The sequence below is a fragment of the Ralstonia sp. 110700041-2 genome, assembly GCF_056280165.1.
The window spans coordinates 57,672-114,449 of the sequence record NZ_JBSFAI010000018.1; the positions used below are offsets into that span (position 1 = coordinate 57,672).

52 protein-coding genes and 2 pseudogenes (2 of these 54 running past the window's edge) are annotated in these 56,778 nt (G+C 63.5%); 28 read left to right on the forward strand and 26 right to left on the reverse strand.

What is annotated here, in order from left to right; all coding sequences use genetic code 11:
- Both ACUXH0_RS23055 and ACUXH0_RS23060 read left to right on the forward strand, forming a co-directional pair.
- Positions 1-483, forward strand: the end of a protein-coding gene (locus ACUXH0_RS23055) for an MFS transporter (RefSeq protein ID WP_004633984.1). It extends 819 nt beyond the left edge of the window; only the last 483 of its 1,302 coding nucleotides appear in the window; the start codon falls outside the window, past its left edge; it ends in the stop codon at positions 481-483.
- Positions 484-633: 150 nt separating this feature from the next.
- On the forward strand, positions 634-3,360 hold the full coding sequence (locus ACUXH0_RS23060; protein ID WP_012430429.1) for an FtsK/SpoIIIE family DNA translocase: 2,727 nt from the start codon (positions 634-636) through the stop codon (positions 3,358-3,360).
- 130 nt (positions 3,361-3,490) lie between these two features.
- Here the strand turns inward: ACUXH0_RS23060 and ACUXH0_RS23065 are convergent, their stop codons facing one another.
- Entirely contained in the window at positions 3,491-4,021 is a 531-nt protein-coding gene (locus ACUXH0_RS23065) for a hypothetical protein (protein WP_182594690.1), read from the reverse strand.
- Here ACUXH0_RS23065 and ACUXH0_RS23070 point away from each other — a divergent pair.
- Positions 4,016-4,150: a hypothetical protein gene (locus ACUXH0_RS23070; RefSeq protein WP_015855746.1), complete on the forward strand. Its 135-nt coding sequence runs from the start codon at positions 4,016-4,018 to the stop codon at positions 4,148-4,150. The genes ACUXH0_RS23065 and ACUXH0_RS23070 overlap by 6 nt on opposite strands.
- Before the next feature lie 203 nt (positions 4,151-4,353).
- Here the strand turns inward: ACUXH0_RS23070 and fliD are convergent, their stop codons facing one another.
- From fliD to ACUXH0_RS23100, 6 genes are all read right to left on the reverse strand, one after another.
- Positions 4,354-6,390, reverse strand: a complete 2,037-nt coding sequence (gene fliD, locus ACUXH0_RS23075) for a flagellar filament capping protein FliD (protein ID WP_182594689.1) — start codon at positions 6,388-6,390, stop codon at positions 4,354-4,356.
- Positions 6,391-6,587: 197 nt separating this feature from the next.
- On the reverse strand, positions 6,588-12,437 hold the full coding sequence (gene uvrA, locus ACUXH0_RS23080; RefSeq protein ID WP_182594688.1) for an excinuclease ABC subunit UvrA: 5,850 nt from the start codon (positions 12,435-12,437) through the stop codon (positions 6,588-6,590).
- Positions 12,438-12,680: 243 nt separating this feature from the next.
- The gene (locus ACUXH0_RS23085; protein WP_004633991.1) at positions 12,681-13,574 is read right to left on the reverse strand and encodes a class II glutamine amidotransferase; all 894 of its coding nucleotides are present in this window, start codon (positions 13,572-13,574) and stop codon (positions 12,681-12,683) included.
- 247 nt (positions 13,575-13,821) lie between these two features.
- A complete protein-coding gene (locus ACUXH0_RS23090; RefSeq protein ID WP_157039910.1) occupies positions 13,822-13,971 on the reverse strand; it encodes a hypothetical protein in 150 nt (49 codons plus the stop codon).
- 59 nt (positions 13,972-14,030) lie between these two features.
- The gene (locus ACUXH0_RS23095) at positions 14,031-14,486 is read right to left on the reverse strand and encodes a universal stress protein (protein WP_004633994.1); all 456 of its coding nucleotides are present in this window, start codon (positions 14,484-14,486) and stop codon (positions 14,031-14,033) included.
- Positions 14,487-14,566: 80 nt separating this feature from the next.
- Positions 14,567-15,577 carry a zinc-dependent alcohol dehydrogenase family protein gene (locus ACUXH0_RS23100; RefSeq protein WP_012430425.1) on the reverse strand — a complete coding sequence of 337 codons (1,011 nt, stop codon included), beginning with the start codon at positions 15,575-15,577 and terminating at the stop codon, positions 14,567-14,569.
- A 153-nt stretch (positions 15,578-15,730) separates the two neighbouring features.
- Between ACUXH0_RS23100 and ACUXH0_RS23105 the strand changes: the two are divergent.
- A pseudogene (locus ACUXH0_RS23105) lies at positions 15,731-16,858 on the forward strand (MgtC/SapB family protein); the annotation flags it as partial.
- Between the two features lie 99 nt (positions 16,859-16,957).
- On the opposite strand, the gene ACUXH0_RS23110 reads toward ACUXH0_RS23105, so the two are convergent.
- Both ACUXH0_RS23110 and ACUXH0_RS23115 read right to left on the reverse strand, forming a co-directional pair.
- Positions 16,958-17,254, reverse strand: a complete 297-nt coding sequence (locus tag ACUXH0_RS23110) for a YgaP family membrane protein (RefSeq protein WP_407535561.1) — start codon at positions 17,252-17,254, stop codon at positions 16,958-16,960.
- The gene (locus ACUXH0_RS23115; RefSeq protein WP_182594687.1) at positions 17,173-17,640 is read right to left on the reverse strand and encodes a CBS domain-containing protein; all 468 of its coding nucleotides are present in this window, start codon (positions 17,638-17,640) and stop codon (positions 17,173-17,175) included. Before ACUXH0_RS23115 ends, ACUXH0_RS23110 begins: the two co-directional genes overlap by 82 nt.
- Positions 17,641-17,926: 286 nt before the next feature.
- On the opposite strand from ACUXH0_RS23115, the gene ACUXH0_RS23120 reads away from it, so the two are divergent.
- The 6 genes from ACUXH0_RS23120 to ACUXH0_RS23145 are packed head-to-tail and all read left to right on the forward strand — an operon-like array spanning position 17,927 to position 21,659.
- Positions 17,927-18,427 (forward strand): universal stress protein, encoded by a 501-nt coding sequence (locus ACUXH0_RS23120; RefSeq protein ID WP_004634002.1) that lies wholly within the window; start codon positions 17,927-17,929, stop codon positions 18,425-18,427.
- Between the two features lie 40 nt (positions 18,428-18,467).
- The gene (locus tag ACUXH0_RS23125) at positions 18,468-19,307 is read left to right on the forward strand and encodes a universal stress protein (protein WP_004634004.1); all 840 of its coding nucleotides are present in this window, start codon (positions 18,468-18,470) and stop codon (positions 19,305-19,307) included.
- Positions 19,308-19,340: 33 nt separating this feature from the next.
- Positions 19,341-19,994 carry a BON domain-containing protein gene (locus ACUXH0_RS23130; protein WP_012430424.1) on the forward strand — a complete coding sequence of 218 codons (654 nt, stop codon included), beginning with the start codon at positions 19,341-19,343 and terminating at the stop codon, positions 19,992-19,994.
- A 46-nt stretch (positions 19,995-20,040) separates the two neighbouring features.
- Positions 20,041-20,571 carry a flavodoxin family protein gene (locus tag ACUXH0_RS23135; protein ID WP_004634007.1) on the forward strand — a complete coding sequence of 177 codons (531 nt, stop codon included), beginning with the start codon at positions 20,041-20,043 and terminating at the stop codon, positions 20,569-20,571.
- Between the two features lie 47 nt (positions 20,572-20,618).
- Positions 20,619-20,981 (forward strand): TraR/DksA family transcriptional regulator, encoded by a 363-nt coding sequence (locus ACUXH0_RS23140; RefSeq protein WP_012430423.1) that lies wholly within the window; start codon positions 20,619-20,621, stop codon positions 20,979-20,981.
- Positions 20,982-21,011: 30 nt separating this feature from the next.
- On the forward strand, positions 21,012-21,659 hold the full coding sequence (locus ACUXH0_RS23145; RefSeq protein WP_004634010.1) for a BON domain-containing protein: 648 nt from the start codon (positions 21,012-21,014) through the stop codon (positions 21,657-21,659).
- Positions 21,660-21,737: 78 nt separating this feature from the next.
- Here ACUXH0_RS23145 and ACUXH0_RS23150 read toward each other — a convergent pair whose 3' ends face one another.
- Positions 21,738-22,529 carry a helix-turn-helix domain-containing protein gene (locus ACUXH0_RS23150; protein ID WP_012430422.1) on the reverse strand — a complete coding sequence of 264 codons (792 nt, stop codon included), beginning with the start codon at positions 22,527-22,529 and terminating at the stop codon, positions 21,738-21,740.
- Positions 22,530-22,783: 254 nt separating this feature from the next.
- On the opposite strand from ACUXH0_RS23150, the gene ACUXH0_RS23155 reads away from it, so the two are divergent.
- From ACUXH0_RS23155 to mgtA, 7 genes are all read left to right on the forward strand, one after another.
- The gene (locus tag ACUXH0_RS23155; RefSeq protein ID WP_004634013.1) at positions 22,784-24,172 is read left to right on the forward strand and encodes a PAS domain-containing sensor histidine kinase; all 1,389 of its coding nucleotides are present in this window, start codon (positions 22,784-22,786) and stop codon (positions 24,170-24,172) included.
- Positions 24,169-24,816: a response regulator gene (locus ACUXH0_RS23160; RefSeq protein ID WP_182594686.1), complete on the forward strand. Its 648-nt coding sequence runs from the start codon at positions 24,169-24,171 to the stop codon at positions 24,814-24,816. The genes ACUXH0_RS23155 and ACUXH0_RS23160 overlap by 4 nt, the downstream gene beginning before the upstream one ends.
- 144 nt (positions 24,817-24,960) lie before the next feature.
- Entirely contained in the window at positions 24,961-26,097 is a 1,137-nt protein-coding gene (locus tag ACUXH0_RS23165; RefSeq protein WP_012430420.1) for an ABC transporter permease, read from the forward strand.
- 2 nt (positions 26,098-26,099) lie between these two features.
- A complete protein-coding gene (locus tag ACUXH0_RS23170) occupies positions 26,100-26,798 on the forward strand; it encodes an ABC transporter ATP-binding protein (RefSeq protein WP_012430419.1) in 699 nt (232 codons plus the stop codon).
- Positions 26,795-27,880, forward strand: coding sequence for an HlyD family secretion protein (locus ACUXH0_RS23175; RefSeq protein WP_012430418.1), 1,086 nt, complete (start codon positions 26,795-26,797; stop codon positions 27,878-27,880). The genes ACUXH0_RS23170 and ACUXH0_RS23175 overlap by 4 nt, the downstream gene beginning before the upstream one ends.
- Positions 27,877-29,352 (forward strand): efflux transporter outer membrane subunit, encoded by a 1,476-nt coding sequence (locus ACUXH0_RS23180; protein WP_137910856.1) that lies wholly within the window; start codon positions 27,877-27,879, stop codon positions 29,350-29,352. The genes ACUXH0_RS23175 and ACUXH0_RS23180 overlap by 4 nt, the downstream gene beginning before the upstream one ends.
- A gap of 220 nt (positions 29,353-29,572) precedes the next feature.
- Complete coding sequence (gene mgtA, locus ACUXH0_RS23185) at positions 29,573-32,200, forward strand: magnesium-translocating P-type ATPase (protein ID WP_012430416.1); 2,628 nt, start codon at positions 29,573-29,575, stop codon at positions 32,198-32,200.
- Between the two features lie 40 nt (positions 32,201-32,240).
- Here the strand turns inward: mgtA and ACUXH0_RS23190 are convergent, their stop codons facing one another.
- The 5 genes from ACUXH0_RS23190 to ACUXH0_RS23210 form a co-directional block, all read right to left on the reverse strand.
- Complete coding sequence (locus ACUXH0_RS23190; RefSeq protein ID WP_012430415.1) at positions 32,241-32,891, reverse strand: phosphoribosyltransferase; 651 nt, start codon at positions 32,889-32,891, stop codon at positions 32,241-32,243.
- A gap of 4 nt (positions 32,892-32,895) precedes the next feature.
- Entirely contained in the window at positions 32,896-33,579 is a 684-nt protein-coding gene (locus ACUXH0_RS23195) for a dienelactone hydrolase family protein (RefSeq protein WP_004634029.1), read from the reverse strand.
- A gap of 40 nt (positions 33,580-33,619) precedes the next feature.
- Positions 33,620-34,084 carry a CBS domain-containing protein gene (locus tag ACUXH0_RS23200; protein ID WP_004634031.1) on the reverse strand — a complete coding sequence of 155 codons (465 nt, stop codon included), beginning with the start codon at positions 34,082-34,084 and terminating at the stop codon, positions 33,620-33,622.
- Positions 34,085-34,106: 22 nt separating this feature from the next.
- A complete protein-coding gene (locus ACUXH0_RS23205; RefSeq protein ID WP_012430413.1) occupies positions 34,107-34,595 on the reverse strand; it encodes a hypothetical protein in 489 nt (162 codons plus the stop codon).
- A 185-nt stretch (positions 34,596-34,780) separates the two neighbouring features.
- Positions 34,781-36,331 (reverse strand): bifunctional aminoglycoside phosphotransferase/ATP-binding protein, encoded by a 1,551-nt coding sequence (locus ACUXH0_RS23210; protein WP_012430412.1) that lies wholly within the window; start codon positions 36,329-36,331, stop codon positions 34,781-34,783.
- A gap of 127 nt (positions 36,332-36,458) precedes the next feature.
- Here ACUXH0_RS23210 and ACUXH0_RS23215 point away from each other — a divergent pair, with 127 nt between their 5' ends.
- Genes ACUXH0_RS23215 through phbB form a run of 4 tightly spaced genes read left to right on the forward strand, consistent with a single transcriptional unit; the run spans position 36,459 to position 39,463 of the window.
- The gene (locus ACUXH0_RS23215; RefSeq protein ID WP_012430411.1) at positions 36,459-37,496 is read left to right on the forward strand and encodes a zinc-dependent alcohol dehydrogenase family protein; all 1,038 of its coding nucleotides are present in this window, start codon (positions 36,459-36,461) and stop codon (positions 37,494-37,496) included.
- Positions 37,497-37,543: 47 nt separating this feature from the next.
- Entirely contained in the window at positions 37,544-38,197 is a 654-nt protein-coding gene (locus ACUXH0_RS23220; protein ID WP_012430410.1) for a nitroreductase family protein, read from the forward strand.
- An 8-nt stretch (positions 38,198-38,205) separates the two neighbouring features.
- A complete protein-coding gene (locus tag ACUXH0_RS23225; RefSeq protein WP_012430409.1) occupies positions 38,206-38,709 on the forward strand; it encodes a hypothetical protein in 504 nt (167 codons plus the stop codon).
- A gap of 7 nt (positions 38,710-38,716) precedes the next feature.
- Positions 38,717-39,463 carry an acetoacetyl-CoA reductase gene (phbB, locus tag ACUXH0_RS23230; protein ID WP_012430408.1) on the forward strand — a complete coding sequence of 249 codons (747 nt, stop codon included), beginning with the start codon at positions 38,717-38,719 and terminating at the stop codon, positions 39,461-39,463.
- Between the two features lie 23 nt (positions 39,464-39,486).
- Here phbB and ACUXH0_RS23235 read toward each other — a convergent pair whose 3' ends face one another.
- Positions 39,487-39,804 carry an HPF/RaiA family ribosome-associated protein gene (locus ACUXH0_RS23235; RefSeq protein ID WP_012430407.1) on the reverse strand — a complete coding sequence of 106 codons (318 nt, stop codon included), beginning with the start codon at positions 39,802-39,804 and terminating at the stop codon, positions 39,487-39,489.
- 161 nt (positions 39,805-39,965) lie between these two features.
- Entirely contained in the window at positions 39,966-41,714 is a 1,749-nt protein-coding gene (polX, locus tag ACUXH0_RS23240; protein WP_012430406.1) for a DNA polymerase/3'-5' exonuclease PolX, read from the reverse strand.
- A 180-nt stretch (positions 41,715-41,894) separates the two neighbouring features.
- Between polX and ACUXH0_RS23245 the strand changes: the two genes are divergently transcribed.
- From ACUXH0_RS23245 to ACUXH0_RS23260, 4 genes are read left to right on the forward strand one after another with little or no spacing between them, the layout of a single operon-like run.
- Positions 41,895-42,488: a rhomboid family intramembrane serine protease gene (locus ACUXH0_RS23245; protein WP_012430405.1), complete on the forward strand. Its 594-nt coding sequence runs from the start codon at positions 41,895-41,897 to the stop codon at positions 42,486-42,488.
- Between the two features lie 52 nt (positions 42,489-42,540).
- The gene (locus ACUXH0_RS23250) at positions 42,541-43,332 is read left to right on the forward strand and encodes a polysaccharide deacetylase family protein (RefSeq protein WP_004634052.1); all 792 of its coding nucleotides are present in this window, start codon (positions 42,541-42,543) and stop codon (positions 43,330-43,332) included.
- On the forward strand, positions 43,304-44,587 hold the full coding sequence (locus ACUXH0_RS23255; RefSeq protein WP_012430404.1) for a putative glycoside hydrolase: 1,284 nt from the start codon (positions 43,304-43,306) through the stop codon (positions 44,585-44,587). The genes ACUXH0_RS23250 and ACUXH0_RS23255 overlap by 29 nt, the downstream gene beginning before the upstream one ends.
- Positions 44,542-46,932: a serine hydrolase gene (locus ACUXH0_RS23260; protein WP_012430403.1), complete on the forward strand. Its 2,391-nt coding sequence runs from the start codon at positions 44,542-44,544 to the stop codon at positions 46,930-46,932. The genes ACUXH0_RS23255 and ACUXH0_RS23260 overlap by 46 nt, the downstream gene beginning before the upstream one ends.
- Before the next feature lie 52 nt (positions 46,933-46,984).
- Here the strand turns inward: ACUXH0_RS23260 and ACUXH0_RS23265 are convergent, their stop codons facing one another.
- On the reverse strand, positions 46,985-47,332 hold the full coding sequence (locus tag ACUXH0_RS23265) for a hypothetical protein (RefSeq protein ID WP_404944700.1): 348 nt from the start codon (positions 47,330-47,332) through the stop codon (positions 46,985-46,987).
- A 228-nt stretch (positions 47,333-47,560) separates the two neighbouring features.
- Entirely contained in the window at positions 47,561-48,115 is a 555-nt protein-coding gene (locus ACUXH0_RS23270) for a hypothetical protein (RefSeq protein WP_249262970.1), read from the reverse strand.
- Between the two features lie 171 nt (positions 48,116-48,286).
- Between ACUXH0_RS23270 and ACUXH0_RS23275 the strand changes: the two genes are divergently transcribed.
- A complete protein-coding gene (locus ACUXH0_RS23275) occupies positions 48,287-50,104 on the forward strand; it encodes an adenosylcobalamin-dependent ribonucleoside-diphosphate reductase (protein ID WP_182594685.1) in 1,818 nt (605 codons plus the stop codon).
- Between the two features lie 16 nt (positions 50,105-50,120).
- Here the strand turns inward: ACUXH0_RS23275 and ACUXH0_RS23280 are convergent, their stop codons facing one another.
- The 3 genes from ACUXH0_RS23280 to groL all read right to left on the reverse strand — a co-directional run bounded on the left by ACUXH0_RS23280 (position 50,121) and on the right by groL (position 52,658).
- Positions 50,121-50,504 carry a hypothetical protein gene (locus tag ACUXH0_RS23280; protein WP_012430400.1) on the reverse strand — a complete coding sequence of 128 codons (384 nt, stop codon included), beginning with the start codon at positions 50,502-50,504 and terminating at the stop codon, positions 50,121-50,123.
- Between the two features lie 16 nt (positions 50,505-50,520).
- The gene (locus ACUXH0_RS23285) at positions 50,521-50,898 is read right to left on the reverse strand and encodes a hypothetical protein (protein ID WP_249262967.1); all 378 of its coding nucleotides are present in this window, start codon (positions 50,896-50,898) and stop codon (positions 50,521-50,523) included.
- Positions 50,899-51,020: 122 nt separating this feature from the next.
- The gene (gene groL / locus ACUXH0_RS23290) at positions 51,021-52,658 is read right to left on the reverse strand and encodes a chaperonin GroEL (RefSeq protein ID WP_182594684.1); all 1,638 of its coding nucleotides are present in this window, start codon (positions 52,656-52,658) and stop codon (positions 51,021-51,023) included.
- Between the two features lie 231 nt (positions 52,659-52,889).
- Here groL and ACUXH0_RS23295 point away from each other — a divergent pair, with 231 nt between their 5' ends.
- Positions 52,890-53,555 (forward strand): hypothetical protein, encoded by a 666-nt coding sequence (locus ACUXH0_RS23295; RefSeq protein WP_012430397.1) that lies wholly within the window; start codon positions 52,890-52,892, stop codon positions 53,553-53,555.
- A 72-nt stretch (positions 53,556-53,627) separates the two neighbouring features.
- On the opposite strand, the gene ACUXH0_RS23300 is transcribed toward ACUXH0_RS23295, so the two are convergent.
- From ACUXH0_RS23300 to ACUXH0_RS23310, 3 genes are all read right to left on the reverse strand, one after another.
- On the reverse strand, positions 53,628-53,876 hold the full coding sequence (locus ACUXH0_RS23300) for a hypothetical protein (protein WP_004634075.1): 249 nt from the start codon (positions 53,874-53,876) through the stop codon (positions 53,628-53,630).
- On the reverse strand, positions 53,873-54,277 hold the full coding sequence (locus ACUXH0_RS23305) for an HPF/RaiA family ribosome-associated protein (RefSeq protein ID WP_235201970.1): 405 nt from the start codon (positions 54,275-54,277) through the stop codon (positions 53,873-53,875). Before ACUXH0_RS23305 ends, ACUXH0_RS23300 begins: the two co-directional genes overlap by 4 nt.
- 151 nt (positions 54,278-54,428) lie before the next feature.
- Positions 54,429-55,079, reverse strand: coding sequence for an Hsp20/alpha crystallin family protein (locus ACUXH0_RS23310; RefSeq protein WP_249262965.1), 651 nt, complete (start codon positions 55,077-55,079; stop codon positions 54,429-54,431).
- A 281-nt stretch (positions 55,080-55,360) separates the two neighbouring features.
- Here ACUXH0_RS23310 and ACUXH0_RS23315 point away from each other — a divergent pair.
- Positions 55,361-55,486: pseudogene (locus ACUXH0_RS23315) on the forward strand (LuxR C-terminal-related transcriptional regulator); the annotation flags it as partial.
- 32 nt (positions 55,487-55,518) lie between these two features.
- Here the strand turns inward: ACUXH0_RS23315 and ACUXH0_RS23320 are convergent.
- Positions 55,519-56,778, reverse strand: the 3' portion of a protein-coding gene (locus tag ACUXH0_RS23320) for a sensor histidine kinase (protein ID WP_004634082.1). Its footprint extends 489 nt past the window's final position; 1,260 of the gene's 1,749 nt are visible here — the last part of the coding sequence; its start codon lies beyond the right edge, outside the window — the gene reads right to left on this strand; the stop codon is at positions 55,519-55,521.

A 56,778-nucleotide genomic window follows, 5' to 3' on the forward strand; every position in this document is an offset into this window, starting at 1 on the left:
CTGGCGGCGGATGTGGGCTGCGTGCTGGGCGGCTACCTGGCGCCATGGTTCCAGAGGCGGTTCTCGGTGTCGCTTGTCACGTCGCGCAAGCTCGTGATGGTGACGGGCTGCCTGTGCATGATCGGCCCCGCCTGCATTGGACTGGCGACGAGTCCATACACGGCGATTGCGCTGTTCTGCGTGGGCGGTTTCGCGCACCAGACGCTCTCCGGCGCGCTATACACGCTCACGTCGGACATGTTCGGCAAGCATGAAGTCGGCACGGCCGTGGGGCTGGCGGGCATGTCGGGTTACATGGGCGGCATGCTGTTCTCCCTGGCGGTCGGTACGCTCGCAACCACCATCGGCTACAACCCGCTGTTCGTGGCGCTGGCCGTGTTCGACATCGTGGCCGCCATCCTCGTGTGGACGTTGCTCAACGACAAGCAGGCCCGCCCCGTGCCGATGCAGCCCGGCGGGACGGCGCCCAGTACTGCGGCCTGATTTCTGTTGCCGCAGACGCGCCGATCACGCCACTGCGTCGGACACGTTGCGCTGAAACGTGTTGCCAGAACGCCCGGCCGCGTGTTTTTCGGCCGGGCGATTCTCATGGCGGTGGCGCGCCCCGCTACAATCGCGGCCTGGCATTTGTAGATGGCGTTTGAAATGGTGCTTGGCTGGTTTGGCATTTCCACCGTGTGGCTGCTGCCGCTGGTGTGGCGGTATGTGACGCGCGCGCTGGCGGGTGAGCGGGACTTCCTCAAAGGTCGAGGCACCGTGCGGCTCTGGCTGGTGACGCTCGTCGCGCTGAGCGCCAGCGCCGCGCTTGAAGCCTTGACTTCTGGCGCCGACCCGCAGGACAAGGCCGGCGGTGCTGCCGGGCGCGCATTGTCGTCGCTGTTCTCTCACATGCTGGGCTGGACGGGCGCGTTTCTCCTGATGCTCGGCGTGCTGATCTGGGTCGCCCCCATGGTGTTCGGACGATCGTGGGGCCAGGTGTTCAACCGCCGTCGCGCCGCTGATCCCGAGGCGTCTTCCGAACCGGACACCCGCCACGACGAACCTGTTGACGATGGCTTGAGGCCGACTGCGCTCGGCCTGGGTGGGGCAGGGGAGGCACGCTGGAGCGGTAATGCCGGCCCCGCACAACCGACGGTGCGGCACCGTGGCATCGAAGCCGTGTCTGCCCGCCGCCAGCCAGCATGGCAGCCGCCGCCGCGCACGCGCCCGTCGCCGCCGCAACCTGGCGAAATCTGGCCGCTGCTCGACGCAAAGAAGGGCACGCCGGCAGAGGCGCCCGCAACCGCCAAGGCGCCGCCTGTAGCTCCGCCAACTCCGCCGCAGGCGCCTCCGGCGCGCCCAAAACCGCGCGCCACCATCGTCAGCAGCCCGTTCCATCAACCGCAACTTGGTCTGCAGACGCAGACGCAGACGCCCGCCCTGGCAGCCCCTGCGCCGCAGGTCGTGCCCGCAGCCGAGCCGGTTGTCCTTGTCGAGCCGACGGTGCCGGAGATGGTGGAGGCGAAAGCCGCCGTCGCAGAAAACCCGACTGTCGACCTGGATGCCGTACGCCAAGAGGCGGAAGCGCTCCTGGCCGAACTGCGCGGCCTGATGGCGCCCCCCGTAACGACGCCTGCCCCGGAGGTTGCCGAACCGATCGCGGAAGCCGAAGCCGCCCCGATTGCCGAAGCGCTGCCGGAGCCGGAAGCGCTGCCCGCAGCACCGTCCATCGAGCCGGCCGCGCAGCCGGAAGTCGCGCCTGTCATGCCTGCGCCTAAGCCGCGCATCGTCTTGCCGGCCGTGGTGGGGGAGGTGGTGTCGCGCGCCGCAGCACCGGCCGTCGCCGCAGCGCCTGCGCCCGCTCCAACTGCCACACCTGCAATACCACGCATCATCGACTACCGCCTGCCGGGTGCCGCATTGCTGACCGCCGCATCCCCGAGCGCGGAAGCCGTCTCCGCCGAGCACCTGGAAGAGACCAGCAACCTGATCGCGCAGCGTCTGGCGGAGTTCAAAGTGCCGGTGACGGTCGTTGGCGCATCGGCCGGCCCGGTCATCACGCGGTTCGAGGTTGACCCGGCGATTGGCGTGCGCGGCGCACAGGTGGTCGGGCTGATGAAAGACCTGGCGCGTGCGCTGGGCGTGACGTCCATCCGGGTCGTCGAGACCATCCCAGGCAAGACATGCATGGGGCTGGAGCTGCCCAACGCCCACCGCGAAATGATCCGCTTGTCGGAAGTCGTGAATGCGGCGGATTTCCAGTCGCACGCGTCGCACCTCGTGCTGGCTATGGGCAAAGACATCACCGGCAACCCCGTGGTGACCGATCTCGCACGCGCCCCGCACCTGCTGGTGGCCGGCACGACGGGCTCCGGCAAGTCGGTGGCCGTCAACGCGATGATCCTGTCGATGCTGTACAAGGCCACGCCCGACGACGTGCGCATGATCATGATCGACCCGAAGATGCTGGAACTCTCCGTGTACGAGGGCATTCCGCATCTGCTCGCGCCGGTCGTCACCGACATGAAGCAGGCCGCGCACGCGCTCAACTGGTGCGTGGGCGAAATGGAAAAGCGCTACCGCCTGATGTCGGCGCTGGGCGTGCGCAACCTGGCCGGCTACAACCAGAAGATCCGCGCGGCGGAACAGGCCGGCCGTAAGGTGCCGAATCCGTTCTCGCTCACGCCCGATGCGCCCGAGCCGCTCTCGACGCTGCCGCTGATCGTGGTCGTCATCGACGAACTGGCCGACCTGATGATGGTGGCTGGCAAGAAGATCGAAGAGCTGATCGCGCGCCTCGCGCAGAAGGCCCGTGCCGCCGGCATCCATCTGATTCTGGCGACGCAGCGGCCGTCGGTGGACGTCATCACCGGCCTGATCAAGGCGAACATTCCCACGCGCGTGGCGTTCCAGGTGTCATCCAAGATCGACTCGCGCACGATTCTCGACCAGATGGGCGCCGAATCGCTGCTGGGCCAGGGCGACATGCTGTTCCTGCCGCCGGGCACGGGTTATCCGCAACGCGTGCATGGCGCGTTCGTTGCCGACGAAGAAGTGCACCGCGTGGTCGAACACTGGAAGCAGTTTGGCGAGCCCGAATATGACGAAGCCATCCTCGCCGGTGATCCAGGTGAAGCTGCCGCGAGCGGCGATTTGTTCGGTGGCGAAAGTGGAGAGGCAGAAGCCGATCCGCTGTACGACGAGGCGGCGGCGTTCGTGCTCAACACGCGCCGCGCGTCGATTTCTTCCGTGCAGCGGCAACTGCGCATCGGCTACAACCGTGCTGCGCGGCTCATCGAACAGATGGAAGCGGCTGGGCTGGTGTCGCCGATGGGGCGGAATGGGCAGCGTGAGGTGCTGGCGCCAGGTAGTGGGGAGTGAGTCGCGCTTGCCGGCCACTCCTGGCGGGCACGGCGCGGCTCCTGCATTGCGTTTTCCCGGTGGCCTGAAAACGATGGGCGACTGAGGCTCACACAGAACCGCAGTCGCACCTCAATCTCCAGGGACAAACTCAGCGTTCGGCTGCGACCATCAACGATTGCAGCCACTGCCCAAGCTGCGCCTCGCCTTCCTCATCCAACTGCCCCGACAACACGCCATACCACCGAGCGACCGCCTCGGCCCGCATGTTTGCCTTGAGAATGGGCAGGCTGTTTTCCAGAAAACTCGGGAAAAACGGGATGCCGCGCATGTACAGGAAGTGCGAATCGGTGGTGCGAACGTGCGCGTAGACATCGCGCAGCCAATCCAGATACGGCAATGCCTCGGCCACGTGCCCGCTCTGCGTGAGCGACGAGATGAACTGCGTGCGAGCCGTGACGCTGGACATCTCGTGCGTCTGCTCGTTGATCTCGTCGAACTTCATCAACCATGCTTCGCCGCGCTTCAGTTCGCCTCGACGCGCATGAAGGTGGATGAGCCGTGCGCGTACTTCGTCAAGATCAAGCTCGAGGGCTACGCCAACTTCTAGCGCAATGCGTTCAATGAGCAGGACCGCCCACACTGGCGTGACCTCTCTCCAGGCCTGCAACGCCAGATGCATGCCGAGCGCGCCAACGCCGAGCAAAAGCTGAAGGCTCAGGGCTACACCATTGACACCAGCTACCGCGACCCGGACGAGACATCCGGTGATCAGCCCATCTCGCCGCCAGCCAAGACCGGCGCGAAATGATGGTCGAGCGCAGATGTTTGCAGGTCACGCGCGCGCGTTGAGGCGGTGTGCCTCATGCGCTTGCGTTTCCACTTCCTAAGTCAGTCAGCTCTCTCACATGAACCTGCAATACAAACTCGCCATAGCCCTCCTCACCACGCTATGGGGGAAGCCGCAGCAGTAACTAAGCGGTTGGCTGCAGCGGAGGCGCACTCAAGGCACCTTTAGCCCCCCGTCCGCTGCTTCTGCAATATCGCCAACTGCGTCGTCAGGTAATTGCTCGTATTCGTCATGCTGGCTACCATCTTCGATAGCGCATTGAACTGTGTGTAATACAGCGCCTGCTTGGCATCGAGCTGTTTCTGCATCAGATCGATTTCCTTGCCGAGCGAGGTGATGGAGTTGTTGATGGCGTCGCTGGCGTTCTGCACCATGCCGTTGTTCGACAGCAAGTTGCCTGACACGGTGTGCAGTTGCGCCGCGTAGCCACGCTGCACGGTGACGGTGCCGCGGTCGCCCAATGCACCGCCAGACACTTGCACCGTCAGGCCATCAACGGCCGAGCCGCTGGCGCCGTAGAGGTTCTGGCCCGAACCCGTGGCGGCCGCCCCGCTGATGGTGCCTTGTACATCGCGACCGGCCGTGGCCGTCGGGCTGCCGCCGAGCAGCGACGCGGCGCCGTTTCCTGACACCGACACCGTCGATGCCGAGCCGTATTGCTTGTCGGTCAGCGTCAGCACGCCATTGGCATCGGTGCCGATGGCGACTTCCACCTTGGCTCTCTGCAAGTCTGGCGACGCGTTGACCTGGCTTTGAATCTGCGCGGCCAGGCTCGACGCGGTATAGCTGCCGGCCGGCACCTTGATGTTGGTCGTGATGCCGCTGAGCGTGACCGACAGGCTGTCGTTCACGCCGCTCTGGATGGTCGTGTTGGCGGCCGCCGAGCCCTTGAGCGAGCCCTGCGTCGCCAGTTGAGTGACGTTGACGGCATAACTGCCGGCTTGCGTGGTCGTTGAAAACGACGCGACCTTCAGCAGCGAATCCGTTGCCATGCCGGTGCCGGCAAATACGGCCGCCACCTGGCTGGGCGATTTCTTCAGGGCCGCGGACAGCTTGGGGTCGTCAATCGACAGCGTCCCTTCCTTGTCCATCGTCACGCCGATGCTGCCGAGCGACTGGAACGCGCCGTTGCCGATGCCCTGGCCCAGCACGTCTGTCAGCTGGTTGATCATCGCCTTCGTGCTGACGTCGCCGGCCAGCGCGCCGTTGTTGGCGGCGTTCGCGGTATCGAATTTGGTCAGCGCGTTGAGCTGGATGCGCAGCGCGTTGTACGCCTTGACGAAGTTCAGCACCGACTGGCTGGCCTGGCCCGCGTCGCTGCCCACCGTCACGGTCGTGCTGCCGGTCTTGGCGAGCGTGAACGACGTGCCATCCACCACGTCCGTCAGTGTGTTGGTGGCGCTTTGCACGCTGATGCCGTTGACAGTGGCAAGCGCGTTGCGGCCTGTGGCGACCTCGGTCATGTTCTGCGTGCCGGCCGGGTCGTGGCTCAGCAGGGATTGCAGGGCCGGGTCGCCCGACACGGAAATCTTCATCTCCGAATTGGCGCCGCCCGCAGTGGACGTCAGCACCAGCCGATAAGGCGAACTGCTGCCGTCGTTGACGATGCTGGCCGAGACGCCAAGGTTGGCGCTATTGATGGCGTCGCGGATACCGGCGAGCGTGTTGTTCGATGGGTCGATCGTGATCGAGCTGCCGGCCTGGTTGCCGTTCTGCGTGAACGTGGCGCCCGTGTATTTGCCATTGGCAAAGCTGCCGCCCGAGACATTCCCAAAAGAAAAGGTGAGGGTGGTGGGCGTGCCGCCGCCAATGGGCGTCTTGCTGGACGCCTGCCCGGCGGCCGATACCACCTGCGCCTGCGCAAGCTGCGTCACGTTGATTTGGTACGAGCCAGCCGGCGCCGTATTGGACAGCGAAGCCGTGAGGATCGACGTGTCGTGCCCGCTGGCCTTGTTGCCGGTGAATGTGTCCGGGTTGTTCAGGGCCGCCATCGCGGTCTGGACGGTCGACAGCGCGCTTTTGAGCGAGCCGACTGCCGACAGTTGCGCCTGAAAGGCCTTTTGCTGCGTCTGCCGCAGCGTCATGCCCTTGCTTTCCGCCTGGATCAGCTTCGTGACAAGGGTGTTGACGTCGATGTTCGTCCCGATGCCCGGAATGGAGATCGGCGGAACGTAGTTGTTGCTCGTGGACGAGGTGGCCATGGTCGGACGCGCGCAAACGCTTTCTTCACAATCTCCACAATGTGACGGCGGCGAGGCGCCCTTCTTTAGGGCAAACCCAGCTCCGACAGGCTTTCTGCCCGGGTTTGCTCAGGAAAGCGAAAGGATTGCTGGCGCCACATGAAGCTTGCGCCCCACGCCGGCGGTCTCCACCTGGGCGGAGACCGCCGCGCGCCACGCTAGACCGTCTCGCCTTCCTTGCTCGGATCGACCTGCTTGCCGCGCGCCAGCACCGGCACCAACGCTGCGCCAGTATGGCTGGCCGCCACGCGCGTCAACGCCTCCGGCCCGCAAGCCGCGACGATCGTGCCGCCTTCATCGCCGCCTTCGGGGCCGAGATCGAGAATCCAGTCCGCCTCGGCAATCACATCAAGGTCGTGCTCGATCACGATCACGCTGTGGCCACCGTCCGCCAGGCGATGCAGCACGCGAATGAGCTTGGCCACGTCGGCCATGTGCAGGCCCACCGTCGGCTCGTCCAGCACGTAGAGCGTGTGGGGCGGCTTCTGGCCGCGGCGCGTCACGTCGTCGCGCACCTTGGACAACTCGGTGACAAGCTTGATGCGCTGCGCCTCGCCGCCGGACAGCGTGGGCGAGGGCTGGCCCAGCGTCAGGTAGCCGAGGCCCACGTCCTTCATCAACTGCAGCGGGTGGGCGATGCTGTTCATCGCACCAAAGAATTCGACCGCTTCGTCGATCTCCATGGTCAGCACATCGCCGATGTTCTTGCCGCGCCAGGTGACGGCCAGCGTTTCTGCATTGAAGCGCTGGCCGTGGCAGACGTCGCAGCCGACCTTCACGTCGGGCAGGAAGCTCATGGCGATGGTGCGCACGCCCTGGCCTTCACAGGCAGGGCAGCGGCCGTCGCCGGTGTTGAACGAGAAGCGCGAGGCGGTGTAGCCGCGTGCCCGCGCCTCGAGTGTGTCGGCAAAGAGCTTGCGGATGGTGTCCCACACGCCGATGTACGTGGCGGGGCAGGAGCGCGGCGTCTTGCCGATCGGCGTCTGGTCGACTTCCAGCACGCGGTCGATGGTTTCCCAGCCGATGACGCTGTCGCAGCCGTGCCAGTCGTGTTTGACGTCGAGCTTGCGCGGCATCTTCGCCTCTGGCGCCTCTGCCTGCGCGGCTTTGCGTGCGCGCCGCGTAGCCGGCGAAGACAGCACCGAACGGCCGACCGCATCGAGCAGGTTCGTCATCAACACATCACGCGCCAGCGTCGATTTGCCCGAGCCCGAAACGCCCGTAATCGCCACCAGACGCGACAGCGGCATCGTCGCGGTGACGTTGCGCAGGTTGTGCAGCTTGGCGCCGTGCACCGTCAGCCATTGCTCCGGCACCGCCTGCGTGCCGCCGCGCGGCGCAACCACCTGGCGGCGGGGCTGCAGCGGATGCTCGATCGGCTGCGACAGGAACCGGCCCGTGAGCGAATCCGGCTGCGCGGCCAGATCCTGCACGCCGCCTTGCGCAACCAGCGTGCCGCCGCGCTTGCCGGCACCCGGGCCGATGTCGATGATGTGGTCGGCCCGGCGGATGGTGTCTTCATCATGCTCGACCACCACCAGCGTGTTGCCCTTGTCGCCCAGCTTGCGCAGCGCGTCGAGCAGGATCTGGTTGTCGCGCGGATGCAGGCCGATGGTCGGCTCATCCAGCACGTAGCACACGCCTTGCAGGTTGCTGCCGAGTTGCGCAGCCAGGCGGATACGCTGGGCTTCACCGCCCGACAGGCTTGGCGCGGCGCGATCCAGGCTCAGGTAGCCCAGGCCGACTTCCTCCAGGAACGACAGGCGGCTGTGAATCTCGGCCACCACATCGCGGGCGATGTCGGCGTCCCGGCCGGTCAGGTCCAGGCCCTCGACCCAGCGGCGGGTCTGGCTGACCGTCCACTGCGCAATGTCGACGATGGGCCTGTCGGCAAAGGTGACGGCGCGCGCCGTCGGGTTCAGGCGCGTGCCGTTGCAATCCGGGCAGGGCAGGTCGGTCATGCCTTCGGGATCGACTTCCTCTGAAGGAAGCGTCTGCTCGCGGCCGCGATCGTCTCCGCTGAGCACGGTGTCGTCAAACGCGGCGCGCTGTTCGCGCGTGAGCGCCAGCCCGGTACCGACGCAGCTCGCGCACCAGCCGTGCTTGCTGTTGTACGAGAACATGCGCGGATCCAGCTCGGGGTAGCTGGTGCCGCAGGTCGAGCACGCGCGCTTGGTCGAAAAGACCTTGACGCTGCCCACGTGCGCCGTGCCGCCCTTGTGCATGGCGCTCTGCAGGCCATCCAGCGGCGCGAGCACGTGCATGATGCCCTTGCCGTACTCCAGCGCCTGCTCCAGCAACGCACGCAGCGCGGCCTCGTTTTCCGGCGAGACAACGATGTCGCCGACGGGCAGTTCCAGCGTGTGCTCGCGGAAGCGGTCCAGGCGCGGCCACGGGTCGACGCTCAGGAATTCGCCATCGACGCGCAGATGCGTATAGCCGCGGGCCTTGGCCCATTTGGCAAGGTCGGTATAGACGCCCTTGCGGTTCAGGACCAGCGGCGCAAGCAGGCCGATGTGCTGGCCGCGATGATCGCGTATGAGCTGCGCAAAGATCGCCTCCGGGCTTTGCGCCGACACCGGCGTGCCGTCGTGGATGCAGTGCTGCACGCCGAGCTTCACATACAGCAGTCGCAGGAAGTGCCACACCTCGGACGTGGTCGCCACCGTGCTCTTGCGGCCGCCGCGCGACAGGCGCTGCTCAATCGCCACGGTGGGCGGAATGCCATAGACGGCATCGACTTCCGGCCGCCCCGCGGGCTGCACGATGGAACGTGCATACGCGTTGAGCGATTCAAGATAGCGTCGCTGCCCCTCGTGGAAGAGGATGTCGAACGCCAGCGTCGACTTGCCCGAACCCGATACGCCCGTCACCACGTTGAACTTGCCGTGCGGAATGTCGACGTTCAGGCCCTTGAGGTTGTGCTCGTGGGCGTGGACGATGCGCACGACGTTTTCGCCCTGGACTTCCGCCAGCGCAGCGCGCTTGGCGCGGCGCTCGGCCAGTGCCGTCTGCAGCGGCACGCCTTCGATGGCTTCCGGCTGACCAACGCTGGCTTCGTATTGCTTGAGCGCGGCGCCCGTGTGCGATGCAGCGCAGTCTTTGACCTGCGCAGGCGTGCCGGCGCAGACCAGCAGGCCGCCGGCGTCGCCGCCCTCGGGGCCGAGGTCGATGATCCAATCCGCCGCACGCACCACGTCGAGGTTGTGTTCGATCACGATCAGCGAATGCCCGGCGTCGAGCAGCTTGCCGAACGCCCGCATCAGCTTGGCGATGTCGTCAAAGTGCAGGCCCGTGGTGGGCTCGTCGAACATGAACAGGCGGCCGGCGTTGGCGGGCACGTCCTGCTTGACGCGCTTGCGCGCCGCGGCCTGGGCGGCCTGCGCGGCTTCGGCCAGGAAGCCCGCCAGCTTCAGGCGTTGGGCCTCGCCGCCGGAGAGCGTCGGCACCGGTTGGCCAAGCTTCACGTATTCCAGGCCCACGTCGACGATCGGTTGCAGCACGCGCAGCACGTCGGCGTCTTCGGCGAACACGCTGGCGGCTTCGCTCACCGTCAGTTCCAGCACATCGGCCACGGACAATGCGCGGCCGGCACGCGGCAGCTTCACTTCCAGGATTTCGGCGCGATAGCGCGTGCCGTCGCAATCCGGGCAGCGCAGGTAGATGTCGGAGAGGAACTGCATCTCGACGTGCTCGAAGCCCGAGCCGCCGCAGGTCGGGCAACGGCCGTCGCCCGAGTTGAAGCTGAACGTGCCGGCCGTGTAGCCGCGCTGCAGCGCCATCGGCGCCTTGGCAAACAGCTTGCGGATTTCATCAAACGCGCCAACGTAGCTGGCCGGGTTCGAACGCGCGGTCTTGCCGATCGGGGATTGGTCAACGAACACCACGTCGCTGATCTGATCGGCACCGCGCAAGGCGCGGAATGCGCCGGGCGATTCCGTTGCCTTGCCGAAATGCCGCGCCAGCGCCGGGTGCAGCACGTCCTGGATCAACGTCGATTTGCCCGAGCCGGACACGCCGGTCACGCACACCAGGCGCTGCAGCGGAACTTCCACCGTGACATCGCGCAGGTTGTGTTCCGACGCGCCTTCGAGCACCAGCCGCGGCGTGGCGTCGGTGACGGGGCGCGCCTGCCAATCCGTGGCGTCGGCCACGCGGCGCTGCCCCGACAGATACGCGCCCGTGAGCGTATCGGCCTGACGGATGGCCGCAGGCGTGCCGTCAAAGACGATGTTGCCCCCACGCTCGCCGGGGCCGGGCCCCATGTCGATCAGGCGGTCCGCAGCCAGCATTACGGACGGATCGTGCTCGACCACCACCAGCGTGTTGCCCGCGTCGCGCAGGCGCTGCATGGCTTCGACAATGCGATCCAGATCGCGCGGGTGCAGGCCGATGCTGGGTTCATCCAGCACGAACAGCGTGTTGACGAGCGATGTGCCCAGCGCCGTCGTCAGGTTGATCCGCTGCACTTCCCCGCCCGACAGCGTGCGGCTCTGGCGATCGAGCGTCAGGTAGCCGATGCCCACGTCGCACAGATACGCCAGCCGTGTGCGCACCTCGTCCAGCAGCAGCTTGAGCGCGTCGTCGAGCAGTGTGGACGGCAGCGTCAGTTCATCGAAGAAACGGCGGATGCGCTCGATCGGCAGCAGCATCAGGTCGTGCACGGTCAGCCCGGGCAAGGCTTCGAGCTGGGTGCGGCTCCAGGCCACGCCGCGCGGCATGAAGCGGTGTTCGGGTGCGAGCACGGCGTCGGCGTTTTCCTTGGTGCCCAGGCGCCACTGCATCGACTCGGTTTTCAGTCGTGCACCGCCGCAGGTTTCGCAGGTCGTGTAGCTGCGGTACTTGGAGAGCAGCACGCGGATGTGCATCTTGTAGGCCTTCGACTCCAGGTAGTCGAAGAAGCGGCGCACGCCGTACCACTGCTTGTTCCAGCCGCCGCGTTTGAAGGCCGGGTCTCCATTGATGACCCAGTTGCGCTGGGCTTCGGTCATCTCTGTCCACGGCGTGCCGCGCGGGATGTCGGCTGCGGCGGCATAGCGCATCAGATCGTCCTGGCATTCCTTCCAGGCCGGCGTCTGCATCGGCTTGATGGCACCGTCGCGCAGCGTCTTGCGCTCGTCCGGAATCACCAGTCCAAGATCGACGCCGATCACGCGGCCGAAACCACGGCAGGTATCGCACGCGCCATAAGCGGAATTGAACGAGAAGAGAGCGGGTTGCGGGTCTGCGTAGCGCAGGTCGCTTTCGGGGCAGTGCAGGCCGGTGGAAAAGCGCCAGATGGTCGGCTCCGCACCTTCATCGGCCGGCAAGACATACACGCTGACGCGCCCGCCGCCGCGCTTGAGCGACGACTCAATGGCCTCCAGCGCGCGGGCACGCTCGGTGCCCTGCAGACGGAAGCGGTCGGCCACCACATCGAGCAGCTTGCGCTTGCCCGTGGAGGACTCCACCACGCGCTCGGCCTGCACGCGCGTATAGCCGCTGACCGACAGCCATTGCGTGACTTCTTCAGGGCTCGTATTGGCGGGCAGTTCGACGGGAAAGGTCACCACCAGGCGTGGATCGCCATCGCGCGTGCGCGAGAGCAGCTCGTCGTAGATCGTTTCCGGCGTGTCGTGGCGCACCGGCAGCGCGGTGTCGCGGTCGAACAGCTGGGCGGCGCGCGCAAACAGCAGCTTCAGGTGATCGTTCAGTTCCGTCATCGTGCCGACCGTCGAGCGCGAGCTGCGCACGGGGTTGGTCTGGTCGATGGCGATGGCGGGCGGCACGCCTTCGACGTGCTCGACCTGCGGCCGGTCCATGCGGTCGAGGAACTGACGCGCATAGGCGCTGAAGGTCTCGACGTAGCGGCGCTGGCCTTCGGCGTAGAGCGTGTCGAAAACGAGGCTGGACTTGCCGGAGCCCGACGGGCCGGTCACGACGGTCATTTCGCCCGTACGGAGGTCCAGATCGAGGTTTTTGAGATTGTGCTGACGGGCTCCGCGCAGGCGAATGACACCGGAGGACATGGAGGGCGTTCCTTGGAGCTTGGAGGTAAGGGGGCATGCCGGCGGGGCTAAAGCATCGGCCGCTGCGCCGGCAATCAGAATTCGAGCCGTAAACTGTAGCGGATTATCAAGATCCGGTTTGTCTACGGAACAAGTCGTGGGCGGGAGCCTAACGCAAGGCTCCTGACAGCGTTTTGTCAGGAGGTTTCAGCGGAGGGGGAAAAAGAGTGGGGTGATGCTTGTATCACCCCTGCGGCAGGGCGATCAGCCCGCCTCGCGCCCATAAGAAGCCTGGTTGGCGGGCAGGTCGAAGCCCGTGGGGCCGGGCTTGCGCGGGACAAAACGGTGGTGCTCGACCACGCCGCCCTTGACGATCACGACGGTCTCTTCGGGAATCTCGGCCCATGCGCCGGGCAGGTCGACAAGCGGTTCGGACAGCACAAGGAAGGCGTCGTCGCCGGCGTCTTCAATCGCGGCGCTGTCAGGATAGAGCTGGTGCAGATGCCTGAACGACGTGCTATGGAACAGCGAGCGCGATTCGCCCTCGCTGGAGTAGCGCGCAGCCACGATCTGAACGCCGTCCGTCGCGCAGACCGTCATGTTTAGCGGGTATTCGACGCCGTGGCGGCGGCCGATGTCTTCGATCAGCCCGACCATCTGTTCGAGCGCGCCGCGCGGGTCGCGGTCGAGCCCGAACGACAGCGCCAGGAAAAACATGATCTCGGAATCGGTCGAGCCTTCGATCCAGCGGAACAGCTCCGGCGCCACTTCCATCATCAGCGCGCGGCGGAGCAATGGGTATTCGCGGATCAACCCGTTGTGCGCAAAAAGCCACCGGCCGTAGCGGAACGGATGGCAGTTGGTCTCTTGCGCCGGGGTGTCGGTGGCCGCTCGCACGTGGGCGATGAACATCGACGAGCGGATGGCGCGGGCGGCTTCACGCAGGTTGGTGTCGTTCCACGCGGGATGCAGGCAGCGGTATCGAAAGGGCACTTCAGAGTAACGGCCGTACCACCCGATGCCGAAACCGTCGCCGTTGGTGGTCGTCTCGCCGCCAAGGCGGGAGCGCAGACTCTGGTCGATCAACGAGTGCCGCGGCCGGAACAGCACTGTCTCCATCTGAATGGGATTGCCTGAATACGCCAGCCAGCGACACATGATGCGTTTGCCTATAAGGGATTCCTTGAAAGGTGAGTCTATGCAATGCGTTTGTGAATGCACAAGCAAATCCCAACCCTCATCCGGCCATGGTCCGGGCGGCTTCGCGGCCTTGAGGGTCACGTCCGTCACCTGTTTTTGGGCCGGCTTCACGCACGATAGACAGCTCGCGAATCCGCACGTGCACGGCGCAGCGGGCCCCTGCACGGGCTGTGCGGACTTGCCGGGCGAGCGTCCAGCGCGCGTCTCAGAAGTGCTCGGTTCGGGCCCGGACCCGTAAGTTCAGCACGGCAACACTGTCGTCAAAACGCATCACCATGGCCAGCGGTGCGGGGTCGGTCAGCGGTTTGAGAGCCTCATCCAGCCGGCGGATCGGATTGCGCGTGTCGTTGCGCACGGAATGGCAGCCGAGTGCCTCCGAACACACCCGCGAGGGCAGCGCTCAATGGATGTTCTTTATTCCTCGACCTCACTACGCACCATCAATACCGGCTTGTTGGTCTTGCGGACCACGCCTTCGGCCACGCTGCCGAGCACCAGATGCTTGAGCCCACGCCGGCCATGTGTGCCGAGCACGATCAGGTCGGTTGCGGTCTCGTTGGCTTCTGCGACGATCGTTGCGGAGATCTGCCCGGGCGCAATGGAGTTTTCGAGCAGCTTGGTCGAATGTTTGACGCCTGCGGCATCCAGCTTCTTCGATACCTCGGCAAGCGTGTCGCGGCCGTAGCCGGCGACCTGCTTGGCGTAGGCAATCGAGTCAGATCCAACCATGTCGAAGGTGATGTCGCTGCTATCGGCAACGAAGAGGGCTTCGACTTCCGCGCCCGTCGCCTTGCTGACCACAATGGCTTGGTGCAGCGCGAGGTAGGACGCGTGGCTGCCGTCGACGGCGAGCAGGATTCGTTGGTACATGGTGGTCTCCAAGGCGTTGCGCAGTCGGGCACCGCGTGTAACCAGCGTAGACAGCGTGGCGCGTGGGCTGTTGATGCGCGTCAAAGGTCTTTCGACGGCACCTGCAGGACGGCAGCGCCCGCCACGCGTCCGGCGCGGAGGTCTTCCAAGGCGGTGTTGGCGTCTTGCAGCGGATAGGGCGTGACGTGCACCCGCAACGGGACTTCCGCCGCGATGCGCATGAGCGCGAGTCCATCGGCCCGCGTCAGGTTTGCGACGGAGACAAGCTTGCGCTCTTCCCATAGCAACCGGTACGGAAATGCCGGGATGTCGCTCATGTGAATGCCGCCGCAAACCACCGAGCCGCCCTTGACCACGGCCTGCAGCGCCTGCGGCACGAGCGCGCCGATGGGCGCGAAGATCAACGCGGCGTCGAGCTGTTCCGGTGCGGGGGTGTCGCTGGCGCCTGCCCAACTGGCACCGGTGTCCAGCGCAAGATGTTGAGCCGCAGTGTCACCGGTGCGGGTGAAGGCGAAGACCTCGCGCTGCTCCGCCACGGCGATCTGCGTGATGAGGTGGGCCGCAGCGCCAAAGCCGTAGATGCCGATCCTGCGTGCATCGCCGGCCATGCGCAGCGTGCGGTAGCCGATCAGCCCCGCACAGAGCAGCGGCGCGGCGTGGGCGTCGTCGTACCGCGCGGGAATCGGCAGGCAGTACCGGGCGTCGCAAACGGCGTATTGCGCATAGCCGCCATCGCGCGTGTAGCCGGTGAAGGCAGGGTGGTCGCACAGGTTTTCGCGCCCGTGCAGGCAGTACGGGCAGACGCCGCACGTCCAGCCGAGCCACGGCACGCCAACGCGCTCGCCCGGGGTGGGCGCCGTCACGCCTTCGCCGCATGACTCGACGATGCCTACGATTTCGTGGCCGGGAATCAGGGAGGGTTTTGGGGTGGTCAGTTCACCGTCTACGATATGGAGGTCCGTACGGCAGACGCCACACGCGGACACCGCGATCCGGACCTCACCGGGCCCAGGCGTGGGCATAGGCACATCACGCCAGATCAATGGCTTTCCGGCACCTTCCATCACCATGGCCTGCATCGATTCAGGCATCGCTGTCTCCGAGGTTGGCGTGTCTGGTCAGTATGGAACAGTGCTGTGGAATGACCGCCCGGCAGTCGACCATCGACTGCGCCAGATCAATCGGAAAGCGTTGCCGCGCGTAATACTGAACAGGTCAACGCAACAGCCATTCGACTCCACTGAATGTCTTCACTGCTGTCTTTCTCGGTTGCCCTGGGCGTGGGGCTGGCGATCGGCCTTGAGCGCGAGCGGAGTCATGCCGACAGCGCAGAGCTGCCAGCGGGCATGCGAACGTTTGCGATCGGGGCGCTGGCGGGTGCCATCGCGGCAAGCCTGCCAATACCATTTGCCGTGCCCACGGTGCTGCTGACGGTCGCGGTGTTGGCGGCGGTCGGTTATCACCATTCGGCCAATGTTGATCCTGGCGTGACGACGGAATTCGCACTGGTCGCGACCACGCTGTTAGGCGCCTATGCCGTGAGCGAGCCCGAAATGACGGCTGGCCTCGGCACGGTCTTACTTGTCCTGCTCTATGCCAAAGCGGGTTTGCATCGGTTTGCCCGCACGGTCATTACCCAGCGTGAACTCGCCGATCTGCTGATCCTTGCCGTGGCGGCATTGCTGATCTGGCCCGCGGTTCCAGACCGGAACTTGGGGCCGCTGAACGCCTGGAACCCGCACACGTTGTGGCTGGTTGTGCTGCTTGTCATGCTGACAGGCAACACGGGCCATTTTGCTGCGCGATGGTTTGGAGAGCGGATCGGCTTGCCGCTGGCCGGCTTGTTCAGCGGGTTTGCATCGAGCGTGGCCACGATCACGGCCGTGGCAGCACGCGTGCGGCGGGACCATCGCCCCGTTGATGGTGCGGTTGCCGCGGCGCTGCTGTCCAATGTCGCCACGCTGGTGCAGATGCTGCTGCTGATCGCTGCCATCAACATCGACTTGTTGCGCGTGCTGGCGGCTCCGCTGGCGGTGGGCATGATGGCGACCGTGGCATGGTCGGCGCTCTGGATATGGCGCGCCAACGAGCCGCTCCAGGAGGCGCCGGAGAGTTCGGTGTCATCCATCAACTGGCGCGTCGCAATCGGCTTTGCGCTGTGGACGGCTGCCTTGCTGCTTGCCGCAGCTGCCGCGCGCACATGGTTCGGGACAGCGGCGGTGGTGGCTGTCACCGTGTTTGGGGCGTTTGCCGATGTCCATGCCGCGACCGCTTCGATCGCAACGCAGGTTGCCAGCCACACGTTGCAGACGCCGACGGCAGGCGCGCTGGTGATGCTTGCGCTGACAGCCAACACGTTCTCGAAGATTGTCGTGGCCATCAGCGGAGGCCGCGCTTTTGCCGGTAAGGTCACCGCTGGTCTGCTGACCATGCTTCTGTCCAGCTGGGCGGTGTTCTGGCTTGTCGCCTGGTCAATGCCGCCCAATGCCCAGCACCCAATAGAGCGGGCACATGCGGATCAGGCCGGTCACCAGAGGGATCAGCCCCAGCCAGCCAACCCATGCTGGCACCTTGCCAAAAAATGCCAGCAGGATCATGGCGATGCCGATCAGGATGCGGACGGCGCGGTCCGCGGTTCCAACATTGGTAAACATGACAGCGCTCCTGAAGAACGGTGGGTGAACACTTAGAGAATCAAATCGGACGGCGCGTGCTGGCGGGACTGGCCAGCGTTGTCGCGACCGAGAATGCCGGCCAGCAAGGTCCATTCGCCACCCATTGCGCGGATGGTGTCGTCCAGGCTGAGCATGCCCACCAGCCGTTGCTGACGATCGACCACCGCCAGACGGTGCAGGCCGTGGCTCAGCATCGAGCGCAAGGCTTCGCTGATCACGGCGTCATCGTGGATGGTCAGAAGGCCGTGCGTCATGACTTCCGATACGGCGGTCTGGCTGCAGTCGCTGCGGCTGGCAAGGCCGTGCACCACCATGTCCCGGTCTGTCACGATGCCCACCACCCGAGAACCCCCAGCGGCGTGTTCCGTGACAAGCAGCGCCCGGGCGCTTTCGTCCCGCATCAGCCGGGCGGCTTGCTGCAGCGTCGCCGTCGCCTGGACGTGAACGATGCGGTGGGAACAAATTTCATCGACCCTCATGCTGAACTCCGATGCGCGTACGTTTTCACTATAAGAACGGGCCGGTGTCAAAGTTTGATCTCGCACAAGGTGCCATGCGCTTTCCATGACTGCACCCCGGGGGCAGCGGATAGCGGACGAGTCTATCGAGCGTTGCGCGCTGGCTCTTGAGGCAGATCAATTGGCATTGCGTGAGGCTGCAGCGAGCCAAACGCTGATGTAAATCAAGGGGTGATCCGCTTGGTGGTCCAACATGGAATTCAGCAGCCCCGATTGGGGCCGACGACGGATTCGATGGAGGCACATCATGTACGACAGGATTCTGGTAGCGGTGGATGGCAGTCCGACGGCAGACCGGGCGCTGGACGAGGCAATCCAGCTTGCACAAAAGCTCGGCTCGGAGTTGGTCATCGCCCACGTGATCGATAACTCGTACCTGATGTACGACGTTGGCTATATCGATGTCGGCGCCTTTACCGAGGCCTTGGTCAAACAAGGCAATCAAATTGTTGCCGACGCGCGTGCCAAGGCCGAAAAGGCAGGTGTGCACGTCCATAGCGTCGTGGTTGACGACCCGATCGGCACTTTCGATATCGGCACTGCCATTGAACAGGCGGCACACAACGTCGGCGCCCAAGCCCTGGTGCTGGGCACGCACGGGCGTCGCGGCTTCCAACGGTTGTTCCTCGGCAGCGTCGCCGAGAGCGTTGTGCGCCGGAGCACACTGCCGGTGCTGCTCGTCCGCGCGGAGCCGACGGAAACGTCGCACGCGCCTACCGAACCGCTAAGCAACGCCGTCATTGCCTAGTCCGGTAGCGCATCTTCTGACACGACTTCGGGATCTGACCATGAGCTACGCCAGTGTGATGGTGCATCTGGACCGCAGCGAACGCGCCATGCACCGCCTTGACCTTGCGGCCCAGTATGCCCAGGCGCACGGCGCCAAACTCGTCGGCATCTATGCGAGCTTTGCGCCAAGCCTCAGCTGGTTCTACATGATGGAGAACGCTGCGCACTATCTGGAGGAAGACCGCATCCGGCGCGACAGCATCCGGGATGCGGTGCACGCGCGCTTTCGCCTGGCGACGGAGAAGCTTGCGGTGGAAACGGAGTGGCGAGCAGTGGAAGGCGACCCCGTGGCTCTCGTACTTCGTGAAGCGCGTGAGACCGATCTTCTCGTCGTCGGGCAACGGAACCACGATGAACCGGATGAATTCATTGCCGGCGACTTTGTGGAGACCCTGATCCTGGAGTCGGGCCGCCCCGTGCTGGTTGTGCCGTATGCGGGCAACTTCACTGCATTGCCGCAGCGCGTGCTGGTGGCCTGGAGCGGCGGACGCGAATCGGCCCGTGCGCTGCACGATGCCATGCCGATGATGACGGGCACCAATGTGCACGTGCTGCAGATCACAAGCACGCAGCCAAAGCACTGGGCCGAGGAAACCACGGTGGGTCAGGTGGCGCGTGCGCTGAATGCGCGCGGTATTCATACAACGGTGGAAGAGACCGATTGCGCAGATTCCGATGCCGCCGTGGGTGAGTTGCTGCTCTCGCGAGCGGCCGACTTCAATGCCGATCTGATCGTGATGGGGGCCTACGGGCACAGCCGCCTGCGCGAACTCGTACTGGGCGGGGTGACGCGCACCCTGCTGAACACGATGACCGTGCCGGTGCTGATGTCGCACTGAGCCTCGACCTCAATTGAACCTGAGGAGATCACGATGAAGAACGATATCCAGCTCAAGCACGATGTCGAAGAAGAATTGCAATGGGACCCGGCGGTGGATGCCAGTCGCTTTGCCGTGCAGGCCAAGGATGGCGTCGTCACGCTCTCCGGCGGCGTCGACACGTTCGCCGACAAGCATGCCGCGGAAGAGGCGATCCGGCGTGTAGCCGGCGTGACCGCGCTTGTCATCCATGTGGATGTGCGGATGCCGCCGGATATGGAGCGCCCGGATGGCGAGATTGCGCAGGCGATCAGCAGCGCGTTGCATTGGAATGCATCGGTGCCGCCGGATGCTGTCCAGATCACTGTCGAGGGCGGCGCCGTGACGCTGCGCGGTGAAGTCGACCAGGACTTCCAGCGCCGTGCGGCGCTGGACACGGTGCGCAGAGTGCGCGGCGTGAAATCCGTGGCCAATGCGCTGACATTGCGCGCCGCCTCGGGCCCCGCGGATCTGAGCAATCGCATTGCAAAGGCACTGCAACGCCTGGCTGCAGTTGACGCGTCGCGCCTGAATGTTTCCGTGGCGGACGGCACGGTGACCTTGTACGGGCCGCTGCGCAACCTCAACGAGTGCCGTGCCGCCCGTGAGGCCGCATGGGATGCACCAGGCGTGCGCGCCGTCGTCGACCAGATGTGGGTTGGTTCCTAGAGGCAATCCGCCATTTCCACTGCTTTCGAAATCCCTGGAGTACGAGATGGAAAAGAAGCTGATCGTGTACTACTCGCGCACCGGCACGGCACGTCAGGTAGCCGAGCAGATGGCTGCGCAGAGCGGATGGCAGCTTGCCGAGGTGACGGACGAGCATCCGCGCGCCGGCTTCCTGGGAGATGCGCGCTGCGTCCTCGAAACGGTATTCCATGCGCGCGCCAAGTATCGCTATGAAGGTCCGCCGCTTGATGATGTCGAACACGTCATCGTGATCGCGCCCATCTGGATGGGCCACCTGGCTTCGCCCATGCGGGACTTCCTGGCTGACCAACTGCCGGGGTCCACGCACCTGTCCGTGATTTGTGTCATGGCGGCCCGCGGGGCGTTCCGTGCTGTCGAAGAAATCATGCGCATCACGGCCACCATTCCGGCGCCGGTGCTGGCGCTGTTCCAGCGTGACGTGCTCAGCGGGCTGTCGCAAGAAGAGATCGCGGGTTTCATCGAACAGGTGAAGACTGCCGGCCGGTGGGAGCAATCGAGGCAACGTCCGGCCTGGCTGTCGCCAACGGAAGCCTGAGGCCGAACCCACCGCTGGGACGTTGAATCCATTGAAGGAGACGTGGCATGAGCCGCTTTACCGAGGCGCAATGGAAACGGCTGAGGAGCTTGCTCGACGAGCAGGAAGCACGCGTGCGGCGCCAGTTGTCGGCGCTGGGCCCAACCACTGTGCCGGTGCCGCGTGAAGCGCCGTTTGAGAACGCGGATCTTGCCGATGAAGAGGTAGGGGAACAAACGAACGACGTCATGCTCGTCCGCTACCGAAGCGAGCTTGAGCAACTGAACGCTGCACGCGAGCGTATGCAGCAGCACAGCTACGGTATCTGCGTCGATTGTGGCGAAGCGATTCCGTTTTTACGCCTGCAAGCCCAGCCGACGGCCATGCGCTGTCTGCCTTGCCAAACAGCGTGTGAGCGCCGCTGGGCATAGCAAGGCGACTCTATCCAGCAGGAGCAAAGTATGAAAAGCGATCTGGGCATCAAACAGGACGTCAACGACGAACTGCTTTGGGAGCCTGCGGTGGATGCCGCAGCAATTGGTGTGGAGGTGGACAACGGCGTGGTGACACTGACCGGCCACGTTCGCAGCTACATGGAAAAGCTTGCTGCCGAGCATGCAGCCGAACGTGTTGCTGGCGTGCGTGGTGTCGTGCAGAAAATCGAAGTCCGCCTGCCGGGAGCGCATACGGACGCAGACGTTGCCCAAGCGGCCCGCGCCGCGCTTGAATGGCAGGTTACCCTGCCGTCCAACCGCATCGAGGTGCTGGTCGAAAACGGCTGGGTGACGCTCTCGGGTGAGGTGGACTGGCCCTACCAGAGCGAGCAGGCAGCGCATGCGGTGGGATCGTTGCGTGGTGTGGCGGGCCTGATCAATCGGCTGCAGATCAAAGCGCGCGTGGCGCCAGCCAATGTTGCCGAGCAGATCGGTGCGGCGCTCAAGCGGCATGCCGCGCGTGAAGCCGACCACATTCGCGTCTCCGTTCAAGGCGGGACGGTCACGCTCAGCGGCCACATCGGTTCCGCATCGGAGCGGCGTGCGGCAAAGGGCGCGGCATGGTCCGCACCTGGAGTGACGGAAGTCATCGATCATCTCCAGATCGTGCCGTAGGTAATGAAGCAGTAAAGAAAACATGCCGCCCCACCTGAAAAGCGGGGCGGCATGTTTTTTGGGGGGCGCCCCGAGCGATCAAAGCTCCATCAGTGCCGCCTTGTCGGTCAGCTCGATGTTCTTGCCGCTCACCACGATCCAGCCTTCGCGCTGAAACCTCGACAGCGCACGGCTGACGGTCTCGAGCTGCATGCCAAGGTAGCTGCCGATTTCTTCCCGGGTCATGCGCAGCGTGAAGCTGGTAGCGGAATACCCCCGGTCCTGCATGCGCGTGGAAAGGTTCAGCAGGAAGGTGGCAACACGCGCTTCCGCACTCAGCCCAGCGAGCAGCAGCATCAGCCCTGACTCGCGCACGATCTCTTCTGCCATCAATTGGTGAAGGCGATGTTGCAGTGGACGAATGTCCTGGCACAGGTCCTCAATGCAATGGAAGGGCATGGAGCACACGGTGCTGTCCTCCAGCGCAATCGCGTCGCATGTGTGCCGATCGGCGGCAATGCCGTCGAGGCCGAGCGTTTCGCCCGCCAATTGGAATCCGGTGACGTGATTTGCGCCGTTGGGGTGCGATACCACGGTTTTGAACGAACCGGACCGGATGGCATACAGCGCATGGAACACGTCGCCCGCCCGAAAAAGGGCTTCGCCTTTGGCGATCTTGCGCCAGGTGTGCACCATCCGATCCAGTTGTTCGTGTTGCGCCGATGGCACAGCGCTCGCGATACAGGCCCAGTGCATCATGCAGTTGGTGCATTGGCTGCTGGGAATCAGGGGTGTTGTCTGGCGGATCTGCGTTGCGTCGCGGACGAGCCTGAGCTGGGGAAGTTGGCGGGTTTCGACGGGTGAAGGGGACTCTATCGTGCGCGGAATCATGGGGGCGGCTCCGGAAGGCGTCTGTGGTCTTTGAACCACACATCCTCGGTGAGGTGGTGGGTGTCCGGTCACTGCGCTCCATCAAGGCCCGGTGTCCGTACGGTCAGTATCGGAGGCGCGGCGTTTGCGCGAAATCAGGCAGCGCTGAGATGGTCGTCGGGATGTGCCATGCCGCTGTCAGGATTCCCTGACAGCGGCGGCAGGGTTTTCCGGGGGGCTTCTCCTTCACACGGCTAGTACCTCCAGCCTTGGGAATGGGCTATGTTGATTGCATCCCGACCTTTTGGTGGTGCTCGGTGGCGGAGCAAGATACTCAATCCTCAAAGGCAACGCACAGGCGGCTGCTGCAGTTGCAATCCACTTCGGCCGAACTGGTGGTGGGGGTGCTGGCCGTTTTGCTGCTGGCGGCGGCAGTTGCCCGGCTGGCGTTTGCGCTTCAGGCCGGGGATGCCCCCTTCATTTTGCTGGCCTCGGCAAGTATTTCTGCGGTCATCGCACTGGTCTTCTATTGGCTGCGGCTGCGGAAGTTGCGAGCCGCCGTCGCCCGGGATCTGACGTACCTAGAAAAGAGCGAAGCGCGGCTGGCCGGCATCATCCGGTCATCAATGGAAGCCATCATTTCGGTGGACGAAACCCAGCGCATCGTGCTCTTCAATCCCATGGCTGAAACTCTGTTCGGTTGTTCAGCGCGCCAAGCCATCGGCCGCCCACTGTCAGACTTTATTCCCGAGCGGTTTCGCGGCGCGCACGAAGCGCATGTACGGCGCTTCGGGGTGACGGGCGTATCGGAGCGCCAGATGGGTAAGCAGCGCCCGCTGTTTGCCCTGCATACCGATGGGCGCGAATTCCCGATCGAAGCGTCGATTTCACAGATCGAAGTGAACGGCGGCAAGCTCTTCACGGTGATGCTGCGCGACACCACGGAGCGTGTGCGTGCGGAAGCGGCGCTGCGGCGCTCCCAGGAAGAACTGCAGCATCTGTCGGACAGCATCCTGGCCACGCGCGAGGAGGAGCGGCACCGCATCGCCCGCGAGCTGCACGACGATCTGGGCCAACGCCTGAGCGCGCTCAAGATGGACATTTCGCTGCTGGCAGCGGATCTGCAGGCCGCACGGAGCGACAAGGCGCTGATCGACCAGACCCAGGCAATGCAACACGTGATCGACGAGACGATTGTTGCCGTTCGGCATATCTCGGCGGATCTTCGGCCGCCATTGCTCGACGAGTTGGGGCTCGTGCCGTCCCTCGAATGGATGGCCAAGAATTTTCGCCAACGCTTTGGCCTGGTCGTGACTGTGCATGCGCAAGAACTGGCGATGAACGAGCGCGCTGCCATCTCGGTGTTCCGGATCGTGCAGGAGGCACTCAACAACGTCGTGCGCCACGCCGATGCCACGCGTGTTGAGATCGAGTTCTCGCAGCAGGACGACGTGCTCGAACTGTCCATTCAAGACAATGGCCATGGCTGGAGTGGGGCGCCTCCGGCGGTGGGTGAACGCAAGCCGCTGGGATTGCTTGGCATTCGCGAGCGCGCCCGGCTACTGGGCGGGCAGGCAACGATCACACATGCACCTGGTGGCGGCTTTCGCTTGAGCGTGAGCTTTCCCGCCGTTCACAAGGCCACCGAGGAGGCGCCGTCATGATTCGCGTGATGATCGCCGACGATCATGCCGTGATGCGCGATGGCGTGCGTCATATCCTTGAGCGCGCGGGGGATTTTGAAGTCGCCTGCGAAGCCTCCGACGGTACACAGGTCGTGCAACTTGTGCGTGATCATCAACCGCAGGTGATCGTGCTCGATCTTTCCATGCCGGGGCGCAGCGGGCTGGAACTGCTCCGCCAGCTGCATGACGATCACCCCAGGGTGCGCGTGCTGGTGCTGACCATGCACGCTGAAGAACAATACGTGGCACGCGCCTTTCGTGCGGGGGCGGCCGGCTACCTGACAAAGGAGAGCGCCGCCACCGAACTGGTTACCGCGCTGCAGAAGGTGGCGAACGGCGGCACCTACGTCAGCCCACCCATGGCGGAGAAGCTCGCGCACAGCCTGGGCGAGCCCAGTGAAGAGGCGGCCCACACGCGCCTGTCCGACCGCGAGATGGAAGTCTATCGCCGGCTGGTGCGCGGCGGGCCCTTGACCGAGATCGCCACCAGCCTGTGCGTGAGCGCCAAGACCATCAGCACCTACAAGATGCGGCTGATGGACAAGCTGCAGCTCTCCAGCGAAGCCGCCCTTGTGCGTTACGCGATACGCCATCGCTTGTTTTCCGACGACGATACGCTGTAGCGCATTCCCTGCTGGACGCAGCCCGGCCTTGCGACACATCAATGGCCGCCGCCCCCGAATCGCTATCGTTGATGCACATGCATCGGCCGGTCGATATCACCCCGGGGCGCACCCCTGTCTGCCGTGCATGGCCAAGGGGGCCATGTGCAAGCCATTCTCAAACTCGCCTACAAGCTGCTGGTCAATGACAAGGCCAAGCTGAGCGGCTTGCTGGTCGGCATTACGTTTGCCGTGTTTTTGATGATCGAGATGACGTCGCTGTTTGCGGGCGTGCTCAATCGGTCTTCGTCTGCCGTGTACAACATTGGCGCACGGATGTGGGTCATGGACCCGGCTGTCAATACCGTGGCCAACTCGATCGGCATGCCGGATTACGTCCTTGATGCGGTACGCAGCATTCACGGTGTGAAGTTTGCCGTGCCGCTCTATTCAGGCGGCGCGCTCGTGCGCCTGAACAGCGGAACCTATCAGCCCGTGACCGTCGTCGGCATCGACGACACCAGCCTGTTCGGCCGCCCTCGCATGCTCAGTGGCCGTATCCAGGATCTGTACGGCGAGAACGCCTTCATCGTCATCCAGGATGCCGAGTTCGGGAAGCTCGAAAACCCGCATATCGGCACGGAATTCGAAGTCAACGACCATCGAGGGGTGATCGTCGGCATTGGCGAGGTGGCGTCCAGCGGATTGTTTGGCGTGCCCACCCTGTACACAACGTACCGCCGCGCCGTGCAATACCTGCCGAGTACGCGCTACACGATGTCGTACATCCTGATTGAGCCCAAGACCGAGGCCGACATTGCGGCGATCGAACGTGCGGTCGACCGGCTCGGTTACCGCGCCCTGACCAGGGAAGAGTTCATCGGCCGCATCTCTCACTTCTATACCTACCAGACCGGGCTTGGCACCAACATCCTGCTGATGACGGTGATCAGCTTCGTGGTGGGGCTGTCGATCTCGGGGCAGACGTTCTACACGTTCATCCTGGAAAACCTCGAGCGCTTTGGCGCACTCAAGGCCATCGGGGCCAAGGGGCGCGAACTGGTCACGATGATCGTCTTCCAGGCCACGTTTGTGGCGCTGGTGGGCTACGGGCTGGGGATCGGCCTATGCGCCGCGTCGATCGCACTGGTGCGTCTTCGCATTCCAGACTACGCGGCCATGATCACCTTCACCAATCTGATGCTGGCGCTGGCCATGGTGATCGTGATTGCCGGCATATCGGGCTACATCGGGGTGCGCAAAGTGCTTCGCATCGAGCCCTTCGATATCTTCCGGGGTTGATTGTGGCCAACGTTGCCATTGCCGCTCAGGCCCTCGATAAATGGTTTGGCGAGGGCGAGGCGCGTACCCGCGCGCTCATGCAGGTCAGTTTCGAGGCCGAGTTCAACGAGATGCTGTTCATCGTCGGACCGTCGGGCAGCGGCAAGACCACGCTGCTGAGCGTGATATCGGGCATCCTGCGCCCGGATAGCGGCCGCGCGATGGTGGACGGGGTTGACATCTGGAGCCTGGGCGCCGACGCGCTGGCCGATTTCCGCCTGGGCAGGATCGGCTTCGTGTTTCAGGATTACCACCTGTTCCCGCGCCTCACCACGGTCGAGAACGTCGCCATCCCGCTGATCCTGCGGCATGTGGCCTGGGACACCGCGCTCGATCAGGCCATGCACTACCTCGATGTCGTCGGGCTGAAGAACCGCGCCCAGTTGCCGCCGGTCAAGCTCAGTGGCGGCGAGCAGCAGCGTGTGGCCATTGCACGCGCCATCGTCACGCAGCCCGACATCCTGATCCTGGATGAACCCACCGCATCGCTGGATGGCGACACCGGCCGTTCGATCATGCAGTTCGTGAAGACGGAGATCCTGAACGCGCACCGCTGTATCGTGATCGTGACGCACGACGCGCGCATCCTCGACCTGGCCAGCCGCATCCTCGACATGGAGGACGGCAAGCTGAGCCGCATTGAACACGGAGCGATGCGATGAAGATCCGATGGTTGTTTGTGCTCTCTGTGATCGGCGCGCTGGCGGGAATTGGCGCGGCGATCTACTACGCGCGGCAGCGCCCGCCGTTGCCACCCGTCTTCCAGCCGGCAGCCAATCCGTACGCGACGGGCATCTACGCCAACGGCATCGTCGAAAGCGATCAGCCCAGTGGTGCCAACCTGAACCTGTATGCCGAAGTGTCGGGCACCGTCGCGCGCATCGCCGTGCAAGAAGGGCAGGCAGTCAAGCGCGGCGACGTGCTGATCCAGATCGAAGATTCCGTGCAGCGCGCCCTGACCGCGCAACAGCAGTCGCAAGCGGATGCCGTTGATGCGCAGTTGAACGCGCTGCTGGCCCAACCGCGCAGGGAAGCGCTGGAGGTCACGCGTGCACAGGTGGGTGCCGCAGATGCCGGCTTGCGCACCGTGCAGGATCAGTTGGACAAGCTTGAAGCGGCCGCCCGGCTCAATCCCAAGGCAGTCAGTCGCGATGCAATGGACAACGCTGCCAACGCGGTACGGGTGGCACACGGCAATCTCGTTGTTGCCCAGCGTCAGTACGACCTGACGCGCGCCGGCGCCTGGAGCTATGACATCCGCACGCTGCAAAAACAGCGCGATGCCTTGCAGAAGGGCGCGGCGGCGGCAGCAGCGCTGCTCGAAAAGTATGCCGTGCGGGCGCCGATGGACGGTGTTGTCATGTCCGTCAATACAGCAATGGGCGGCTATGTATCGCCACAGGGCACCTATGACGCCTACACGCGGGCCAACGTGCCACTCGTCACGATGAGCGCCGGGCAGAACAAGCTGGCCGTGCGCGTGTATGTGGATGAGATTCTGGTGCACCGCCTTCCGCCCGGCACGGTGCAGGCACGCATGTTCGTGCGCGGCACCGACGTTAGCGTGCCGCTGGAATTCGTGCGCGTGCAGCCGTACGTGTCGCCCAAGATTCAGTTGTCCGACCAGCGCGCCGAACGCGTGGATGTGCGCGTGCTGCCGTTGCTTTTCCGTTTCAAGCAGCCTGACAAGCTGGCCGTCTATCCGGGCCAACTGGTCGACGTCTACCTGCAGGGGGCGTCGTGAAAGCGGCGGCGTGGGCGATAGGCGTCGCGCTTGTGGTTCCGGGCTGCGCCGTCGGGCCGGATTTTCATGCACCGCAGGCGCCTGGCGTCGATCGCTATCTTCGTGACGGTGAAGTTGCGCAGCCCCCCTCGGCAGACGGCGTTGCGCAGCGCTTCACGGCGGCAACCGTGCCGGCAGACTGGTGGCACGCTCTCGGTAGTCCCGCGCTTGATCTGGCCATGGAAGCCGCCATTACGGCCAACCCCGGCCTGCAGCAGGCGCAAGCCAACCTGCGTGCCGCGCAAGACCTGTTGCGAGCCGGCGCGGGCGTGTTCTACCCGCAGGTGGCGGGATCGGCCGATGTGTCACGTCAGGCAGCGGTGCCCGCCAGGCTTGGGCAGGCCGGGGTGCCAAGCCTTTTTACGCTGTGGACTCTGGGCGCATCCATCAGCTATGCGGTCGATCTCTTTGGCGGCAATCGGCGTGCCGTGGAAGCCCTGGCCGCGCAAGCGGAAGGACAAAGGTATGCGGTGGCCGCCGCCTACCTCACCTTGACCGGCAATCTGGTGAACGCCGTGATCGCGCATGCTGCCTATCGGGCGCAGATCGACACCACGCGCAGCCTGATTGCCGTGGTGCGAGAGCAGATGGAGATTGCACACGCGCAGGTCGAAGCCGGCGTCGTGGCGCATGCCAGCGAGTTGAGCCTTGCTGCGCAATTGGCGTCGTTGGAAGCATCGCTGCCGCCGCTGGAGCAGAAGCGTGACCAGGCTGCGCATCTGCAGGCCGTCTTGACTGGCCGATTTCCTTCCGAGGCAGATGCCGTAGACGTGGCGCTCAACGGGTTGCAATTGCCGGCGGACTTGCCCAGCCTGGTGCCGTCTGAACTGGTGCGCCAGCGGCCCGACGTTCTGGCCGCCCAGGCGCGCCTGCACCAGGCCAGCGCCGAGGTGGGTGTCGCAACGGCGGCGATGCTGCCCAGTCTGACCCTCAGCGCAGACTATGCCCGGATGAGCGGCCGAAGCGCTGACCTCTTTGGTGCGAAAGCCGGCGCCTGGAGCGTGGGGGCGAACCTCGTGGCCCCACTGTTTGAAGGCGGCACCCTGTATTTCCGCCGTTCTGCGTCGCGGCAGGCGTTACAGGCTGCCGATGCCGGCTATCGGCAGGTGGTGCTTGCTTCGTTTGAGCAGGTGGCCGATGTGCTGCGGGCGCTGGAACACGATGCCGTGCAGCTTGACGCACAGTTGCGCGCGCAGGCGGCGGCAAGTGCCGCACTGGATGAGATCAACGCCGACTACCGTGCCGGCGTTGCCGGCTATCTGCAGGTGCTCAGTGCCGATCAGCAATACCAGCAAGCCGTGCTGGGCACGCAGCAGGTGCGTGCACAGCGGCTGCAAGATACCGTGGCGCTGTTCCTTGCGCTGGGCGGAGGCTGGCGTGGCGCCAGCATTGAAACCCCAGTGGCGGGACATGTACAGCAAGCACCCGACTGACGACGACCGTTGAGTTGCATCAAGCCCCGACGCGCGTCCTGCGCTCTAATGGTTTGCACGTCCATGTGCTTTACCCGCAATTTCCCATGCACACCGCGCCCGCGCCGTCTTTGTCTGCCGCTGTCAGGATCAGCATGCCCGCACACGCTGCCGGGGGTTGGGTGTCGGATGCGAGGGTTGCAACTCGCCAGGCGCATGCCTGCGCGCAAGGAGACTAGCAATGCGCGGGAAGCCACGCTGGCAAGCGCTGCCCAATATGTTGTCTGCACATGCACCAGCCGACGATCTCTCGATGTGGTCGGCGCTTGCCTCGCAAGACGTGCTTGAGCGGCTCGGTACCCAGATGCACGGCCTGACGCAGGAGGGCGCTGCGCAGCGCCTGCGCGAATATGGGCTCAACCGCGTGGCCAACGGCCATCACGAGGGTGTGCTGGTCGAGTTGGCGCGCCGGTCGGTCAATCCGTTGAATCTGCTGCTCATCTCGCTGGCGGGCGTCTCGGCGGTGCTGGGCGATGTACGGGCAGCCGTACTGATTGCGGTCATGGTGGTGCTGAGCGTCGTGCTGGGCTTTCTGCAGGAGCATCGTTCGAACCGGGCGGCGGAGGCGTTGCGTCGCATGGTGCATACAACGGCGACGGTCAAGCGCATCGCATCCGACGGCGCCGAAGCGAGCCAGGAAATCCCGATCGAGCAATTAGTGCCGGGCGATATCGTCCAGCTTTGTGCCGGTGACATGGTGCCGGCGGACCTGCGGCTGCTCGGCGCGAAGGATGTGTTTGTCAACCAGTCGGCCCTGACTGGCGAGGCCATGCCACAGGAAAAGCATGCAGAGCCTTCCGAAAGCCAGCCGGCGGCAGATTTCGAACGGCCCAACCTGTGCTTCATGGGCAGCGCCGTGGTGAGCGGCTACGCGACGGGCGTGGTCCTGACTACCGGCCACCGGACCGCCTTTGGTCATGTGGCCAACCTGATTGCCGCGCAACGCGTGCAGACCAGCTTTGACCGGGGCATTACCCGGTTTACCTGGTTGATGCTGACGCTGATCCTGGTGATGGCACCCATGGTGTTTCTCATCAATGGACTGACCAAGGGCAACTGGTTCGAGGCGCTGTTGTTTGCGGTGGCCGTGGCCGTCGGCCTGACGCCCGAGATGCTGCCGATGATCGTCACGGTCAATCTGGCCAAGGGCGCCATCGCCATGTCGCGCAAGAAGGTCATCGTCAAGCGGCTCAACGCCATCCAGAATTTCGGTGCGATGGATGTGCTGTGCACCGACAAGACCGGCACGCTCACGCAAGACCGCATCATCCTCAAGCATCACCTGGATTTGCGCGGCGAGGAATCCGACCAGGTGCTGGAGTACGCGTTTCTGAACAGCTTCTACCAGTCGGGCCTGAAGAACCTGCTGGACGTGGCCGTGCTCAAGCACGTGGAGCTGGAGCAGCGCCTGGATGTGCATGCGCGTTTTCAGAAAATCGATGAACTACCGTTTGACTTCGAGCGCCGGCGCATGTCGGTGGTGCTGGCGCAGGACGACGGCACACACGTGCTGATCTGCAAGGGGGCGGTCGAAGAAGTGCTGGCCGTCAGCGCGCGTTATGTGAGCGGTGACGAGGCTGGCCCGCTGGAGGCAAGCCATCTCGAAGCTACGCGGCAACTGGCGGAGAACCTGAACGCTGACGGTTTCCGTGTCGTCGCTGTTGCGTACAGGGAGATGCCGCCCGGGCAAAGCCAGTACGCCGTGGCGGACGAGGCGGGGTTGACGTTGCTGGGGTATATCGCCTTTCTTGACCCACCACGTGATACGGCCGCGCCAGCCCTGGCCGCCTTGAAGGCCAGCGGCGTGGCAGTCAAGATCCTGACGGGGGACAACGCCATTGTTGCGCGCAAGATCTGCCGCGAGGTCGGGCTGGCCGTGGAACCGGTGGTGCTTGGCACCGAGCTGGCCGCCATGTCACCCGACCAGATGGCCGACATCGCCGAACGCGCATCGATCTTCGCCAAGGTTTCGCCCGCGCAGAAGGCGGCCATTGTCGATGCACTGCACCGCAGGGGCCATGTCGTGGGCTTCATGGGCGACGGCATCAACGATGGGCCGGCGCTCAAGGCCGCCGATGTCGGCATCTCCGTGGATAGCGCGGTCGATATTGCCAAGGAGTCTGCCGACATCATCCTCCTGGAGAAAAGCCTGGCCGTGCTGGGGGAGGGCGTGACGGAAGGGCGCAAGGTGTTTGGCAACATCGTCAAGTACATCAAGATGGGCGCCAGTTCCAACTTCGGAAACATGTTCAGCGTGCTGGGCGCCAGCCTGTTTCTGCCCTTTCTGCCGATGGCGCCGGTGCAGGTGCTGCTCAACAACCTGCTCTACGACTTCTCGCAAACCGCCATCCCGACCGACAACGTTGACGACGACTACCTCGTCAAGCCACGACGGTGGGAGATCGGCAGCATTCTGAAGTTCATGCTGTACTTGGGGCCCGTCAGTTCGCTGTTTGACTTCGCGACCTATGCGCTGCTGCTGGGTGTGTTTCACGCGTGGGCTGATCCGGCGCTCTTCCAGTCCGGGTGGTTTGTTGAATCGTTGCTCACACAGACACTCATCATCCATATCATCCGCACGGGCAAGGTGCCCTTCGTGCAAAGCCGGGCAAGTACCGCGCTGGTGTTGACCAGCATCACCATTGCCTGCGTGGGTGTCGCCATGCCATTGACATCGGTCGGGGCATTGTTCGGCTTTGTGCCGCTGCCGGCAGCCTACTGGCCCTGCCTGGCTGCGATCGTCCTGGCCTATGGGTTGTCAGCCTACGTGATGAAATCCTGGTATGTGCGCAGATACGGTCTGGACTGAACCCCGGCAAGGCTCGGTGGCGGCAGGGGCCGCACCCGTGTCAGCCAGCTCGGCGTTCGGTTTGCGAAGCAGCCCCAAGCGCGGCACGCACCTCAGCGTCCTCGACCTGAGGAAAGTCGGCGTAATACATGCCGACCGCGCGGAAACCCTGCGGCGCGTAGAGGCAGACGATCTCATCGGCCAGGGGGCGAATGTCTTCCAGGCTGTCCGGCGCCGCCACAGGAACCGCGCAGACGAGGCGTTGCGGATGGCGCTCCCGTATCGCGTGAAGTGCTGCCTTCATGGACGCCCCGGTTGCCAGTCCATCGTCGACCACGATCACAACACGCCCCTCTGCGTCATACGGGCCGCGGTTCGGGGTATACAGCGCCCGGCGCCGTCGGATGACCTCCATCTGCTCGGCGCTCTCCTGTTCGAGGTAGGTCGTATCCGCGCCAATGCGCCCTGCATAGGGCGCGATGTAAGACCAGCCGCCTTCTTCCACAGAGCCCACTGCCAGTTCGGGGTTGAACGGCGCGCCGAGCTTGCGCACCAGAACCACATCAAGCTGACCGCCGAGCGCGGATGCGATGAGTGCGCCCATCGGAACCGCACCCCTTGGAATGGCCAGCACCAGCGGGTGGGTGCCCCTGTACTTTTCCAGCGCCTGCACCAGCAGGCGCGCTGCATCCAATCGATCTTTGAATCGCACGGGGTTACCTCGCGTGTTGGTGGGGTTGGGTGGCTGCACTCAGGTGGCGAACAAACCATGCCCGTGCGAGCTCGGCCACCTGTTCGAGCGCGCCGGCCTCTTCAAAAAGGTGCGTTGCGCGTGGCACCGTCTCCAGCGCTTTCTCACAATGCATCTGGCTCAGAGCCTGCCGGTTGAGATCGAGAACGTCCAAATCGGCGGCGCCGACGATCAGTAGGGTCGGGCAGGCCAGTCTGGCCAGCGCACGTTGGCCGGCAAGATCCGGGCGACCGCCGCGGCTGACCACCGCTTCGATCGCGCAGGCGTCGTCCAGCTCGGACGCTGCCAGGATCGCGGCTGCGGCGCCCGTGCTGGCGCCGAAATACCCGAGTCGCAAACTGCGTTCGCGGGCGATGCTGCCGACCGCGTGTGTGGCTGTCTGCAGACGCCGCGCCAGAAGCGCGATGTCGAAACGGCATGATGCATGTGATGCCTCTTCGGCACTCAACAGATCGAACAGCAGCGTGCCCAGGCCGGCGGCGTGGAGCTGATCGGCAACATACCGGTTGCGCGGGCTGAACCGCGAACTCCCGCTGCCATGCGCAAAGATCACCAGGCCGGTTGCATTGCCGGGGCAGTCCAGGGTGCCTTCCAGCACTGCGTCGTCCGCCACGATGTCCATGCTGAGAGAAAGCGGTTCGGCATTCATGGAGAGAATTCCTGAAATGTGATGGCAGCCGGTGGCCGGGTTACACGCTCAGCGGCGGCTGGACGCTACCGGTCGTCTCGCGTTCGCGCTCGTTATGGACAAGGCGGGCGATCAGCCCCAGCTCGGTGGCCATGGCGCCGAGCACGTCGTCCAGGGACAGCACCCCAACGAGCGCGCCGTCGGACGTCACGCCAACACGTCGCACGCCGGACGAAAGCATTTCCTGCAACGCATCGCTCAGGCTTGCGTCGAGCGGTACGTTGAGGATGCCTCGGCTCATCACATCGGCCACACAGGTCTGTGAGGGGCTAACGCCAACCGCGACCGCATCGAGCACCATGTCGCGATCCGTGACGACGCCAATTGCGCGGGGGCCAGACGGGGTGTTCTCCGTCACGACCAGCGCACCGACATGTTTCTGACGCATCTGCTGTGCCGCCTCCTGAAGCGTGCAGGAGAGCGGGATATGGACTGCATTGGGTGAATAAACGTCCTGAACTCGCATGATGGGCTCCTTGGCGTATCGATCAGGCGGTCTTTTCAGCGCTTGCCGGAGTGTGGCGCGCCGGTCGGTTCTTCTTTGCCTCGGAGTCCGACGGAGCCATGAGGCTGAAACTGTCAAAGAATGCCTTCAGCGAATCGGACGATGCGGCGAACAACTGAGACGAAGAGGTTTGCGCTTCCGGCTGCTGCATTTGCTGAGTCCACTCCGTCAACCGACGCAGATAGGCGGCCTGCAGCTTGTTCGTGAACTCGACCCAAGTCTTCAGCGCCGTCGCACTGTGGCTCGATTGCATCTTCATGAAGATGGTTTGCGCGGAGGCCAGCGATGTCCAGTCATGCGTGCCGCTCAGCTCATGTTCCAATTCACGCACATCTTCCAACGCAGCCTCGGCCAGTTTCAGCCGGAAATGAGACAGGTCGATTTGCGTCTCGAGCATGAAGCTGGCGGTGCGGCTCATATCGCGCATGACGGCGCACGCCACGTTGCAGGCCATATCGGCGGGTTGTTGCATTGCGTTCTCCGGTGGGGTCTTGGCGGATGGTGAACAGCGCCGCCGAACGAGGATTCCAACTGCAGCGTAGGCACTCTGTGCTTGTACGCGTTGATATGGCGCAAATTGGCGGCCGCCCGTGAAACGCCATCGCTTCGTCGCTTCGTTTCAAGGCCTTTGATTGCCTGGGCCGGCCCCGGGCAAAATCACTGCCTTCTACCTTTGATGTATGGCACCACTTTGGACATTTCGCCAGGAATAACATGTGCCCGCTCGTCTACGTTGAGCGGCTCTTGTGTGGCGATCTGGGCGTCCAGCACGTGCAGGTCTGCCTCGGATGCGTCGCGCCCGCCGCGCATGCGATTGCGGATGCGCGTACGCAGCGTGTCGACGTCGGCAACACAGTCCACGATGGCCACGGCTGTCCCCAGCCGCCGGCCCAGCGAGAAGAAACGTCGGCGCTGGTGCTCGGCGAGGAATGTGGCATCCGCAATCATTGGAAAGCCAGCGCCTGCACCGAGCTTGCAGATCGCGGCGAGACGCCGATACGTACGTTCGACTGCACGTGGCAGATAGCGATCGACTGCGCGGACATGCCAGCGGCGTTGGCGCTCGACATCAGAGCGCACACGGATCATGCCTTCCGCTTGGGCAAGCTGCGCGGCACGGGTGGACTTTCCGCTGCCTGAAAGGCCATGCATGAGGAGAATGCAGGCGTCGTTTCGGCAGAGCAGCTCCCGAGACAGGGCGAGCATGCGGCCTGCCTCGCGGCGGAGCCTGGCAGCCACATCGGGGGCCCCGTCCAACTGATGGGCGCGTTCCAGCAGTACGCGAGCCCGCACGAGCGCGCGCATCGATGCGTAGAAGGGCAGTACTGCCAACCCGCCATAGTCGCCACATCGTTCGAGATAACGGTTGATGAGTCGATACGCCAGCCCGTCCAGACCTGCGGCGAGCAGGTCCATGAACAGAAAGGCGGTGTCATACATGGTGTCGATCCACCGCAGTGACGGTGAGAATTCCAGACAGTCGAACGGGGTCGGCTGGCCATCGATCAACACGATGTTGCCCAGGTGCAGATCGCCATGGCATTCGCGGATGTGGCGGCTGCGCCGGCGTGAAGCGAATGTCTCTTCGAGGCGAACTGTGTGCTGACGAAGCAGCGATACCGTGGTCGCCGCATCCAGCGGTGCATGCCCCAAGGCAATAACTCCGGCAGCGCAGTCCTCGAACGTGCGCCGAATGCCTGAGGGCGTTCCATCGTCTGAACTCGCGCTGGCGACCGGCGCGGTTGCGTGGAAGTCTGCGATCAGGTCGGCCAGCGCGTCGATTTCTTTCGGGCGAAGTCGCCCGTCACGAGCCAACGCAATCAGTACGTCCTGCTGGGCAAACCGGCGCATGCAGACTGCGTACTCACAGGGCGTGCCTTGCCCATTGACGCGGATGGCCCCCGTGGCCGGATCGTTCGAAATTGGCACTACGCCAAGGTAGAGCGCAGGGGCGAGGCGGCGGTTGAGGCGGCATTCCTCCTCGCAATCGATTTGCCGCGCAAGGAGCGTCGAAAAATCGACGAAGTCCAACTTGACCGGCTTGCGTACCTTGTACGCAAATTCTCCAGCCAGGAAGACCCACGACAGATGCGTTTCGATCATCTGCAGATCGGCCGCCGGGTGTGGATACGCTGCCGCATCGAGCATGCGACTGACCAAGGCTTCTGCTGGCTGCGCGCACGGATTGGTGGTGGCTTGTTCGGCCATACGCGGGTTTCATCTCCTGACACTGAAGATCAATATCGCGCGCTTGACGCCATGCGCCCTGACGTAGATCAACGTCCGCGCAGGGCGGTTGCCTAGCATGGAGTCATCGTCTTCCTTGGTGATTCCCATGAAAGCACTTGTCTACGAGGGGCCTGGCAAGATCACCCTGGCCGACAAGCCGAAACCGGAGTTGCAGGCACCCGGCGACGCCGTGGTGCGCGTCACGTTGACCACCATCTGCGGCACCGATCTGCACATCATCAAGGGCGACGTCCCGACCTGCGAGCCGGGGCGCACGCTGGGCCACGAAGGCGTGGGCGTGGTGGAATCGGTCGGCGCGGCCGTGACATCGCTACAGCGGGGTGATCACGTGCTGATCTCGTGCATTTCGTCTTGCGGAAAATGTGCGAATTGCCGGCGTGGCATGTACTCGCATTGCGAGACGGGCGGCTGGATCCTGGGACATCGCATCGACGGCGTGCAGGCCGAGTACGTCCGCATTCCGCATGCGGAGACCAGCCTCTACAAACTGCCGCCGGGCGTCGATGAAGAGGCGCTGGTCATGCTGTCGGACATCTTTCCGACCGGATTCGAATGCGGTGTGCTCAATGGCCGCGTTCAGCCGGGCAACAGCGTAGCGATTGTCGGCGCAGGCCCCATCGGGCTGGCCTCGCTGCTGACGGCGCAGTTCTACTCGCCGGCGCAGATCATCATGATCGACACGAACGCGGCACGGCTGGAAGTGGCCACCAGGCTGGGCGCAACGGCGTGTATCGACGTCTCCAGTGAAGGCGCCGCAGCCGCCGTGAAGCGGCTCACGGATGGCGTGGGCGTCGACTGTGCGATCGAGGCGGTGGGCGTGCCCGCGACGTTCGAGCTCTGCCAGCAACTGGTTGCGCCAGGTGGCGTGATTGCAAATATCGGCGTGCATGGCGTCAAGGCGGACCTTCACCTGGAAACCTTGTGGAGCCAGAACATCGCCATCACCACGAGGCTGGTGGATACCGTCAGCACGCCGATGCTTCTGAAAACGGTACGTGCGGGGAAGCTGCTGCCTGGGCGGCTCATTACGCACCGGTTCAGGCTCGATGACATCCTCGCCGCCTACGACACGTTCCGCAACGCGGCAAAGACGCAGGCGCTCAAGGTGATCATCTCCGCATAGGCGGCGACACATGTCCGATGGATTTTCTGTTTTGTGAGGTGGATGCCATGAGCGAGGCGATGCTCCTGTCTTACGACCCTGTGCAACATCTACTGCCACAGCCGACGTCCCGTGCTGCGCCGGCAACCATTGCACTGGCGTCGCCGCTATTGGATGGCGGCAATACGTTGATTGCAGCGCTGACCAGGCGCAAGAGCGTGCGGGAGTTCGCGCCCACGCCGCTGTCGCTACAGCAGCTCAGCGAATTGCTGTGGGCGGCGAATGGCATCAACCGGCCGGAAACAGGCGGGCGCACCGCGCCTTCAGCGCACGGGCTGAACGAGATCGACATCTACGTCGCCCTGCCGGAAGGTGTCTACCAATACGAGCCGGTGGCGCACCGGTTGCGGCTCAAGCACGCCGTCGACGCGCGCAACCTTACCGGCTATCAGGATTTTGTCGGCAAGGCGCCGCTCGACCTGGTGTACGTGGTGAACCATGCACGTGCAGACCAGATGCCGGAAGCCGTGCGTGAAACCTTTGCCGGTGTCGCGGCGGGAGCGATCTCCCAAAACGTGTCGCTTTACTGTGCCTCCGCCAAACTGGGTTGTGTGGTACGTGGCTGGCTCAATCATCGCCTTCTGGCAGAAGCCTTGTCGCTCAATGAAGACGAAGTGCCGGTGCTGGCGCAGACGGTCGGCCACCCGGCCGCCGAGCGATGAGGTATGAGATGAGCCACGCATGTCGTCTTTTGCCACGCGGCCTTTTTGCGGCATTGGCTTTGGCCGCCAGCGCGCACGCTGGCGCAGTCGGTCCCGATGCTGCGGCTCCAGAGGTGCGCTTCCAGAACGAGATCGCCTATGTGTCAGGAGGCGTTGGGAGCGACGAGCGCGACGCCATGCGTGCGATGGCACGCCGCTTCAACGTGCGGCTGAACGTGGTGTCGGCCAGAACCAGCGAGGCGTTGTCGGATGTGGATGTGTCTGTTGCGGATGATCGCGGCAAGCTCCGTTTGCGCGTGCGCACGGAGGGGCCGCTCTTGTATATGCGCTTGCCTCGCGGGCACTATCAGATCACGGCCGCGTATCGCGGTGCGATGCAGACCGTGAACGTGAGCGCAGGCGCGCAGCCGGTTGATGCCGTCGTGCGGTTGCGCACCGAACCCGGACCAGACGAGTGGCTCCTGTGCCAGCGCGGATGCCCGCGCGCTGGCGCACGTCCGACGGCGCGATGAGGCCGTCATGACAACACATCGCATTGCGCTCATTACCGGTGGCATGGGCGGCCTGGGCGAAGCCATTGCCATCCGTCTCCATGCACAAGGGCATCGGGTTGTAGTCACCCATTCGATGGGCAATACACATGTGACTGCATGGATCGCGGAACAGCATGCCCAGGGGCGGCTGTTCCAGACGTTCGCGGTGGATGTTGCCGACTACGACGCTTGCCAGCGATGCACGTCCGACGTGCTTTCGACCGTCGGCCCGGTCGACATTCTGGTCAACAACGCCGGCATCACGCAAGACATGACCTTCAAGCGCATGACGCTGGATGCCTGGCGGAACGTGCTGGCCACCGATCTCGACTCCGTCTTCAACATGACCAAGCCGCTGTACGAAGGCATGATCGAGCGCGGTTGGGGCCGCATCATCAACATCTCGTCGGTCAACGGATCGCGGGGCGCGTTCGGGCAGACGAACTACGCGGCGGCCAAGGCCGGCATACACGGGTTCACCAAGGCGCTGGCCCTCGAGTGCGCCGCGAAGGGCGTGACCGTCAACACGATTTCGCCCGGCTATCTCGCCACGCGAATGACGCGCGATATTCCCAGCGACATCATGCAAGAGCGGATTCTTCCGCAGATTCCCGTAGGCCGCCTCGGCCGGCCGGAGGAAGTGGCTGCCTTGGTGGCCTTCCTGTGCGGCGAGGACGCTGCCTACGTAACCGGCGCCAATCTGGCCGTGAATGGTGGCTTGCACATGCAATAGCGCGTGTGCATGGCCACGACGCCTCAAGACTGTGACGAGCGTTTACTACCGGCTTCCAAGAGCATTCGTTCCACGTGCGAGAAGGCCTCGTGAAGTGCGACGTATGGGTCCTCGTTGGAGGTGTTGCTCGAAATATGCGTCTGATGCGGTGTGAACACGTGGACGTTGACGTCGAAAGGCTTGCCCTGGTGCTGGTGCTTGGCACCCACGGCAAGGCTGACGCGGCACCGCATCAGATCGGCACGAATACGCTTCAAGCGGTCTGCATGCTTGATAACCGCTTCTTCGACGGCCTTGGAATGCGGAATTCCCTGGAAAGAAATATCGACTGGGACGCTCATGGTTTGGCTCCGATTGGTCTGGTTACTGATGTGGAAAATCATGTGTTCATTCTTGACCGCACGATTTCCGGCACCTTGACTCGGATCAACCCGATGGGCACGGCGTACGACATGTTGCGCTGCAGATACAGACTGTCCGAGGTGGTGTGCGCATGTGGTCGTCACATGGTCCGCTTCAACAACGGAAGCAGCGTGTGGAGCGTGTGCGCATTGAGCACGTCTGCCTGCCCCAGCCACGCCCGGCGGGCCTGCGTGACACCAAGCGGCAGGTTCAGCAGATCGGCCGGGCTGTGCGCGTCCGACGCAATGCTCACGAGCACTCCCTCCGCCTTTGCCAGGCGGCATCCAATGTCGGCCAGGTCGAGGCGCGCGGGCTGCGCGTTGGCCTCAACGTAGCAGCCGCGCTGGGCAATGGCGGTCAGCACCCGCTTGAGATCCACGTTGCAGGCGTTGCGCTCGCCGATCAGGCGGCCCAGCGGGTGGGCGAGGATGCTGAAGTGCGGATGATCGAGCGCGCGCAGAATGCGCGATGTCTGTTGATCAGCCGACAGGTTGAAGTGGCTGTGGATGGCGCCCACCACAAGGTCCAGGCGGCCCAGCACCGAATCGGGCAGGTCCAGTGCCCCGTCCTCCAGAATGTCGACTTCAACCCCCTTGAGCAGCATGGGCCAACCCTTGTGTTCGGCATTGAAGCGGTCGATGTCGTCGGCTTGTGCGGCCAGGCGCTCTGCGGTGAGCCCGTGCGTCACGGCAATGCGCGGCGAATGGTCGGTCACCGCCAGGTATTGATAGCCCAGCATGCGCGCCTGTGCTGCCATGGCTTCAAGGCTGGCGGTGCCATCGCTGGCGGATGTGTGGACATGAAGATCCCCCTTGATGTCGGCCTGCTCAACAAGGGATGGCAGTCGGCCCGACTGCGCGGCTGCGATCTCCCCGTGGTCTTCGCGCAGTTCGGGGCAGATCCAGGGCAACCCGACGGCGCTGTAGACCGATGCCTCCGTCTGGCCGGCAATGCGCTCCTTTCCTCGGAAGACGCCGTACTCGTTGATCTTCAGACCCTGGGCCTGCGCAAGCTTGCGCAGTGCGATGTTATGAGGCTTCGAGCCGGTGAAATACACCAGCGCCGCGCCGAAAGCATCGGGCCGCACCACCCGCAAGTCCACCTGCATGCCATTTTTCAGGACGACGCTGGCGCGGGTGGGGCCTGCTGAAATTCGGGTGGCAACCTCGTTGTAGTGCACGAGATGCTCCACGATCTGGGCGCGTTTTCTTCCCGTGATGAGCAGATCAAGGTCCCCCACGGTGTCTCGCCCTCTGCGGTAGCTGCCGGCAACGACGAGTTGGTCGACCAGCCCGCTTGCCAGCAGGTAATGCGTCAATGCATCGGCACACGGCTTGGCGATTGCCAGACCGTAACGGCGATCGCGCGTCAAGCGTGCGTTGAGGGCTTCGAGCAAACGCTGTTCGCTTCGGGCGCCAAAGCCATGCAGTTCGCGAATGCGGTGAGCGGCCGCGGCCCGGGCCAACTCATCCAGGGATGTGATGCCCAGTTCGTGCTGTAACGCGCGGGCCCGCCTTGGGCCTAGGCCAGGCAACTGGAGCAGTTGAAGCACGTACGCTGGAACCTCGGTCCGCACGCGCGTGAGCATGGCGCAGCTTCCCGTTTCGACGATCTCGCGCATCTTTGCCGCGAGGTCGACTCCCACGCCCGGCAAGGCGGTCAAATCGGCGCCGCGTGCCAGCATGGCGTCAACGCCTTCGGTCATGCCTTCGACCGTGCGTGCGGCGTTGCGGTAAGCACGCACCCGAAACGGGTTGGCCTCTTCAATCTCCAGCAGATCAGCGATTTCGTTGAAGATCGCGGCGATGGCCTGGTTCGCGGGGTATTGATAGGAAGCGGCCAAAGGCATGGGTCATCCTCTTGCGTGCACGTAGCTCCATCGTTTCATCTGGCCATGCCGGGGCCTTGCGGCACATCAAGCGGAACGCGTTGCATTGCAGGATCACGGCACACAGTCGAACCGCCTTGCGCGAGATCAACCCAGCAAACGCGCGCAGCCGTATCGTGGGCAGAGATCAGGGGTGCCTTCATGATCAAGCTGCTCATCCTCATCAACGTGGCGGCGTTCGTTGCAGAAGTCTTTGCGGGGGACGCGTTGCTACGAACCTTTGCGCTCTGGCCACTCGGCGTATCTGGCGGCGGCGTGGTGGGAGGATTCCTGCCGTGGCAGCCGCTGACATACGCTTTCCTGCACGCAAATGGCGCGCATCTGGCGTTCAACATGTTCGGCCTCTACCTGTTCGGGCGCGACGTCGAACGTACCGTGGGTGCGCCTCGGACTTGGCAGCTCTATCTGTCCAGCATCTTGAGTGCAGCCTTCGCGCAACTCGCTTTTACGGCCTTGAGCATTCTTCCGGCGGGGCCGGTCATTGGCGCGTCCGGGGGCGTATTCGGACTGCTTCTCGCGTATGCCGTCCTGTTTCCCAATCGCATCATCGTTCCGTTGATCCCGCCCATCCCGATGCCGGCGTGGGTGTTCGCGACGCTCTATGCGATTGTGGAGCTGACCCTCGGCGTGAGCGGCACCGAAGTCAATGTTGCGCACTTTGCGCATCTGGGCGGCATGGCGGGCAGCGGGGTGCTGCTTTGGCACTGGCTGCACGGCACCCCACGCGAGTCATAGGCGGTGCGGGGTAAGCGATGCGCACCCTCCATCCTTATTCGGAGCCACGGCTGTGAACACCTGGGTCTTCTCGTTGTGCTGGGCGATTCTGGTGTTTGCGTGCCCTGGAGCCAACGCAGACATGCCCGCCCTGGAACCGCACGTGGTGGTGCTCGTCTATCACCGCTTTGCACCGACAGTGGATAGCACCATGACGGTTCGGATGCAGACATTCGAGGCGCATTTACAGGCGATCGAGGCGGCGGGTTATCGCATCGTTCCGCTCGCAGACATCGTGCGCTGGCACGACGGCGAGCAAGGTGCACTGCCCGCAAAGGCGGTTGCCATTACGGTGGATGACGGCCATCGGTCTGTGTACGAGACCTTGTGGCCCGCGCTACGCAGCCGGAGCATTCCCGTGACGCTATTTGTGTACCCGTCTGCCATCTCGAATGCTCCATACGCGATGACCTGGCCCCAGTTGCGAGCGTTGGCCCGCACCGGACAGTTTGGCGTGCAATCCCATACGTACTGGCATCCGGACTTCCGCGTGGAGCGGATGCACCGAAGCGCCGATGATTTCACCAAGTTCGCCCGCGATCAGTTGCGCCGCGCGAAGGAGCGCATCGAAACAGAGATCGGAGCCCCGGTGCACGCACTGGCATGGCCCTTCGGCATCCACGATCCCGAGCTGGAGCGCCTCGCACGAGAGGAGGGCTATACCGCAGCCTTCACGCTGGACGCGCAACCGCTGCGGGCGAGTCAACCTGCCATGGCGTTGCCCCGATACCTGATCACCGATGGCTGTGGTGCGCAATGCATGGCGAACATTCTCAATGCAGCCGGGGGTGGTAATCATGAGTAGCCGCGCACACCTCTGGCTTGCAGCGGTCTTGCTCTCTTGGGCGCAGTTTGCCGGCGCTGCCGAGGTCAGGGTGATAGACGCACAGACCCGCGTTCCTGTAGAGGGCGCAATCACATTCGTTCACGGCGAAAGCGGAAAGACCGATGCTGCCGGTCTGATTACCATTCCAGCTTCGGCAGTGGAAGCACGGGCGACGGTCAGCGTCCGCGCCCCCGGCTATGCGCGTGCCGAGCTGGTGCTTGGCGGCCCGCTACCCGCAGTCGAGATACCGCTCAAGCAGATCAAGCCCCGGGCGGTCTACCTGTCGGTACAGGGCGTATCCAACCGTTCCTTGCGCGATGCCGCCGTCGCACTCCAGGGGCAGACGGCCATCAATGCGCTGGTGATCGACATGAAGGGCGACCGGGGCGACACACCTTACCCGAGTGCGGCTCGTGTGGCGGTGGGCGCAGTCCCCGAACAAAAAGACCGGGTGGCCCGCATCAACCAGTTCGCCGCCGTGATTCGGAAACTCCACTTGCGTGGGCTGTATCTGATTGCGCGCATCGTCGTGTTCAAGGACGACCGCTTGGCTCGAGCGCACCCCGAATGGGCGGTGCGTGATCGTGATGGAGAGGTCTGGCGCGATCGTGAAGACCAACAATGGATCGACCCCAATGTCGAAGTCGCCTGGGCCAACACGCTTGACGTGGCGGAAGAGGCAGCAAGACTGGGGTTCGATGAAATCCAGTTCGACTATCTGCGCTTTCCGGACGCCAATGGCTTGCAGTTCCATCAAGCCAACACGCAAGCACATCGGGTTGCGGCCATCACGGGGTTCCTTGCGCGGGCGAGAGAACGGCTGCGGGCGTACAACATTTACCTGGCGGCGGATATTTTCGGCTACGTCTGCTGGAACACCGACGACACGGCGATTGGCCAGCAGATCAACACGCTGGGCGCCGTGGTCGATTACATCTCGCCCATGCTGTACCCCTCCGGCTTCACATGGGGCCTGCCGGGCACCAGAAAGCCGACCGAGCAGCCCGGCGAGATCGTCTCGCGTTCGCTCGCTGAAGCGAAGCGCCGCACAGGTTTGCCTGGTGAGAGGTTCCGGCCGTGGCTGCAGGCGTTCCGGGACTATGCCTTTGATCGTCGCGAGTTCAACGCCGAGATGATTCGCGCCCAGGTCGACGCTGCCGATGCGGAAGGCACCAACGGGTGGATGCTATGGAACGCGCGCAATCGTTACGATCCAGCCAACTTGCCGCGATAGTCGCGGTAGTGACAGCGGCGCTGTTGGCCTGCATGCAGAGTGGGCAGGCCGCGCCCACAGCCAACGACCCTGGGCCGCTGGGTACGCCAGTGCCCATGCACGAGCTGGAAGCCGTAGTTGCTGCGCAGATTGCCGATGCCAATGTGGCCGGAGCTGTCGTCGCGATCGGTGAAGCCAATGCGGTGCGCGAACGTGTTGCGCTGGGTCAGCGATCCGCCGGTCCCGCCGAGCCGATGACCGAAGACACGATCTTCGATCTCGCATCGCTCACCAAGGCAGTGGCCACGGCCACGGCGGTACTGCAACTGGCAGAGCGCGGACGTTTGGAACTGGACGCGCCGGCCAGCCGTTACTGGCCGGCCTTCGGCGACGTAGGGAAGGCAGGCATCACCCTACGGCAATTGCTCAATCACACGTCTGGACTCCCTTCGGGCCTGGCTGCCCGATCGGAACTCCGCAGCCACGCCACGGTGCTTCACGCCATCGAAATCATGCCCCCGATAGGGGAGCCGGGGCGCAATGTCATCTACAGCGATCTCAACTATGTCGCCTTGGGCGAGCTTGTCCAGCGTGTCAGCGGGATGGGACTGGACGCATGGTGCGCGCAGCATATCTTTCGACCGCTTGGCATGCGCGACACCGCGTTCCGTCCGAGCCACAGGGCGATTGCCCGTATCGCGCCGACCATCGTGCGCAACGGACGATGGCTTCGCGGCAACGTGCATGATCCGACCGCCGCCGCACTGGGGGGTGTCTCCGGCAATGCGGGCTTGTTCTCCACGGCGGATGACCTCGCGCTGTTCGCCAGGATGCTTCTCAACGGGGGCAGCCTGGGGGGCCACCAAATCTTGCAACCGGACAGCGTTGCCCTGCTGTTGACGCCCGACGGTTCGACTGCCGTGGAGGCGACGCGCACGTTGGGTTGGGAAGTGCAGGCGCCGTTGATCCCCAACCGCTATCGCGCACCGCGCGTGGGGCTCGTTCAGCATCTGGGCTACACCGGAACCGGCTTATGGATCGACTTGGTCACGCGCCGGTTTGTCATTGTGCTCACGAGCCGCCTGTATCCGGACGAGCGGGGTAACGCCATGCCGTTGCGTGAAGCCGTCCTGAATCTGGTATCGAGCACTGCGCCGCTGCTCTCTGGTCAGCAGATCGCCACGCGTGCCCCGACCATGGCCGACGCTGTGATCAGCGCGGAACGGCGCTTACCCACGGCGGTGGGTCCCGTACGGACAGGCATCGACGTGCTCGAGGCCGGCGGCTTCGCACTGCTTGTTGGAAGGCGGGTCGGCCTGGTCACGAACCACAGTGGCTTCGATGCGCAGGGGCGGCGCACCATCGATGTACTCAGTCAGGCACCCGGTGTGCGGTTGAACGCGATCTTCGCACCGGAGCACGGTATCGGCACCGATCTCGACGCGCGCTTTGGTGACACGATCGACCCGCGGTCCAACGTGATCGTCCATAGCCTTTATGGCAACAGCAATGGCATGCCGCGCAGCGCGCTGGCCGATCTGGACGTCCTGGTGTTTGACCTCCAGGACGCCGGCGTGCGGTTCTTTACCTACCTTGCCACCCTGGGGGCGACGCTGGAAGCTGCTGCGAAGGCTCATATCCCAGTGCTGGTGCTGGACCGTCCCAACCCGCTCGGCGGTGATCTGGTGGGTGGGCCGGTATCCGATACGGCGGACCGCTCATTGACGAACTATGTGCCGCTGCCGCTTGTGCACGGCATGACGATCGGCGAGCTTGCCAGGTTGCTGAACGGGGAACTGCACATCGGGGCGGCGCTGCATGTGGTGGCCATGGAGCAGTACGACCGTGCAATGCGCTTTGCCAACACCGGGCTGGGTTGGGTTCCGCCATCGCCGAACCTGCGCGATCTTTCTGCCTTGGAGCGATATCCGGATGTGGGGTTGGTCGAGGGCGCACGTGTGAGCGTAGGCAGAGGCACGACGGCGCCGTTTGGCATGGTAGGAGCGCCATGGATGGACGGCGCGGCGCTCGCGCGAGAACTCAATGCGCTGGACACGGGCGCCATCTATACACCCGTCCATTTCGTTCCTGCGGAAGGGCCGTACCATGGCCGCTCGTGCTCGGGTGTGGCGATCCACCGGGTGTCAGCTCTGACCCGCCCGGGCCGCATCGGTTTAGCGCTCGCCCGCGTACTGTCGCAACGTTATCCCGAGCAGTTCAAGCTGGAGGCGATCCGCACGTCTGTCGGGTCGGAGACGGTCTGGGCGATGCTGCGTGACGGCATTGCGCTGGACGCGATCGAGCGAGCCTACACCGCACAGGCCGATGTCTTTCTTTCCCAGCGCGCGGCATATCTGCTGTATTGACGATGCCAGCTACGCGCCCAGATGGAGCCTGACAAGGCAACACCAGATGCGGCTACTTCGTCTGATTGCCGCCATCCGTATGTGGGTCGCGTTTGCCCTTTGCGCCTTCCGTGTATGGATCGAACTTGCCGCGTCTCGATCCCTCTGTGTACGGGTCACGCTTGGCTTGCGTGGCGCCATCGGTATAGGCATCACGTTTGCCCTTTGCGCCTTCTGTGTACGGATCGAACTTGCCACGTCTTGAGCCCTCTGTGTATGGATCGGGCTTGGCTTGCTTTGCGCCCTCCGTGTAGGGATCCACCTTGCTGGCTTTTTCTCCGTCGCCGTTCTGTGCCGTATCGGGCTGACTCTGCGCGTACACCGACGCAGAGGCTGCTGCGACGACGAGCAGAGTCATCATGAGTTTCCTGTGCATTTTGGGCTCCTGCAAACAAATCAAGTCCAACCGTTGGATCAAAACCTTTTCCATTCGGCACGTACATGTCCGATGGCTATTTCAAGAATAGGTAGCTACCAGAGACCCTCGTTGAGAGAAATCAAGCTGCTCTCTTTCGTCTGTGCCTGTGTGGCACAGGGCACATGGAAATTGTCTTTGGGCGGGCGTATTTCCATTCACAGCCACAAGCCGTCAGGCGCCTGGCGCGCTCCCGGACTTCGCTTGCGGCTGCGATGGCGATCGGGCTTGCGTAGCCGATGCAGCGATCGCGTTGAAGGTGTTGACCAAGGTCTGCCAGGAGTCAAGAGACGCAATCAACAGTTGTGCAGGAGATGCAGCCGTTCCGGGACGATGTTGGAATTGGTCGTTCCACTCTGTCGCCTGGCGCAGATATGACCGCTGCGCTTCATTGAGAAGGTCGGCCCACTGGCGAACAGTGCTCGCACTTTGGTTGGCTTGCAGCTTCATGTACGCGCTCTGCGCCGAGGCCAGTGCGGTCCAGTCTTTGACTGTATCCAACTGGCCCTCCAGCTGGGACAGGCTATCCAATGCGGTTTCTGCCATCTTGACGCGAAGGCGCGCGAGCTGAAGCTCGCTATCCACGAAGAACTCCGCAGCGCGGCTGGCATCGCGCATGGTGGCGCAGGCGAGGGTGCAGACGGCATCAGTAGGCTGTTGCATCACGATCTCCGGTTGATATGACTGGAGATTAGGCACTTCGGTATTGCCGGATTTGACCTGACGCAAGTCTCCAGATCGGCTTGTCGGGCGCTCCTGAGGGGTCGGTTCTCTTGGGGCGGTTAGCTGCCTGAGCCAAAGACGTTACGGCGGGGGCGATGCGTTTGGGCGTGATGTCGATCAACGCTCTCAGGGCGGTGTTGCCTAGCATGGAGTCATCCGCGCAAAGGGAGCACTTCGATGCGGGCAGGGCCTCTGAACCGTCCAGGCGGACCATCACCTTTGAGTACCGCTGTACTTGCAGATCGCTATCTTGCGCCCGGCGAAACGACGTGCAATGACGTATTCAAGCGGGTTGCCCATGCGCTTGCCGCTGCAGAGCAGCCAGACCAGCGCGCGCATTTCACGCGCTTGTTCTACGCCAATCTGCTGCAAGGTGCCATTGGAGCGGGGCGCATCATGGCGAACGCGGGAAGTGCGAATCACGGGACGATGGTCAACTGCTTCGTGCATCCTATCGGCGCTAGCGAGCAATCCGTCGCAGACGCTTCCGATGTCGAACGCGCTTTGCATGCAGCACAGCGCACCTTGCAGATGGGTGGCGGGGTCGGCTACGACTTCTCGGTCATCGCCCCTGCTGATGCTGAGCAGGCAACGTCGAACAGCGGAACTGGAAGCGTCTGTGCCGTCCTCGACTCATTTGATCGGGTATGCGCAACGCAGGCGCTCGTCAACACGCGAGGTGGCGCGCAGATGGCCGTTCTGCGCTGTGACCACCCCGACCTGGCCACTTTCATTACTGCCAAACGTGGGCGCAGGCGCTGGGCAACGTTCAACCTATCGGTTGCCGTTACCGACGCGTTCATGCGAGCGGTTGCCGATGACGGTCTCTGGTGCCTGCAGCATCGAGCAGTGCCCAATGCACAACGGCTGGCTACAGGCGCCCACGCGCTGTCTAACGGCAAGTGGTGCTACGCAGTCGTTCCCGCACGGCAGCTTTGGAACATGATCGCGGAAGCCGCGCATCACAGTGCAGAGCCGGGTCTGCTGTTCATCGATACGATCAACGCTGCCAATGACCTTGCCGAGATCGAGACGATTGCCGCAACCAATCCTTGTGGAGAACAACCATTGCCGCCCTGGGGCAGCTGTGTACTGGGGCCGATTGATGTATCCAGGTGGGTGCAGTGGCCGTTTGGAATGGGCGGTCAACCACTGTTCGATTTCGTCGGCCTGAGCCGGGCGGTGCGTGTTCAAGTCAGAATGCTCGACAACGCGATCGAGATCACACGCTGGCCGTTGCCTGAGCATATGCACGAGGCCCAGGCCAAACGCAGGATCGGCGTAGGCGTGACCGGCCTTGCCGATGCTCTCACAATGATGTGCCTGCCATACGACGCTCCGGCAGCACGATGCTTCGCCGCTCAGATCGGGCGATGCTTGCGTGATAGCGCCTACGCAGCTTCGGCCGCATTGGCATGCGAGCGCGGGCCCTATCCGCTGTTCAGTCCGGAACGCAGTCTTGCTCCCGGACATTTCAGCGCCGCATTGCCCAAGGCCGTGTGCGAAGCTGTCGCAAAGCACGGACTGCGCAATAGCCACCTCCTCTCCCTGGCACCAACGGGTAGCGTAAGCCTGGCGTTCGGAGATAACTGCTCCAGTGGTATCGAACCTGCGTTCGATTGGGTGTATCAGCGTCGCGTGCGTATCCAACATCGCGCGCCGCAGCTTTACCGTACTGAGAACCGCGCCTACAGGCTTTTCCGGGCGCTGTACGGACAGCGTGCAGCGTTGCCCGGCTACTTTGTCACCGCAAGGCAGATTGATGGGCTCGACCACTTGCGCATGGTGGCGACGCTGCAACCGTTTGTTGATGCATCCATTTCAAAGACGGTCCTTCTTCCGTGCAGCGCGTCGTGCGCACAGGTTGCGGCACTGCTCTTTCACGCATGGCAGTTGCGACTCAAAGGCATCACGATCTTCAGGCCGGACACCGGTCCGGACGACGTGCTCTCCGAGCTGCCCCCATTGGACGGTCGCCTCACGTGCTTCTGTTGAGCAACCCAGCCAGCGCTTAATCCAGATCGAGCTCTGGGTGGTCCGACAGAACGTCGGCGCGTGAACGGCAGGGGCGCAATGGGTCGTCCGGTCCAATCCATGCCGCGCGCACATTGGCGCAGATATCACGAAAACGGGTGGTGGGGATGCCCATGCGATTGGCCGCCGTGGCCCAGTGTGTGAAGACTTTCGAATGCACAGCCAGATACTTCTGGCGAGTGTCTGGATCTCGCGGAAACATGCCATCCGCGGTGGAGAAGTCGGGGCACCTGAGGTAGAGGTTGAACCAGAAGAGCGCAGCGTACGCCCGGAGAATCTCCTCCACCGACTCTGGGCACGTCGTATCGAAGGCAATCTGCGGGCAGGGGCAATCGGTCGCACAGAAAAATGTCGTACGCATGTTTGCGCGCTCCCGGTTATCCGACGTGTTGACGCTGTTGGGCGGCGGGATACGTTCTCAGTGGATTGGTGAGGGCTTCCACCGTAACCGTCATGTCCAGGCCGCCGACGCCTGGCAAGCGGAGCAGGGCCCTCTTCAGAGAGTTCAGCGGGCTGGCATTGCCGACGTGGCCGGCCATGCGAATGCGACCGTGCTCCGCGCTGACATGGATTTCGCTCGCCGATCGCGGGGCAAACCAATGGACGGCAGTCTTTGCCAGCACGGCAAGCGCTGGATCAGGGAGCAGACTGGAACTGGCTACCGGAAGAAATGCCGTCGCCAACGCGTCTTCGTTCATGGGCTCAAGGGGTGCCGCTTTTGCGAACGGAGGATGGACGAATGCTTGAGCGATCATGGCGAACTCGGTGTGTCGAAGCGTCTTGCTACCACTGTAGTAGACGGCTCGGAAGCGCATTTGATCGTGAGCAAAGCTGGAGCCATCGCCAGAAGCCTTCGAAAGGCTCCGGATTGTCTTTGCTATGCGTATCCGGCGTTGAACATGGTCGAGTTTGAAGTTTCATCCGACCGGTCAACGTAGCCTTCCCGCACATCGGCGATCATGCAATCCGTGGTCAACAACAGGGCGGCAATCGACACGGCGTTCTGCAATGCGGTGCGCACCACCTTGACAGGGTCGACAACGCCCAACTCCAGCATGTCGCCATAACGATCGGACGCTGCGTCGTAGCCGTGCGATCCCTCACCGGAGAGCACCTGGTGAACGACCGCCTGTGCATCGGCTCCTGCGTTGGCTGCGATCTGGAGCATCGGCGCGGCCAGGGCGGTGTGCACGATATGGGAACCCGCTTGTTGCTCGGCATTGGGCGCGGTCCATGCGTCGATGGCGGAACGCGCTCGGAGTAGTGCAACGCCACCGCCCGCCACGATGCCTTCCTCAACGGCGGCACGCGTGGCGTGAAGGGCATCCTGGAAGCGGTTCTTGCGCTCGTGCAACGCAGCCTCGGTTGCCGCGCCCACCTTGATGACGGCAACGCCACCGCTCAGGCGTGCAAGCCGTCGCTGAAGCTGCTCGCGGTCGTAGTCCGTCTTTGCCTCGTTGAGCTGTGCCCGCAATTGGGCAACGCGCTGCTCCACTGCGGCCTTTGCCGTATCGCCCGCGATGAGTGTGGTCGCATCCTTGGTGGTTTCCGTACGGTGTACGTGGCCGAGCTGATCAAGCGTCGCGTGCTCCAATGAAACGCCGGTCTGCGATGAGATAACGGTCGCGCCAGTCAGCGCAGCAAGGTCGGCCAGTTGCTCCGTGCGCGACTCGCCAAAGCCGGGCGAACGGATCGCGCAGCTCTTGAGCGTGCCGCGCAGATTGTTGACGACGAGCGTGGCCAACGCTTCGCCTTCCACTTCGTTGGCAATGACCAGTAGTGGCTTGCCGGTACCGGACACGGCTTCAAGAACCGGCAGCAGCTGGGTGATTGAGCCGATCGTGGCATCGCACAACAGCACCCGGGGCTCTTCCAGTACGACGGCCCGGCTTTCGGTGGTGGCAAAGAACGGCGAGAGAAACCCGCGGTCCACGCGCGCGCCTTTCGCGATCTCGACCTGGTCTTCAAGCCTCGAGCCGTCTTCCACGCTGATAGCGCCGTCCTTGCCGACCTGTTCAACCGCGCGCGCCACCAGCGAGCCCACGGTTTGGTCGCCGCTGGCGGAAATCGTGGCGATCTGCCGCATTTCGTCTACGGTCGTGCAGGGGCGTGCCATGTCGTGGAGCTGTTGCGCAACCACGGCGCCTGCGGCCTCAATGCCGCGCCTGAGCTGCATCGGGTCGTGCCCGGCTTCTACGTATTTCACGCCCTCGGCCACGATGGCGTGCGCCAACGTGGTGGCGGTGGTCGTACCGTCACCTGCGACCTCGCTGGTGCGCGCCGCTGCCTCGCACAGCAGCCGAGCGCCCATATCGGAAAATGGCTCGCGCAGTGCAATGGAGCGTGCAACCACAACGCCGGAGTTGGCGACCATGGGCGTCATGCCCGGCCGTTCGATGATCACGTTGCGTCCACCAGGCCCGAGCGTCACCTTGACGGCCCTGGCCAACAGGTCGATTCCGTTGAGCATCATCCTGCGGGCGGTTTGATGGAAGACGAGGGTCCTGGCTGTCATGGTCAACTCACATTGGGTCGGGTGTGCCGTGGCGTGCGGCTTCGCTTACAGAAACAGAAGGTGCCGCCGCCGGCATTGCACGCCACGCACGGGCTGTTGTCTTTCAGGTTAGCCATGACGGAGGGCGCGGGGTTGGGCTGGATCAAAGGTTGCGCCATATCAACGCGCTCCGGTGCGCATCGACCATTGTGGGGTGAGGGAAGCGAACGGATTCTCAAGGAGGAGCCGATCATGCTGCGGTTACAGAACCTCTTGCGGGCTGCGCTGGTTGCAGCGTCTCTCGTGTCGACACACGCGGCATTGGCGCAGGCACCCACCCCCGAGCCACTACACCATCCGAGCCCCGATTTCTGCGCGCAGATGCGCAATGCCCGGACACCGGCAGAACGCCGTGCGTTGATGCAGCGCATGCAGGATATTCACGGCTTGAACGAGTCGGATCGGATGAGCGGCCGTGCACGAGGAGGGATGCCCGGCGGCACGATGAACAGGCGATCGTGGCGGGCCATGTACGAGGAGGGGTGTCTGAATGAAGATGCTTCTGCCGTGCGTCCCATGCCACATGTGCAAGGAGGCGTGGCTTATGTGTCAGGTGGGGTCGGGCAGGATGCGGTGGATGCAATGCGTGGCGTTGCAGCGAACTACAACCTGCGCTTGACGTTCATCGAGCAAGGTGGGGCGTACGTTTCAGAAGTCGACACCCGTATTCGTTCCGCAGACGGGGCGGTGTCCCTGGTGGTCGTAACGGAAGGCCCGCTGCTCTACGCTCGCCTGCCGCGTGGCAAGTACCAAGTCAGTGCGTCTTATAACGGTGTGGTACGTCAGGGCACGCTTGTGGTGCCGGCACATGGAGCGATCGTGCGCACGATGACTTGGCCCCGCCAAAGGACTCGGTAGCGACGTCGGCAAACGATGTGTTTTTCAGGATGGCGAAGCATGCATGGCGCCGGCATTCTTCGCCCTGCCACTTCATTGATACGTGGTGGTTTCAACCGGAGTCAATACGGCATAGCGCGCAGCAAGCTCCCGGCCGAGCAAGATACCCGCGCTGAAGGCAAGCTCGCGGGAAACGTAGCCTTCAGCGCTAGCGGCGGAAATCCAGGACGAGCATTTTCCACCGGGCGACACGAACCGGCACTCGCATTCCCAGCGCTTGTCGCTTCGCCGCTTTGTACGAACATCCACCCAACCCCGCCCGGCTTGAACGGTCAAGCTCATATGCCCCCCTTGGCTGCGATGGTTGCTTTCGATTGCCCACGTACCATCTCGCGTCGCAACGCGAACTCGACTTCTCTGAACGCTTCGCGAAGTGCCGCTCGGGCGTCCTCGCCGGAGGCATGGCCCGAGAGGTGGCTATCGTGGCGTGTCATCACATCAATATGAACCCTGACGGATTGGATGGGTGTCTGCTGTCGAGGCAGTTGAATCAACTTGACGCGGCAACGTGCGATCTCCGCTTGAAACCTGGCAAGGCTGTTCGCCTGTTCGATGACAGCATCCTCAATCGCTTTGGAGTAAGGAAAGTCCCGAAATGAAATGTCCAATGGCAAGGTCACGCTCACACTCCTTGACCCAATGTCGGGCGCTGCCACGTCTTCAAGGGCAGCAGAAAACTTCAAGGTCGCATCCTGTCAACCGGATGACGCGGCCGGAACGTAGGCGCGCGGGCCGCGAGTAAGACCAGGATCGGCGCAGCGGAGAATCGGCGAATCGTGCAGCGATTTGCAGCCATCCGTCCTCCGCCGTTCTTGCGATATGCCGTCCGTTACATCAGCCCCCGTTTACGGGGATGGTCTTGGAAGCCGCCTGCGCCGCGTCCGTCTTGGGCAGCGTCACCGTCAATACGCCGTTTTTGAAGCTGGCCTGGATCTTGTCTGTATCGACGCCGTCTGGCATGCGGAATGACCGCTCGAACGCCCCGAAGTGGCGTTCATGCAGGTAGTAGTCCTTTTGTTTTTCTTCCTTCTCTTCCTGCTTCTCGCCTTTGATGGTCAAGCCGCTGTTGACCAGCTTGACCTCGACGTCCTTCTCTTCCATGCCAGGCAGGTCGGCTTTGATCTCGTAAGCCTTATCGGTTTCGACAACGTCTACTGCGGGCGCGGACGTCAATGCCCATTCGCGCCGCCAGAACGGCGCGATATCCAGCGCCGCGCGATGAAACGGAAAGAGATGAAATCCGCGGTCGAAATCATCGAAGACACGTGCAACCTCTTGCCGCAGGTTGTCGAATGCGCGCCAGGGTTGCATGCCACCGGCTTGTTTGGTCGATGCTTCCGTGCCGGTCTTCACGGGAAGCTTGGTATCGGATTCAGCCATGATGCGTTCTCCTATGCGGGTTCGGGGAGAAACCATTCTGGACGCAGATGCGAACAACATCTTGATGGGCATCAACCGTTCTATGCCGTCGATGTTTCGGCTCATGGCCCGTGTGCGCATTGCGTTTCACCGGCGATCACGCAAACGATCTCGCCCTTGCCCGAGCGGTATTGACGAGAGCTTTGGTCCCGTCGGGCCACCAAAACAGCGCGCATTCACGTTCCTGACCTCGATCAGAAGGCCATGTGCCAAGCGTTGGATGGGATTCGCCGTGCCACCTACGATGCAAGAGTGGAAGCACAGATCCAGGGGGCACGCGATGATCAAGGTGCTGATAGCGGACGACCATGCCGTCTTTCGTGAGGGATTGGGTCGGATCCTGAGCGATCGCGCACGATCTCTGCATCAGCAAGAAGAGGGTCAGCACCTATAAGGCTCGCATTCTTGAAAGGATGAACCTGCCAAATGACGTCGCCCTGATTCGGTACGCGCTCAGCCACGGGTTGGCATGAGGCTGGCCGGAGCGAGCGCCGCGGCGATGTCATTACATTGCCTTGGGCTCGGCACCGGGAGCTGGCAGCGGCAATTGCGGAGATGTGACCATCGTTTGCGGAATGGTGAGTTCGATCAACGTTCCGGATTCTGGCGACGATTCGATGCTTAAGCTGCCGCGCACAAGATAGGCGCGCTCACGCAAGCCCACAAGCCCGAAAGACAGATCCTTTCTCGGATGCGCGGGGTCAAAACCGATGCCATCGTCCTGCACGGAAAGCTGGACGATGGACGCCTCATAGAGCAGCCGTACATGTACAGCCGACGCGCCGGCATGGCGCGCTACATTGGCCAGGCACTCCTGCAGGACACGATATACGGTGGATGCAAAAGGCTCGGGAAGTTCCAAGTGCCCGGGTACGATCTTCAGTTCGCAATGAATGCGGTGCCGCCGTTGAAACGACTCGACAAGCCATCTGCACGCAGGTACGAGGCCGAGATCATCGAGCATGGAGGGGCGCAGATCGGACGCGAGACGACGTGTCGCTCGGATCATGTCATCTACGGCGTGTTCCATTGCGCTCAAGCGTTCGGCAACCGGCGCGTTCGTGGCATCAAGCTTGTGCTCCAACATTTGCATGTCGACCTTAAGCGCTGCCAGCGATTGGGCAAGCTCATCGTGAAGCTCGCGTGAAAGGCGCCGCCGCTCTTCCTCACGTGCCCTTGAGCTGATCGCTGCCAGCTCACGCAATTCCTCTCTCGAGCGCTCGAGCGCCTGCTCGGCACGCTTACGCTCGGTGATTTCCTGTCGAAGCTCGCTGTTCGTAGCGCTCAGTTGGGCGGTGCGGTCTTTGACGCGCTGCTCGAGATGCTCGTTCGCCGCGTTCAGCTGTTGCGTTTTCTCCAAGGCGCCTGCGCGCGCCGCGCTCTCGTTATCCAGTGCTTTCACCAGCATGGCGTAAAGCCTGGCATGTTCGATGATCAGCCCGACCAGAACAAAGCCGGAAGCGACAAGACCATAGGCGCGGCCGGCGTAAAAACCGAGATCGAACCGCCCGTGGTTGAACACGGCAGAAAGTGCCACCTCAAATGCCGAGGTGACGGCGACCACCGTACACCATAGATTCAGCAACGAGTGGCCGCGGTGCCGCCACAGAATTGCTGCGGCCAGCACATTCAGCATCCACACAATGCTGACTGTCGTTGACATGGCGCCGGTATATCCGTTCCCGCGCATGATGGCCGGCAGGAGAGACGGGTGGGTCGCCAGCGCAGTCAGCCCATAAGCCAAAAGCAGCACGGCGCCGGCAGC

Coding starts and splice junctions, on each gene's coding strand:
- ACUXH0_RS23140 (WP_012430423.1), top strand. CDS start 20,619: ATGAGCCGCTTTACCGAGGCGCAATGGAAACGGCTGAGGAGCTTGCTC.
- mgtA (WP_012430416.1), top strand. CDS start 29,573: ATGCGCGGGAAGCCACGCTGGCAAGCGCTGCCCAATATGTTGTCTGCA.
- ACUXH0_RS23100 (WP_012430425.1), bottom strand. CDS start 15,577: ATGCCTGAATCGATGCAGGCCATGGTGATGGAAGGTGCCGGAAAGCCA.
- ACUXH0_RS23235 (WP_012430407.1), bottom strand. CDS start 39,804: ATGAGCGTCCCAGTCGATATTTCTTTCCAGGGAATTCCGCATTCCAAG.
- ACUXH0_RS23285 (WP_249262967.1), bottom strand. CDS start 50,898: ATGATCGCTCAAGCATTCGTCCATCCTCCGTTCGCAAAAGCGGCACCC.
- ACUXH0_RS23145 (WP_004634010.1), top strand. CDS start 21,012: ATGAAAAGCGATCTGGGCATCAAACAGGACGTCAACGACGAACTGCTT.
- phbB (WP_012430408.1), top strand. CDS start 38,717: ATGACAACACATCGCATTGCGCTCATTACCGGTGGCATGGGCGGCCTG.
- ACUXH0_RS23225 (WP_012430409.1), top strand. CDS start 38,206: ATGAGCCACGCATGTCGTCTTTTGCCACGCGGCCTTTTTGCGGCATTG.
- ACUXH0_RS23110 (WP_407535561.1), bottom strand. CDS start 17,254: ATGGACCTTGCTGGCCGGCATTCTCGGTCGCGACAACGCTGGCCAGTC.
- ACUXH0_RS23065 (WP_182594690.1), bottom strand. CDS start 4,021: ATGCATCTGGCGTTGCAGGCCTGGAGAGAGGTCACGCCAGTGTGGGCG.
- ACUXH0_RS23300 (WP_004634075.1), bottom strand. CDS start 53,876: ATGAGCTTGACCGTTCAAGCCGGGCGGGGTTGGGTGGATGTTCGTACA.
- ACUXH0_RS23265 (WP_404944700.1), bottom strand. CDS start 47,332: ATGATGACTCTGCTCGTCGTCGCAGCAGCCTCTGCGTCGGTGTACGCG.
- ACUXH0_RS23135 (WP_004634007.1), top strand. CDS start 20,041: ATGGAAAAGAAGCTGATCGTGTACTACTCGCGCACCGGCACGGCACGT.
- ACUXH0_RS23295 (WP_012430397.1), top strand. CDS start 52,890: ATGCTGCGGTTACAGAACCTCTTGCGGGCTGCGCTGGTTGCAGCGTCT.
- ACUXH0_RS23215 (WP_012430411.1), top strand. CDS start 36,459: ATGAAAGCACTTGTCTACGAGGGGCCTGGCAAGATCACCCTGGCCGAC.
- ACUXH0_RS23260 (WP_012430403.1), top strand. CDS start 44,542: ATGGAACGCGCGCAATCGTTACGATCCAGCCAACTTGCCGCGATAGTC.
- ACUXH0_RS23070 (WP_015855746.1), top strand. CDS start 4,016: ATGCATGCCGAGCGCGCCAACGCCGAGCAAAAGCTGAAGGCTCAGGGC.
- ACUXH0_RS23175 (WP_012430418.1), top strand. CDS start 26,795: ATGAAGATCCGATGGTTGTTTGTGCTCTCTGTGATCGGCGCGCTGGCG.
- ACUXH0_RS23150 (WP_012430422.1), bottom strand. CDS start 22,529: ATGATTCCGCGCACGATAGAGTCCCCTTCACCCGTCGAAACCCGCCAA.
- ACUXH0_RS23060 (WP_012430429.1), top strand. CDS start 634: ATGGCGTTTGAAATGGTGCTTGGCTGGTTTGGCATTTCCACCGTGTGG.
- polX (WP_012430406.1), bottom strand. CDS start 41,714: ATGCCTTTGGCCGCTTCCTATCAATACCCCGCGAACCAGGCCATCGCC.
- ACUXH0_RS23160 (WP_182594686.1), top strand. CDS start 24,169: ATGATTCGCGTGATGATCGCCGACGATCATGCCGTGATGCGCGATGGC.
- fliD (WP_182594689.1), bottom strand. CDS start 6,390: ATGGCCACCTCGTCCACGAGCAACAACTACGTTCCGCCGATCTCCATT.
- ACUXH0_RS23275 (WP_182594685.1), top strand. CDS start 48,287: ATGCGGGCAGGGCCTCTGAACCGTCCAGGCGGACCATCACCTTTGAGT.
- ACUXH0_RS23200 (WP_004634031.1), bottom strand. CDS start 34,084: ATGCGAGTTCAGGACGTTTATTCACCCAATGCAGTCCATATCCCGCTC.
- ACUXH0_RS23310 (WP_249262965.1), bottom strand. CDS start 55,079: ATGAGCCGAAACATCGACGGCATAGAACGGTTGATGCCCATCAAGATG.
- ACUXH0_RS23280 (WP_012430400.1), bottom strand. CDS start 50,504: ATGCGTACGACATTTTTCTGTGCGACCGATTGCCCCTGCCCGCAGATT.
- ACUXH0_RS23205 (WP_012430413.1), bottom strand. CDS start 34,595: ATGCAACAACCCGCCGATATGGCCTGCAACGTGGCGTGCGCCGTCATG.
- ACUXH0_RS23245 (WP_012430405.1), top strand. CDS start 41,895: ATGATCAAGCTGCTCATCCTCATCAACGTGGCGGCGTTCGTTGCAGAA.
- ACUXH0_RS23255 (WP_012430404.1), top strand. CDS start 43,304: ATGCAGCCGGGGGTGGTAATCATGAGTAGCCGCGCACACCTCTGGCTT.
- ACUXH0_RS23210 (WP_012430412.1), bottom strand. CDS start 36,331: ATGGCCGAACAAGCCACCACCAATCCGTGCGCGCAGCCAGCAGAAGCC.
- groL (WP_182594684.1), bottom strand. CDS start 52,658: ATGACAGCCAGGACCCTCGTCTTCCATCAAACCGCCCGCAGGATGATG.
- ACUXH0_RS23155 (WP_004634013.1), top strand. CDS start 22,784: ATGGGCTATGTTGATTGCATCCCGACCTTTTGGTGGTGCTCGGTGGCG.
- ACUXH0_RS23220 (WP_012430410.1), top strand. CDS start 37,544: ATGAGCGAGGCGATGCTCCTGTCTTACGACCCTGTGCAACATCTACTG.
- ACUXH0_RS23115 (WP_182594687.1), bottom strand. CDS start 17,640: ATGAGGGTCGATGAAATTTGTTCCCACCGCATCGTTCACGTCCAGGCG.
- ACUXH0_RS23195 (WP_004634029.1), bottom strand. CDS start 33,579: ATGAATGCCGAACCGCTTTCTCTCAGCATGGACATCGTGGCGGACGAC.
- ACUXH0_RS23125 (WP_004634004.1), top strand. CDS start 18,468: ATGAGCTACGCCAGTGTGATGGTGCATCTGGACCGCAGCGAACGCGCC.
- ACUXH0_RS23085 (WP_004633991.1), bottom strand. CDS start 13,574: ATGTGTCGCTGGCTGGCGTATTCAGGCAATCCCATTCAGATGGAGACA.
- uvrA (WP_182594688.1), bottom strand. CDS start 12,437: ATGTCCTCCGGTGTCATTCGCCTGCGCGGAGCCCGTCAGCACAATCTC.
- ACUXH0_RS23095 (WP_004633994.1), bottom strand. CDS start 14,486: ATGTACCAACGAATCCTGCTCGCCGTCGACGGCAGCCACGCGTCCTAC.
- ACUXH0_RS23130 (WP_012430424.1), top strand. CDS start 19,341: ATGAAGAACGATATCCAGCTCAAGCACGATGTCGAAGAAGAATTGCAA.
- ACUXH0_RS23120 (WP_004634002.1), top strand. CDS start 17,927: ATGTACGACAGGATTCTGGTAGCGGTGGATGGCAGTCCGACGGCAGAC.